At 71.6% G+C, this 56,604-nt stretch carries 53 protein-coding genes, 1 pseudogene and 1 riboswitch (2 of these 55 only partly in view); of the genes and pseudogenes, 31 read left to right on the top strand and 23 right to left on the bottom strand.

Annotation, left to right across the window (positions count from 1 at the left end):
• Both KKZ08_RS10565 and KKZ08_RS10560 read right to left on the bottom strand, forming a co-directional pair.
• A protein-coding gene (locus KKZ08_RS10565; RefSeq protein WP_223774213.1) for a leucyl aminopeptidase crosses the window boundary here: on the bottom strand, positions 1–651 show its 5' end (the start). It extends 897 nt beyond the left edge of the window; 651 of the gene's 1,548 nt are visible here — the first part of the coding sequence; the start codon lies at positions 649–651; its stop codon lies off the left edge, out of view.
• Positions 652–797: 146 nt separating this feature from the next.
• The gene (locus tag KKZ08_RS10560; protein WP_223774212.1) at positions 798–1,580 is read right to left on the bottom strand and encodes an adenosylcobinamide-GDP ribazoletransferase; all 783 of its coding nucleotides are present in this window, start codon (positions 1,578–1,580) and stop codon (positions 798–800) included.
• 66 nt (positions 1,581–1,646) lie between these two features.
• Here KKZ08_RS10560 and KKZ08_RS10555 point away from each other — a divergent pair, with 66 nt between their 5' ends.
• Positions 1,647–2,432, top strand: coding sequence for a hypothetical protein (locus KKZ08_RS10555; RefSeq protein ID WP_223774211.1), 786 nt, complete (start codon positions 1,647–1,649; stop codon positions 2,430–2,432).
• Here KKZ08_RS10555 and KKZ08_RS10550 read toward each other — a convergent pair.
• Genes KKZ08_RS10550 through cobT form a run of 3 tightly spaced genes read right to left on the bottom strand, consistent with a single transcriptional unit; the run spans position 2,351 to position 6,013 of the window.
• Positions 2,351–3,070 (bottom strand): hypothetical protein, encoded by a 720-nt coding sequence (locus tag KKZ08_RS10550; RefSeq protein ID WP_223774210.1) that lies wholly within the window; start codon positions 3,068–3,070, stop codon positions 2,351–2,353. The genes KKZ08_RS10555 and KKZ08_RS10550 overlap by 82 nt on opposite strands.
• A complete protein-coding gene (locus KKZ08_RS10545; protein ID WP_223774209.1) occupies positions 3,067–4,833 on the bottom strand; it encodes a phosphatidylglycerol lysyltransferase domain-containing protein in 1,767 nt (588 codons plus the stop codon). Before KKZ08_RS10545 ends, KKZ08_RS10550 begins: the two co-directional genes overlap by 4 nt.
• Before the next feature lie 52 nt (positions 4,834–4,885).
• Positions 4,886–6,013, bottom strand: coding sequence for a nicotinate-nucleotide--dimethylbenzimidazole phosphoribosyltransferase (cobT, locus tag KKZ08_RS10540; protein WP_223774208.1), 1,128 nt, complete (start codon positions 6,011–6,013; stop codon positions 4,886–4,888).
• 165 nt (positions 6,014–6,178) lie between these two features.
• Between cobT and KKZ08_RS10535 the strand changes: the two genes are divergently transcribed.
• Positions 6,179–7,303 carry a class I SAM-dependent methyltransferase gene (locus KKZ08_RS10535; protein ID WP_223774207.1) on the top strand — a complete coding sequence of 375 codons (1,125 nt, stop codon included), beginning with the start codon at positions 6,179–6,181 and terminating at the stop codon, positions 7,301–7,303.
• A 31-nt stretch (positions 7,304–7,334) separates the two neighbouring features.
• On the opposite strand, the gene KKZ08_RS10530 is transcribed toward KKZ08_RS10535, so the two are convergent.
• Positions 7,335–8,579 carry a bifunctional adenosylcobinamide kinase/adenosylcobinamide-phosphate guanylyltransferase gene (locus tag KKZ08_RS10530; RefSeq protein ID WP_223774206.1) on the bottom strand — a complete coding sequence of 415 codons (1,245 nt, stop codon included), beginning with the start codon at positions 8,577–8,579 and terminating at the stop codon, positions 7,335–7,337.
• A gap of 102 nt (positions 8,580–8,681) precedes the next feature.
• On the opposite strand from KKZ08_RS10530, the gene KKZ08_RS10525 reads away from it, so the two are divergent.
• On the top strand, positions 8,682–8,906 hold the full coding sequence (locus tag KKZ08_RS10525; RefSeq protein ID WP_223774205.1) for a hypothetical protein: 225 nt from the start codon (positions 8,682–8,684) through the stop codon (positions 8,904–8,906).
• 100 nt (positions 8,907–9,006) lie between these two features.
• On the opposite strand, the gene KKZ08_RS10520 is transcribed toward KKZ08_RS10525, so the two are convergent.
• The 3 genes from KKZ08_RS10520 to KKZ08_RS10510 all read right to left on the bottom strand — a co-directional run bounded on the left by KKZ08_RS10520 (position 9,007) and on the right by KKZ08_RS10510 (position 11,022).
• A complete protein-coding gene (locus KKZ08_RS10520; RefSeq protein ID WP_223774204.1) occupies positions 9,007–9,534 on the bottom strand; it encodes a hypothetical protein in 528 nt (175 codons plus the stop codon).
• Positions 9,535–9,613: 79 nt separating this feature from the next.
• Entirely contained in the window at positions 9,614–10,321 is a 708-nt protein-coding gene (locus KKZ08_RS10515) for a class I SAM-dependent methyltransferase (protein ID WP_223778989.1), read from the bottom strand.
• Positions 10,322–10,395: 74 nt separating this feature from the next.
• Positions 10,396–11,022 (bottom strand): DUF3043 domain-containing protein, encoded by a 627-nt coding sequence (locus KKZ08_RS10510; protein WP_223774203.1) that lies wholly within the window; start codon positions 11,020–11,022, stop codon positions 10,396–10,398.
• A gap of 256 nt (positions 11,023–11,278) precedes the next feature.
• On the opposite strand from KKZ08_RS10510, the gene KKZ08_RS10505 reads away from it, so the two are divergent.
• The 5 genes from KKZ08_RS10505 to KKZ08_RS10485 all read left to right on the top strand — a co-directional run bounded on the left by KKZ08_RS10505 (position 11,279) and on the right by KKZ08_RS10485 (position 17,747).
• Positions 11,279–12,076, top strand: a complete 798-nt coding sequence (locus KKZ08_RS10505; protein ID WP_223774202.1) for a PspA/IM30 family protein — start codon at positions 11,279–11,281, stop codon at positions 12,074–12,076.
• 22 nt (positions 12,077–12,098) lie between these two features.
• The gene (locus KKZ08_RS10500; RefSeq protein WP_223774201.1) at positions 12,099–12,377 is read left to right on the top strand and encodes a hypothetical protein; all 279 of its coding nucleotides are present in this window, start codon (positions 12,099–12,101) and stop codon (positions 12,375–12,377) included.
• A gap of 162 nt (positions 12,378–12,539) precedes the next feature.
• Positions 12,540–13,772, top strand: coding sequence for a sensor histidine kinase (locus tag KKZ08_RS10495; protein WP_223774200.1), 1,233 nt, complete (start codon positions 12,540–12,542; stop codon positions 13,770–13,772).
• Positions 13,769–14,449, top strand: coding sequence for a response regulator transcription factor (locus KKZ08_RS10490; protein WP_223774199.1), 681 nt, complete (start codon positions 13,769–13,771; stop codon positions 14,447–14,449). The genes KKZ08_RS10495 and KKZ08_RS10490 overlap by 4 nt, the downstream gene beginning before the upstream one ends.
• 151 nt (positions 14,450–14,600) lie before the next feature.
• On the top strand, positions 14,601–17,747 hold the full coding sequence (locus KKZ08_RS10485) for an efflux RND transporter permease subunit (protein WP_223774198.1): 3,147 nt from the start codon (positions 14,601–14,603) through the stop codon (positions 17,745–17,747).
• A gap of 185 nt (positions 17,748–17,932) precedes the next feature.
• On the opposite strand, the gene nadA is transcribed toward KKZ08_RS10485, so the two are convergent.
• Complete coding sequence (gene nadA, locus KKZ08_RS10480; protein ID WP_223774197.1) at positions 17,933–19,141, bottom strand: quinolinate synthase NadA; 1,209 nt, start codon at positions 19,139–19,141, stop codon at positions 17,933–17,935.
• A 274-nt stretch (positions 19,142–19,415) separates the two neighbouring features.
• Here nadA and KKZ08_RS10475 point away from each other — a divergent pair, with 274 nt between their 5' ends.
• Positions 19,416–19,772: an iron-sulfur cluster assembly accessory protein gene (locus KKZ08_RS10475; protein ID WP_223774196.1), complete on the top strand. Its 357-nt coding sequence runs from the start codon at positions 19,416–19,418 to the stop codon at positions 19,770–19,772.
• 76 nt (positions 19,773–19,848) lie between these two features.
• On the opposite strand, the gene KKZ08_RS10470 is transcribed toward KKZ08_RS10475, so the two are convergent.
• Both KKZ08_RS10470 and KKZ08_RS10465 read right to left on the bottom strand, forming a co-directional pair.
• Positions 19,849–21,354, bottom strand: coding sequence for a hypothetical protein (locus KKZ08_RS10470; protein WP_223774195.1), 1,506 nt, complete (start codon positions 21,352–21,354; stop codon positions 19,849–19,851).
• Positions 21,355–21,506: 152 nt separating this feature from the next.
• Positions 21,507–21,707 carry a hypothetical protein gene (locus KKZ08_RS10465; protein WP_223774194.1) on the bottom strand — a complete coding sequence of 67 codons (201 nt, stop codon included), beginning with the start codon at positions 21,705–21,707 and terminating at the stop codon, positions 21,507–21,509.
• Between the two features lie 162 nt (positions 21,708–21,869).
• Here KKZ08_RS10465 and KKZ08_RS10460 point away from each other — a divergent pair, with 162 nt between their 5' ends.
• Positions 21,870–22,844 (top strand): carbohydrate kinase family protein, encoded by a 975-nt coding sequence (locus KKZ08_RS10460; RefSeq protein ID WP_223774193.1) that lies wholly within the window; start codon positions 21,870–21,872, stop codon positions 22,842–22,844.
• On the opposite strand, the gene KKZ08_RS10455 is transcribed toward KKZ08_RS10460, so the two are convergent.
• Positions 22,845–24,224: a cysteine desulfurase/sulfurtransferase TusA family protein gene (locus KKZ08_RS10455; protein ID WP_223774192.1), complete on the bottom strand. Its 1,380-nt coding sequence runs from the start codon at positions 24,222–24,224 to the stop codon at positions 22,845–22,847.
• A gap of 339 nt (positions 24,225–24,563) precedes the next feature.
• Here KKZ08_RS10455 and coxB point away from each other — a divergent pair, with 339 nt between their 5' ends.
• The 4 genes from coxB (at position 24,564) to KKZ08_RS10435 (ending at position 29,040) form a co-directional block, all read left to right on the top strand.
• Positions 24,564–25,526 carry a cytochrome c oxidase subunit II gene (coxB, locus tag KKZ08_RS10450; protein ID WP_223774191.1) on the top strand — a complete coding sequence of 321 codons (963 nt, stop codon included), beginning with the start codon at positions 24,564–24,566 and terminating at the stop codon, positions 25,524–25,526.
• The gene (gene ctaD, locus KKZ08_RS10445; RefSeq protein ID WP_223774190.1) at positions 25,523–27,265 is read left to right on the top strand and encodes a cytochrome c oxidase subunit I; all 1,743 of its coding nucleotides are present in this window, start codon (positions 25,523–25,525) and stop codon (positions 27,263–27,265) included. The genes coxB and ctaD overlap by 4 nt, the downstream gene beginning before the upstream one ends.
• Positions 27,262–27,660, top strand: a complete 399-nt coding sequence (locus KKZ08_RS10440) for a cytochrome c oxidase subunit 4 (RefSeq protein ID WP_223774189.1) — start codon at positions 27,262–27,264, stop codon at positions 27,658–27,660. Before ctaD ends, KKZ08_RS10440 begins: the two co-directional genes overlap by 4 nt.
• Before the next feature lie 135 nt (positions 27,661–27,795).
• The gene (locus tag KKZ08_RS10435) at positions 27,796–29,040 is read left to right on the top strand and encodes an Ig-like domain-containing protein (RefSeq protein WP_223774188.1); all 1,245 of its coding nucleotides are present in this window, start codon (positions 27,796–27,798) and stop codon (positions 29,038–29,040) included.
• A gap of 82 nt (positions 29,041–29,122) precedes the next feature.
• Here KKZ08_RS10435 and KKZ08_RS10430 read toward each other — a convergent pair whose 3' ends face one another.
• Positions 29,123–29,524 carry a hypothetical protein gene (locus KKZ08_RS10430; protein ID WP_223774187.1) on the bottom strand — a complete coding sequence of 134 codons (402 nt, stop codon included), beginning with the start codon at positions 29,522–29,524 and terminating at the stop codon, positions 29,123–29,125.
• A 164-nt stretch (positions 29,525–29,688) separates the two neighbouring features.
• Here KKZ08_RS10430 and KKZ08_RS10425 point away from each other — a divergent pair, with 164 nt between their 5' ends.
• From KKZ08_RS10425 to KKZ08_RS10400, 6 genes are all read left to right on the top strand, one after another.
• Positions 29,689–30,309 carry a heme-copper oxidase subunit III gene (locus KKZ08_RS10425; protein ID WP_030787003.1) on the top strand — a complete coding sequence of 207 codons (621 nt, stop codon included), beginning with the start codon at positions 29,689–29,691 and terminating at the stop codon, positions 30,307–30,309.
• A 78-nt stretch (positions 30,310–30,387) separates the two neighbouring features.
• Positions 30,388–31,197 (top strand): cytochrome c, encoded by an 810-nt coding sequence (locus tag KKZ08_RS10420; RefSeq protein WP_223774186.1) that lies wholly within the window; start codon positions 30,388–30,390, stop codon positions 31,195–31,197.
• Entirely contained in the window at positions 31,194–32,255 is a 1,062-nt protein-coding gene (locus KKZ08_RS10415) for a Rieske 2Fe-2S domain-containing protein (RefSeq protein ID WP_223774185.1), read from the top strand. Before KKZ08_RS10420 ends, KKZ08_RS10415 begins: the two co-directional genes overlap by 4 nt.
• Before the next feature lie 4 nt (positions 32,256–32,259).
• Entirely contained in the window at positions 32,260–33,879 is a 1,620-nt protein-coding gene (locus KKZ08_RS10410) for a cytochrome bc complex cytochrome b subunit (protein WP_223774184.1), read from the top strand.
• Positions 33,880–34,039: 160 nt separating this feature from the next.
• Entirely contained in the window at positions 34,040–35,104 is a 1,065-nt protein-coding gene (gene trpD / locus KKZ08_RS10405) for an anthranilate phosphoribosyltransferase (protein ID WP_223774183.1), read from the top strand.
• Positions 35,105–35,204: 100 nt separating this feature from the next.
• Positions 35,205–35,322: riboswitch (SAM riboswitch) on the top strand.
• 189 nt (positions 35,323–35,511) lie between these two features.
• On the top strand, positions 35,512–36,903 hold the full coding sequence (locus KKZ08_RS10400; RefSeq protein ID WP_223774182.1) for an aminotransferase class V-fold PLP-dependent enzyme: 1,392 nt from the start codon (positions 35,512–35,514) through the stop codon (positions 36,901–36,903).
• On the opposite strand, the pseudogene KKZ08_RS10395 reads toward KKZ08_RS10400, so the two are convergent.
• The 7 genes and pseudogenes from KKZ08_RS10395 to KKZ08_RS10365 form a co-directional block, all read right to left on the bottom strand.
• Positions 36,852–37,977, bottom strand: a pseudogene (locus KKZ08_RS10395) (glycerate kinase). The gene KKZ08_RS10400 and the pseudogene KKZ08_RS10395 overlap by 52 nt on opposite strands.
• A gap of 17 nt (positions 37,978–37,994) precedes the next feature.
• Positions 37,995–39,407, bottom strand: a complete 1,413-nt coding sequence (locus KKZ08_RS10390) for an SLC13 family permease (RefSeq protein WP_223774181.1) — start codon at positions 39,405–39,407, stop codon at positions 37,995–37,997.
• A 99-nt stretch (positions 39,408–39,506) separates the two neighbouring features.
• Positions 39,507–40,169 carry a response regulator transcription factor gene (locus KKZ08_RS10385; RefSeq protein WP_223774180.1) on the bottom strand — a complete coding sequence of 221 codons (663 nt, stop codon included), beginning with the start codon at positions 40,167–40,169 and terminating at the stop codon, positions 39,507–39,509.
• A complete protein-coding gene (locus KKZ08_RS10380; RefSeq protein WP_223774179.1) occupies positions 40,166–41,623 on the bottom strand; it encodes an ATP-binding protein in 1,458 nt (485 codons plus the stop codon). Before KKZ08_RS10380 ends, KKZ08_RS10385 begins: the two co-directional genes overlap by 4 nt.
• Complete coding sequence (locus KKZ08_RS10375; RefSeq protein WP_223774178.1) at positions 41,610–41,897, bottom strand: small secreted hydrophilic protein; 288 nt, start codon at positions 41,895–41,897, stop codon at positions 41,610–41,612. The genes KKZ08_RS10380 and KKZ08_RS10375 overlap by 14 nt, the downstream gene beginning before the upstream one ends.
• 78 nt (positions 41,898–41,975) lie before the next feature.
• Positions 41,976–42,257 (bottom strand): Lrp/AsnC ligand binding domain-containing protein, encoded by a 282-nt coding sequence (locus KKZ08_RS10370; protein WP_030787022.1) that lies wholly within the window; start codon positions 42,255–42,257, stop codon positions 41,976–41,978.
• On the bottom strand, positions 42,254–42,988 hold the full coding sequence (locus KKZ08_RS10365; RefSeq protein WP_223774177.1) for a rhomboid family intramembrane serine protease: 735 nt from the start codon (positions 42,986–42,988) through the stop codon (positions 42,254–42,256). The genes KKZ08_RS10370 and KKZ08_RS10365 overlap by 4 nt, the downstream gene beginning before the upstream one ends.
• Positions 42,989–43,146: 158 nt before the next feature.
• Here KKZ08_RS10365 and KKZ08_RS10360 point away from each other — a divergent pair, with 158 nt between their 5' ends.
• The 5 genes from KKZ08_RS10360 to KKZ08_RS10340 all read left to right on the top strand — a co-directional run bounded on the left by KKZ08_RS10360 (position 43,147) and on the right by KKZ08_RS10340 (position 48,593).
• Positions 43,147–43,386, top strand: coding sequence for a hypothetical protein (locus tag KKZ08_RS10360; protein WP_223774176.1), 240 nt, complete (start codon positions 43,147–43,149; stop codon positions 43,384–43,386).
• A gap of 34 nt (positions 43,387–43,420) precedes the next feature.
• Complete coding sequence (locus tag KKZ08_RS10355) at positions 43,421–44,770, top strand: NYN domain-containing protein (protein ID WP_223774175.1); 1,350 nt, start codon at positions 43,421–43,423, stop codon at positions 44,768–44,770.
• Between the two features lie 269 nt (positions 44,771–45,039).
• Positions 45,040–46,083 carry a C40 family peptidase gene (locus KKZ08_RS10350; protein WP_223774174.1) on the top strand — a complete coding sequence of 348 codons (1,044 nt, stop codon included), beginning with the start codon at positions 45,040–45,042 and terminating at the stop codon, positions 46,081–46,083.
• 224 nt (positions 46,084–46,307) lie between these two features.
• Positions 46,308–47,339, top strand: coding sequence for a C40 family peptidase (locus tag KKZ08_RS10345; RefSeq protein WP_223774173.1), 1,032 nt, complete (start codon positions 46,308–46,310; stop codon positions 47,337–47,339).
• A 33-nt stretch (positions 47,340–47,372) separates the two neighbouring features.
• Complete coding sequence (locus KKZ08_RS10340) at positions 47,373–48,593, top strand: hypothetical protein (RefSeq protein WP_223774172.1); 1,221 nt, start codon at positions 47,373–47,375, stop codon at positions 48,591–48,593.
• On the opposite strand, the gene KKZ08_RS10335 is transcribed toward KKZ08_RS10340, so the two are convergent.
• Complete coding sequence (locus KKZ08_RS10335; RefSeq protein WP_223774171.1) at positions 48,550–49,779, bottom strand: glycosyltransferase family 87 protein; 1,230 nt, start codon at positions 49,777–49,779, stop codon at positions 48,550–48,552. The genes KKZ08_RS10340 and KKZ08_RS10335 overlap by 44 nt on opposite strands.
• Positions 49,780–49,907: 128 nt before the next feature.
• On the opposite strand from KKZ08_RS10335, the gene KKZ08_RS10330 reads away from it, so the two are divergent.
• The gene (locus KKZ08_RS10330) at positions 49,908–51,050 is read left to right on the top strand and encodes a glycosyltransferase family 4 protein (RefSeq protein ID WP_223774170.1); all 1,143 of its coding nucleotides are present in this window, start codon (positions 49,908–49,910) and stop codon (positions 51,048–51,050) included.
• 173 nt (positions 51,051–51,223) lie between these two features.
• Here KKZ08_RS10330 and KKZ08_RS10325 read toward each other — a convergent pair whose 3' ends face one another.
• Positions 51,224–53,020, bottom strand: coding sequence for an AMP-dependent synthetase/ligase (locus KKZ08_RS10325; protein WP_223774169.1), 1,797 nt, complete (start codon positions 53,018–53,020; stop codon positions 51,224–51,226).
• Positions 53,021–53,318: 298 nt separating this feature from the next.
• On the opposite strand from KKZ08_RS10325, the gene KKZ08_RS10320 reads away from it, so the two are divergent.
• The 5 genes from KKZ08_RS10320 to KKZ08_RS10300 form a co-directional block, all read left to right on the top strand.
• Positions 53,319–54,089, top strand: coding sequence for a metallophosphoesterase (locus KKZ08_RS10320; protein WP_223774168.1), 771 nt, complete (start codon positions 53,319–53,321; stop codon positions 54,087–54,089).
• A 75-nt stretch (positions 54,090–54,164) separates the two neighbouring features.
• Entirely contained in the window at positions 54,165–54,605 is a 441-nt protein-coding gene (locus KKZ08_RS10315) for an SRPBCC family protein (protein WP_223774167.1), read from the top strand.
• A 152-nt stretch (positions 54,606–54,757) separates the two neighbouring features.
• Positions 54,758–55,918 carry an ArsA-related P-loop ATPase gene (locus KKZ08_RS10310; RefSeq protein WP_223774166.1) on the top strand — a complete coding sequence of 387 codons (1,161 nt, stop codon included), beginning with the start codon at positions 54,758–54,760 and terminating at the stop codon, positions 55,916–55,918.
• Positions 55,919–55,987: 69 nt separating this feature from the next.
• A complete protein-coding gene (locus tag KKZ08_RS10305; protein WP_223774165.1) occupies positions 55,988–56,470 on the top strand; it encodes a DUF5304 domain-containing protein in 483 nt (160 codons plus the stop codon).
• Between the two features lie 52 nt (positions 56,471–56,522).
• Positions 56,523–56,604, top strand: the start of a protein-coding gene (locus tag KKZ08_RS10300; protein WP_223774164.1) for an ROK family glucokinase. The gene runs 872 nt beyond the window's last position; only the first 82 of its 954 coding nucleotides appear in the window; it begins with the start codon at positions 56,523–56,525; the stop codon falls past the right edge of the window.

Genomic DNA, 56,604 nt, shown 5'->3' with positions numbered 1-56,604 from the left:
GACCGCCGCGAAGGCCTCGGGGTCGAGGTCGTTCGGCGGGGTGTTGACCAGGTCGCGGGCGCGGTTCAGCTCCTCGGCCACGGCGGTGGCGCGCTCGACCGCGGCCTTGTACGCCTTGTCGCGGGGCTTGCCGCCGAGCAGGACGGCCTCGGCGAGCGGCGCCTTGGCGTCCTTGCCGTTCTTCTTCGCGGGCTTGGTGTCGCCCTGGTCCTTGTACGCGACGAAGGAGTACGCGCCGAGCAGCGCGCCCTCGCCGAGGGCGCAGATGTCGTCGGCGTCCTCGACGGGCAGCGCGAACGCGGCCTTCTTCACGCCGGTCAGGGCGCGGGCGGCGACGCCTGCGGCACGGCGCAGCGCGTCCGTGCCGTACGTCTCGTCCTTCTCCGGGACCTCGCCGAGGCCGACCGCGACGACGACCGGGGCCTTGATGCCGGACGGCGCGGGCAGCTTCGTCACCTCGCCCTCGCCGCCCGAGGCGCCGAGGGTCTCCAGGACCGAGGCGAGCTTGCCGTCGTACGCCTTGTCCACGGACTCGGCGCCGGGTGCGACGACCAGAGCCCCCTTGGAGCCAGAGCCCTTCGCGACACCGACGACGATCGCGTCGGCACGCAGGCCGGACGCGGCGGCGGTGCTGAGAGTCAGAGCAGTCACGGTGGTGAGGTCCTCTTTCGGTTGGTTTCGACGGGCTGTGGGGTGGTGAGCCCGTCGCGAGCCTACGCCCGTGAGCGCTGCGGTGCGCCTGACTGTGTGTGTTCGATGGAGTGTCGCGTACGCGGCGGTTTCCGCCGACCCGGGAGTCAGCCGAGCACGAGCACCACCAGAGCGGTGGTCGCCGCCGTCTCGGCGAGGCCGCCGAAGACGTCTCCGGTGACGCCGCCGAACCGTCGTACGCAGTGGCGGAGCAGCAGTTCGGCGGCGCCGAGCGCGAGGACCACACAGGCCGCCGCCCGCGCGATGCCGTACGTACCGAGCGGTGCGCCCGCGCCCGCCGCCGCGCCCGTGACGACCGCCGCGACCAGCAGTGCCCGTCCTCGCGGCACGACCCCGGCGACGGCGGCGCCGAGGCCTTCGGGGCGGGCCGGGGGCACTCCGGCGCGGGCGGCCAGGGTGAGGGCGAGCCGGGCGGCGGTGGCCGAGACGACGACGGCGACGGCGCCTTCCGCCCAGGACCTCTCGTAGAGCCGGCAGACCGCGGCGACCTGGGCGAGGAGCACGAAGAGCAGGGTGAGGACGCCGAAGGGGCCGATGTCGGACTGCTTCATGACGCGCAGCGCGTCGTCGGCGGGCCTGGCGCTGCCGAGGCCGTCGGCGGTGTCCGCGAGGCCGTCGAGATGCAGGCCGCGGGTGAGGGCGGCGGGCGTGGCGACGGTCGCCACGGCGGCGAGCAGGGGCCCGGCGCCGAGCAGCGTCAGGGCGCCGCCGACACCCGCCGCGCAGAGGCCGATCACCAGGCCGGCGAGGGGGGCGCACTGCATGCCGGCGCGCGCGGCTCCGCGGTCCCAGCGGGTGACCCTGACGGGGAGCGCGGTGAGGGTGCCGAAGGCGAAACGTATGCCGTCGGCGGGGGAGGTTCTGGACACCGCGGCAGGCTACCCCGGGCGACGGGCCGCCCTGCGGATCGCCCTGCGGGGACGGAGGATGGCCGCATGAGCGACTGGTGGTACCGGAACGTCGTCGAGCCGGGGAAGCTGCCGCTGCTGCTCGCGCTGCTCTCCTTCGTCGGGTCGTTCCTCGTCACGCGGACGATCACCCGGCTCATCCGGGCGGGCAAGGGCCCGTTCCGGAACATCAGTTCGGGCAAGGTGCATGTCCACCACGTCGTGCCGGGCATCTTCCTCATGCTGGTCGGCGGGTTCTGGGCGGCGGCCGCCGGGCGGCACGGTGCCGCCCCGCTGTACGCCGCCGTCATCTTCGGGACCGGCGCCGGCCTCGTGCTCGACGAGTTCGCGCTGATCCTCCACCTCGACGACGTCTACTGGAGCGAGCAGGGCCGCAAGAGCGTGGAGGTCGTGATGCTCACGGCCGCCCTGGTCGTCCTGGTGCTCACCGGCTTCACGCCGTTCGGGGTCGACGACCTGACGGCCGTCGAGCGGCACAACCGCGGCCTGCTGGCGCTGAACATCGGGCTGAACTGTGCCTTCGCCCTGATCGCGCTCCTCAAGGGCAAGCTGCGTACCGCCCTGATCGGCATGGTGATCCCGCTCGTCGCGCTGGTCGGCGCGGTCCGGCTGGCCCGGCCGGGATCGGCGTGGGCGCGGCGCTTCTACCGCGACCGGCCCCGGACACGCGCGCGTGCGGGCCTGCGCGCCTTCCGCCACGACCGCCGCTGGGCGAGGCCGCGCCGCAGGCTTCAGGACTGGATCGGCGGCTTCTCGCCCGACCCGAAGCCGTACCGTGACGCGGACCCGGAGCGCTTGCCGCCGCCTCGGTGAAGCACCGCGGAGAGCGCGCAGAGCACCAGCACGGCCGCGATCGCCGCCAAGTGCTCCTTGCCCGCGAGGTTGTCCTTGACGATCACCTCGACGACCATCAGGGCGGACACCAGGGCCGCGGTGCAGTACGCCCGGTGGCGCCAGCACACGTACAGCGCGAGGCCCACGACGGCGGCGGACGGGCCCGTGTCGACGACCCGCGCGTCCGAGGCGGGCAGGCCGACGGGGCTGCCGGGGCCCAGCTCGATGCCCACGCGCGCGTAGAGCGTGCCGGCCAGCGTGGCCACGGACGCGATGAGGAGCGCGCGCCGCCGGCCGAGGCAGATCTCGGCGATCCCGAAGACGAGCAGGATCTGCGCGAGCGCACCCCATACGGGCAGGTCGAGCGCGGGCACGAAGAGGGAGAGCGGGGTGCGCAGGAGCGCGAGCCACAGGGGGTCGTCGGCGCGCACGGCGCCGACGTTCTGGACGAACTGGTATCCCCAGGACCGGTTCTGCACGTACTGCAGGAGCGCGGTGAGGCAGACCGCCGCGAGCGTCATGGGCACGGCCCGCCATCGCCGGGCGACGAGCGCGTCGCGCACGGTGGAGACGAGGGGTCTCCACTCGGCGCGGGCGAAGCGGGCCAGGGTGCTCATCGTCTCGACTCCAGATGCTTGCGGTGCAGGAACTTCGGCAGTCCCGGCGCTTCGAGGAAGCCTTCCGCGCGCGCCGACGCGATGCCGATGCGCGGCAGGTCGCCGCTCTTCTCGAAGAGGAGGAAGCGGGGTTCCCAGATCGGCCGGTACTTGGCGTTGGCGCGGTAGAGGGATTCGATCTGCCACCACCGGGAGAAGAAGCTGAGCAGCGACCGCCACAGGCGAAGGACCGGGCCCGCGCCGAGCCGCGAGCCACGTTCGAAGACCGACCGGAACATCGCGAAGTTGAGCGAGACCTGCGTGACCTGGATCTCGGGGGCGCGCTGGAGGAGTTCGATGACCATGAACTCCATCAGGCCGTTCTCGCTGTCGCGGTCGCGCCGCATCAGGTCCAGGGAGAGCCCGCGCGGCCCCCACGGCACGAAGGAGAGCACCGCCCTCAGCTCGCCGTCGGCGTCCGTGCACTCCAGCATCACGCACCGCCCGTCCGCGGGGTCGCCGAGCCGTCCGAGCGCCATGGAGAAGCCGCGCTCGGTGGCGCCGTCGCGCCAGTCGTCGGCGCGCCGCAGCAGTTCCGCCATCTCGTCGGGCGGAATGTCCTCGTGGCGGCGGATGCGCACGGTGTAGCCCGCGCGCCTGACGCGGTTGTACGCCTGGCGGACGGTGCGCATGGCCCGCCCCTCCAGGCTGAACTCCGCCGTCTCCACGATCGCCTCGTCGCCCAGCTCCAGAGCGTCCAGGCCGTGCCGGGCGTAGATCGTGCCCCCCTCCTCGCTCGCGCCCATCACGGCGGGGATCCAGCCGTGCTCGCGGGCCTCGGCGAGCCACGGCTCGATCGCCCCCGGCCAGGCCTCCGGGTCGCCGATGGGGTCGCCGGAGGCCAGGGAGACGCCGCCGACGACGCGGTACGCGACCGCCGCCTTGCCGGTCGGTGACCAGACGACGCTCTTCTCGCGGCGCAGCGCGAAGTAACCGAGCGAGTCGCGCTCGCCGTGCCGGGCGAGCAGTGCGCGCAGCCGCTCCTCGTCCTCCTCGCTGAGCGGATCGACGGCCCTGCGGGAGCGGAACGCCGCGTACAGGACGGCGCAGAGCAGCAGCGCGCTGAGGACGTTGATGGAGACGTTGACCCAGCCGGGCGTGGTGATGCCTTCGAAGCGCTGGTCGTCGGCGGCCAGCGAGACCAGGCGCATGGTGCCGTAGCGCCACCGGTCGAGGAAGGCCGAACGGTCGCCGTCCTGGGCGCGGTTGGTGACGGTGACGAGCAGCGCGGCGATCAGCGACGTCACGAGGAGCCCGCCGACCGCCACGGCCGAAGCCAGCCTCGGGTTGGACCGGTCGCCCTTGGCGTAGAACTCGCGTCGCCCGATGACCAGCGCCGCGACGAAGGCGGCGGTCAGGACGAGGGAGATCCAGTTCTGCGCGTACCGCCGGACCTCCGGGAAGCACATCGCGAAGGCGAAGAGCAGCAGGAAGAGCCCGCTGAGTACGACGTTGAGGATCCACGCGGCGCGCTTGCGGCGCCGCATCGTGATCGCCAGGAACATCGTGAACGCCCCGGACGCGAAGCCCGCGGTCAGCAGGTACGGGGTGAAGTAGTTCTCCGTGTTGTGCTGCCGCAGGTCCTGCCCGAGGGAGACCCAGACCGCGCTGAGGAAGTTGATGAACGTGACGGCGCGGAGATACCAGACGGTGAAACCGGCGGCGCGGCGTTGTGTGACGGTGCGTGGTTTCCGTTGCCTGGTGACAACCTGCTCAACTCCCATAAAAAGGGATCATATGGGCAAGGCCGTCGTGCCGTTCCGTGCCGCCGGACGCCTACTCGGTGGGCGGAATGGCAGGCTCCGCCTGGGCCTCCGTTTCGGTGTCCCTCTCGGCCTCCGCCTCGGTCTCCGCGGCGGCGGCCCGCTCCGGCAGCTCCGCCGACAGGGCCGCGGCCGCCTGCACCAGCGGCAGGGCCAGCAGACCCCCGGCGCCCTCGCCGACCCTGACCCCGTGGTCCAGGAGGGGCTCAAGGGCCATCCGGTCCAACGCCTTGGCCTGGGCCGGCTCCCCGCTGTCGTGCCCCGCGAGCCACCAGTCCGGCGCCCGGAAGGCGACCCGCTGGGCCACCAGCGCCGCCGCCGACGCCACCACGCCGTCGAGGATCACCGGCGTACGCCGCACCGCGCACTGCAACAGGAAGCCCGTCATCGCGGCCAGGTCGGCGCCGCCCACCGTCGCGAGCAGCTCCAGCTGGTCGCCGAGCACGGGCCGCGCCCGCCGCAGGGCGTCCCGCACCGCCGCGCACTTGCGCATCCACGCCAGGTCGTCGATGGCCTCGCCGCCCCGCCCGGTCACCACGGACGCGTCGGTGCCGCAGAGCGCGGCGATCAGCGTCGCGGCGGGCGTCGTACCCCCGACGCTCACATCGCCGAGCACGATCAGATCGGTGCCGGAGTCGGCCTCCTCGTCGGCTACGGCCATGCCGGCGCGCACCGCCCGCTCGGCCTCCTCGGCGCTCAGCGCGTCCTCGATGTCGATACGCCCCGAACCGCGCCGCACCCGGTGCCCTGCGACCTCGGCGGGCAGCTCGGCCGGGTCGCAGTCGAGCGCCATGTCGACGACGCGTACGGGCACGTCGAGGCGGCGCGCGAGCACGGTCACCGGACTCTCGCCGGCCAGGACGGCACGGACGAGAGCGGCGGCGCTCCCCGCGGGCCGCGCCGAGACACCGAGCTCGGAGACGCCGTGGTCGCCCGCGAACAGCACCACGCGCGGCCGCTCGACGGGCCGCACCGGCACCGCGGCCTGGGCCGCCGACAGCCACTCGCCCAGCTCGTCGAGGCGGCCCAGGGATCCGGGCGGCAGGATCTGCCGCTCCCTGCGCTCCTCGGCGTCGCGGCGCACCCCGCCGTCGGGCCGCTCGATCAGGTCGGTGAAGTCGTCGAGATTCAGCGAGCTCATTCGCCGAACAGTACCGGCAGGCCGGGCGCCGGTGTTCGAACGGCCCCGAGGGCCGGGACCACCGTCCGGCGGGAGCTCCCCGGCGGTTACGGCATGTGCCTCATTGGGCACATAACGTCATTGCCGGACCTAATCCACCAAAGCCGCACACTTCAGGAGTACGCCATGGACGTCGCCCAGCGGATCGCCGAACGACGCCCCGCCTACCTCGCCGCCCTCGCCCAGGGAACCGAGCGGTTCCACGAGCCCCGCCGCCGTGCCTGCCCCTGGTGCGGCTCCCCGCGGCTGCGGCCCCGGCTGCGCACCACCGACCTGGTCCAGCACAAGCCGGGCACCTTCACGCTCGACCAGTGCGCCCACTGCGGCCACTGTTTCCAGAACCCCCGCCTCACCCCCGAAGGCCTGGCCTTCTACCACCGCGACCTCTGCCACCGGGAGGGCCTCGGCGGCCTCGGCGGCCTGGGGGGACTGGGCGGGGCCGGCGGCGTCGGGGGCATGGGCAGCAAGGCGCTCGGCAGACTCCTCGGCGCCAGACCCACCGACCGGCGCCATCTGGCCCGTGCCCGCGCCCTGCGCGAGTTCGACGAGCCCGAGTGCTGGCTGGACGTCGGCACCGGGCGGGCGCTCTTCCCGGCCCTCGCCAAGCAGGTCCTGCCGTACACGTCCTTCGACGGGCTCGACCCCGGCAAGGGCATCGAGGTGGCCGTGCGCCGAGGCCGGGTCGAGGAGGGCCACCGCGGCACCCTGACCGGACTCGCCGACCGCCTCGCGGGCCGGTACGACGCCCTGAGCCTCTTCCACCAACTGGAGCGCGGCCCCGACCCCCGCGCGGAACTCGCGGCGGCGAGGACCGTCCTGCGCCCCGGCGGCCACCTGATGATCGAGTCCCCCGACCCCGGCTGCCGGTACGCCCGACTGCTCGGCAGGTGGTGGCCGTCGTACTCGCAGCCCCGGCACCTGCACCTCGTGCCGCTCGCCAACCTCCGCGCGGGACTCGAGGAACTCGGCTTCACGGTGGTGCGCGTCGAGCGCCGCGCCTCGCATGTGCCCGCCGACCTGAGCGGGGCGCTCGCCCTCTTCCTCGACCGCTGCCTGCCCCGGGCCGACGTCCCCTGGCGCGCCAGGCCCGCGCCCCGGCTCGGCCTCACGATCCGCCGCGCCGCGTGGTGGGCCGCCGTGCCGGTGCTGACCCTCGCCCAGGCCCTCGACCGGCTCCTGGCCCCGCTGCTCACCCGCGTCGGCTTCTCCAACACCTACCGGGTCATCGCGCGCAGGGGCGAGGCCACCTGACGTACGCGCGGCGACCGGAAGGCCGGCCGGGTCAGCCGCGCAGCGCCAGCGCCTGTCCCGCCACGACGAGAAGCACGTGCTCGCACTCGGCGGCGAACGCCGCGTTCAGGCGGCCCAGTTCGTCGCGGTAGCGGCGGCCCGACGCGGTCGCGGGGACGATGCCGGAACCGACCTCGTTCGAGACGGCGACCACCGTGCGCCGGGTGGCGCGCACCGCGTCCGCCAGCTCGGCGACCCGCCCCCGCAGCCGCCGCTCGCCGCCGCCCGCCCACTCGGCGTCGTCCCACGCGTTCACCTCGTCCATGACGTGGGTCAGCCACAGCGACAGGCAGTCGATGAGCAGCGGCGGCCCGTCGTCCTTCAGCAGCGGCATGAGGTCGCAGGTCTCCGCGGTCCGCCACGAGCCGGGGCGCCGCTCGCGGTGCAGGCTCACCCGGTCAGCCCACTCGGCGTCGCCGTTCCTGGTCCCGCCCGTCGCGACGTACAGCACCTCGGGGAAGGCCTCCAGGCGCCGCTCGGCCTCCACCGACTTGCCCGAGCGGGCGCCGCCGAGGACGAGGGTGCGGCGCGGCACGTCCGGTACGTTCTCGTAGGCGCCGACGACGAGCGTCGTCCCGTCCGGCACGGCCCGCGCGCCCGCGGCCGCGAGCCGGCGCGTCAGCTCCGCCCCCGGCGGCACCTCGTGGCCGATGTGGACGGCGATGACATCGGTGGTGGGTCCGACAGCACCGGCCGCGCGCAGCCGGGCGAGCCCGTCGGGACGCCCGAGGACGTCGGCGAGGACCATCTCGTACGCGGGCCGCCCGCCGTGCGCCCCGGTGAAGCCGAGGCCGAAGCCGTTGCCGTCGCCGTCGGCGAGCCCCGCGGGGGCGCCGCCGGGCGGCAGGTACAGCAGCCGTTCGCCGTCCGGGCCCGTCACCTCGTACCCCGAGCCGGGCGCGTCCAGCGCCACCGCCCGCACCCGGTGGCCGGTCAGCAGCGCCAGCTCCCGCCCGTCGGCGACGCGACCGGGCTGCGGGAGGCCGGCCGGGACCTCCACGGCGGGCCCGTCGTGCGGATGGGAGAGCAGGACCTGGCGCACACCGCCGAGCGAGTGCCCCGCGCGGGCCGCCGCGAAGGCCGCGCCGGGCGTGAGGTCGAGCAGCAGGACGCCGTCCACGAGCAGCGCGGTGGCCGCGCGCGCCGCGTCATCGAGGGCGGTCGCGCAGGCCGCGCAGGGGCAGCCGGGGAGGGGCAGTCCTTCGGGGGCGCCGGTGCCGAGCAGAGTCAGTTCCACACGAAGATCCTCCCGCGTCGGGTCCGGCGCCGCGCGCCCGGCTAGGCTTCAAGCGGATTCAGGCGGCTCCCAAGCCGCTACGGGACCCTCGGGAGGCTGACGATGGCAGCATGGACGTGGCGGTTCGAGAAGGCGGACGGGACGGAGGTCCAGCCCGCGCTGACCCCGGAGGAGTTCACCACACAGGGTGACGCCGAGTCCTGGGTCGGTGAGTACTGGAAGGAACTGGCCGAGGGCGGCGCCGATCAGGTCTCCCTCTTCGAGGACGCGACCAAGATCTACGGCCCGATGAGCCTGCACCCGGACGCGGAGGACGCGCAGGCGTAGCGGGCCCCACGCGGACATACGACACGCGGACATACGACACGCCAACATACGAGAGGCGGCGGCCGGCCCCCCCGGCCACCGCCTCTCCTGCGACCGGGCGCTAGCCCACCCACTCCCGCAGCAGCTTCTCCCGCTCCGCGGCCCGCGGGGTCCCGCCCTCCCACGTGCGGCCCCACTCCGACATCGCGGCAAGGGTCGTGGCCATCGTCGCGGCGCCCTCGGTGAGGCGCGCCAGAAGGGCGCGGGAGAGGTCGACCTCGGCCGGGGGGTAGCCGACGGCCGCGGCGGAGTACGCCAGCAGGTCGAGGTCACCGCCGGCCGACGCCACGCGCAGCGTCATCATCGGCGGGGTCTCCTCCGTCGGGCCGGTGACCATGGGCACCGCCAGGTTCATCACCGTCCCCACGGCGAGGTTCTTGACCGCGCCGATCTTCCGCATGAGGGACTTCACGGGGACGTCCGTCACCGTCAGGGCGCGTATGTCCTCCCACAGCCGCAGGCCGGACTGCCCGTCGCCGAGGGCCACCACGCCCTCGGGGGCCAGCCGCACCCCGGGCGCGAGGCCGGACGGCTTCGCGCCCACGTACACATCGCCCTGGGCGATCCAGAAGAGGCCCACCATGGCCATGCGTCGCTCACTTCTCCCGCCGACGGCGCCGCCGCCGGAGCTCCTACGTCATGTTCCCGGGCCCGTGGCCCCAGTCCCGCTAGTCCCGCACGCCGCACAGATGCAGCAGCGCGGCGACCCGCCGATAGGGGTCGGTGCGCCCCGCCCGCTCCTCGGCGGCCAGCAGCGCCTCCAGCTCCCACTCGGGGGGCAGCGGCGTGCCGTCCGGGACGGTGTCCGTGAAGACCCGCACGCCGTACCAGACCTGGAGCGGTGCCGCGATCCCCGCCAGCGTCGCCGACAGCGCGTCGAGCCGGTCGGCCCGCACGTCTAGGCCCAGGCGGTTGCGGTACGTGACGGAGTCGAAGGCGGCGACGGCGCCGCTCCAGTCCCCGTCGAGCCCCGGCCGCATGGCCAGCGCGTCCGCGTTCCGCACGAGGAGCGAGAGCAGCCCGCCGGGCGCCAGCATCCGGGCCAGTCCCGCGAGCAGCGCGTCGGGCTCCTCGACGTACATCAGTACGCCGTGGCAGAGAACCACGTCGAAGCTGCCCGGCAGGAAGTGCACCCCGGTCTGGTGGCCGTCGCCCTCGACGATCCGCACCCGCCCCTGGATGCCCTCCGGTTCCCCGGCGAGCGCCTCACGCGCGGCGGCGATCATCGTGGGGTCCCGCTCGATCCCGGTCACCTTGTGCCCGGCGCGGGCCAGCCGCAGCGCCTGGGTGCCCTGGCCCATGCCGACGTCGAGCACCCGCAGCCGCTGCCCCACGGGGAAGCGCGCCACTATCTGCTCGTCGAGCTGCCGGGCCACCAGCTCCTGACGCACGGCGTTGCGCAGTCCGCCCAGCTTCTCCAGCCAGGCCCTGGCCCCGCCGGTGAATCCGCTCAGGGCCGCTCTCCGCGCTTGACCTGCGGCTTCGGCAGCCGCAGCCGGCGCATCTGGAGCGTACGCATCAAGGCGTAGGCGACAGCGCCCTTCTTGCTCTCGTTCGGGAAGCGTTCGGCCAGGCGCTTCTTCAGGCGGAACGCGGTGGCGACCGAGTCCACGACGATCAGCACGATCACGAAGAGCCAGAGCAGCAGCGCGATGTTCTGCAACTGCGGTACGCGGACCATGCTCAGGACGAGGATGATCACCGCGAGCGGCAGGAAGAACTCGGCGATGCAGAAGCGCGAGTCCACGAAGTCGCGGGCGAACTTGCGCACCGGGCCCTTGTCACGGGCGGGCAGGTACCGCTCGTCACCGCTGGCCAGGGCCTCGCGCTGCTTCGCCATCTGCGCGCGGCGCTCGTCGCGCTGCCGCTTCGCCGCCTCCTTGCGCGTCGTCGGCGTATTGGTCACGCTGCGGCGCTGCGACTGTGCCATGGCGCGCTTGGGGGTGGGGCGGCCCTTGGGGGCCTGCGGGTCACGGGGCTGCTTGGAGTCGGTCACCGGCGCCTGCGCGGCCGGGGCCTTCTCTTCCTTGGATCGGCTACGGAACACAAAATCCAAGGGTACGTGGTGCGGGGGCATGGACCCCAGCCGGACGGGGAACGATCCGGCAACGCCGGGCGTCTTGATTTACGTGCCTAAGGGGACGTAGCAGGCGGTATCCAGTCGGCCCCAGGGGAGCACCTACTCCTTACGCCGGATCAGGGCCGGACGCAGTCGTCCTTGGGGATGAGCGCATCCGCACGCGAACAGTGCGGTAATGGATGCAGGGCCCGTACTGTGGGTTCTGAGCAGTACCTGGAGCTGGAAGTCCGTCAGAAGGGGGCGCGCGAAGCCCATGAGCGGTGTCATGAAGCGTATGGGGATGATCTTCCGCGCGAAGGCGAACAAGGCCCTTGACCGGGCCGAGGACCCGCGCGAAACCCTCGATTACTCGTACCAGAAACAGCTGGAGCTGTTGCAGAAGGTGCGCCGCGGCGTCGCCGACGTGGCGACCTCCCGCAAGCGTCTCGAATTGCAGCTGGCCCAGCTCAACAAGCAGTCCTCCACCCTTGAGGACCAGGGCCGCAAGGCCCTCGCCCTCGGCCGCGAGGACCTGGCCCGTGAAGCCCTCTCCCGGCGGGCCGCGCTCCAGCAGCAGGTGACGGACCTGGAGACGCAGCACCAGACGCTCCAGGGCGAGGAGGAGAAGCTCACCCTCGCGGCGCAGCGCCTCCAGGCCAAGGTCGACGCCTTCCGTACGAAGAAGGAGACCATCAAGGCCACGTACACCGCGGCCCAGGCGCAGACCCGCATCGGCGAGGCCTTCTCCGGCATCTCCGAGGAGATGGGCGACGTCGGCATGGCGATCCAGCGCGCCGAGGACAAGACCGCGCAGCTCCAGGCGCGGGCCGGCGCGATCGACGAACTGCTCGCCTCCGGTGCCCTCGACGACTCCTCCGGTCTCGCCAAGGACGACATCCAGTCCGAGCTGGATCGCCTCTCCGGTGGTACTGATGTAGAGCTGGAACTCCAGCGCATGAAGGCGGAGCTCGCGGGAGGCTCCAGCGGCGGCCAGCAGGCGATCGAAGGCGGCCAGGGCCAGTCCCAGCCGCAGCAGCAGCCGCAGGACACCCCGCGCTTCGACAAGCAGTAGCTCTACGTCCGAGGAGGACGACATGATCGTACGGATCATGGGGGAGGGGCAGGTGAAGCTGGCCGACAGCCACTTCGCCGAACTGAACAAGCTCGACGACGAGCTGCTCACGGAGATCCGGAGCGGTGACGGCGTCGCGTTCCGCCGCACGTTCCACGCGCTCCTGGACAAGGTCCGGGAGCTCGGCGAGCCCCTCCCGGACGACGCCCTGGAACCGTCCGAACTGATCCTCCCCGCCCCGGACGCGACCCTGGAAGAGGTCCGCGAACTACTCTCGGACGACGGCCTCTTCCCAGGCTGACACCCCCGTTACACGGACGTCCCGTAAGGGGCGCGGGGAACTGCGCGCCCAGCCACGTCCCACCCGCAGAAAACCCCGAAGCCCCCAAAGCCCCACCCCCGCCGACAGCCCGAGCCCCGCAATCCGCCCAGGCCCCCGCCAAGGCCCCGTACGGTTTGCACCGTGACCACACTCGTACGAGGCCGCGGCTGGGCCCGAACTCACCCGCTGGCGGTGGACGCGGCGCTCGCCTCCACCGTCCTCGTCTGCATGGTCGTCGGCTCCTTCGCCGAGCCCAACGGAGAGCACGGCCCCACGTGGGGCACCCGCACCCCCGACCTGCCGAGCCTGCTCCTGATGGCCCTCGGCGCCCTCGCGCTGTTCTTCAGACGCCGCGCCCCCTGGACGGTGCTCGCCGCCACCTGCGCCGCCTCCATCACGGAACTGCTCACCGGCGAACCCCGCGCACCCGTCGTGATGTGCGCCGTCATCGCGCTCTACACCGTGGCCGCCACCACCGACCGCTCCACGACCTGGCGGATCGGCCTGGTCACCATGGCGGGCCTCACCGGCGTCGCGATGCTCTCGGGCCCGCTGCCCTGGTACGCCCAGGAAAACCTCGGCATCTTCGCCTGGACCGGCATGGCCGCCGCCGCGGGCGACGCGGTGCGCAGCCGCCGCGCCTTCGTGGACGCCATAAGGGAGCGCGCCGAGCGGGCGGAACGCACCCGCGAGGAAGAGGCCAGGCGCCGCGTCGCCGAGGAGCGGCTGCGCATCGCCCGCGACCTGCACGACGTCGTCGCCCACCACATCGCCCTGGTCAACGTGCAGGCCGGCGTCGCCGCGCACGTCATGGACAAGCGGCCCGACCAGGCGAAGGAAGCCCTCGCACACGTCCGCGACGCCAGCCGCTCCGCCCTGGACGAACTCCGCGCCACCGTCGGCCTGTTGCGGCAGACCGGCGACCCCGAGGCCCCCACCGAACCCGCCCCCGGCCTGCACCGCCTCGACGAGCTCGTGGAGACGTTCCGCAACGCCGGCCTGCCCGTCGAGGTCGCCCTCGGCCAGGTCGGCCTCGACCTGCCCGCGGCCGTCGACCTCGCCGCGTTCAGGATCATCCAGGAGGCGCTGACCAACGTACAGAAGCACGCGGGGAGCGAAGCCAAGGCCGAGGTCAGCGTCGTCCGCGTAGGGCCGAACGTCGAGGTCACCGTCCTCGACGACGGCCCGGCCCCCGGCCAGGGCGGCGACGGCGTGCGGAAGCCGAACACCGACGGCGGCGGCCACGGCCTGCTCGGCATGCGCGAGCGCGTCACGGCCCTCGGCGGCAGCTGCACGGCCGGACCCCGCTACGGCGGTGGCTTCCGCGTCCATGCGATCCTGCCCGTCATCACGGCAAAGGGAGGGACCGCGTGACGATCCGCGTACTGCTCGCCGACGACCAGGCGCTGCTGCGCAGCGCGTTCAGGGTGCTCGTCGACTCCGAGCCCGACATGGAGGTGGTCGGCGAGGCGTCCGACGGCGCGCAGGCGGTGCGGCTCGCCAGGTCGGAGCGGGCCGACGTGGTCCTGATGGACATCCGCATGCCCGGCACGGACGGTCTGGCCGCCACCCGGCAGATCAGCGCCGACCCCGCCCTGGCCCACGTACGCGTGGTGATGCTGACGACGTTCGAGGTCGACGAGTACGTGGTGCAGTCGCTGCGCGCGGGCGCCTCCGGCTTCCTCGGCAAGGGCGCGGAGCCCGACGAACTGCTCGGCGCCATCCGCATCGCGGCGGCGGGCGAGGCGCTGCTCTCCCCGGTGGCCACCAAGGGGCTGATCGCCAAGTTCCTCGCGCAGGGCGAGGGTTCGGACGGCGAGGTGTCGGTGCGCGGCGAGCGCCTGGCCGCGCTCACCGGCCGTGAGCGCGAGGTCCTCGTCCAGGTCGCGGGCGGCCACTCGAACGACGAGATCGCCGAGCGCCTCGAAGTCAGCCCGCTCACCGTCAAGACCCATGTGAACCGCGCGATGGCGAAGCTCGGCGCCCGCGACCGGGCCCAACTCGTCGTCATCGCGTACGAGTCGGGCCTGGTACGCCCAAGGGTGGAGTGACGCGAGGGTCTGCGTACTGCGTCCGCAGTATGTGTGGCGCGAGAAATGGTCCTGGGAGCGAGGCAGCGCGCCCTGACCATGGCCGAGGGTGTGAGGGACGGGCCGCTCACCCCGCAGGCCTGCTGCCGCTACGCCACAGAGAGAGACCCCCATGTCCTGGCTGTCCAGGTTCAGCCTCGCCCAACGGGCCCTGATCGGATTGATGTCGATCATCGCGATCGTCTTCGGCGCGATCGCGATACCGCAGCTCAAGCAGCAGCTGCTGCCCTCCATCGAACTGCCCATGGTGTCCGTGCTCGCCCCCTATCAGGGCGCGTCCCCCGACGTGGTCGAGAAGCAGGTCGTCGAACCGCTCGAGAACAACATCGACGCGGTCGACGGCATCACCGGCATCACGTCCACGGCGAGCGAGGGCAACGCCGTGATCATGGCCCGGTTCGACTACGGCAGCGGCTCCGAGCAGCTCGTCGCCGACGTCCAGCAGGCCGTGAACCGGGCCAGGGCCGAACTCCCCGACGACGTCGCCCCGCAGGTCGTCGCCGGCTCCACCGACGACATCCCGACCGTCGTCCTCTCCGTCACCTCCGAAAAGGACCAGCAGGCCCTCGCCGACCAGCTCGACCGCACCGTCGTGCCGTCCCTGAAGGACATCGACGGCGTCGGCCAGGTCACCGTCGACGGCGTGCGCGACCTCCAGGTCGACGTCACCCCCGACGACAGGAAGCTGGCGAAGGCGGGTCTGACCCCGGCCGCGCTCGGCAAGGCCCTCCAGGCGGGCGGCGCCACGCTCCCCGCAGGCTCCTTCGACGAGGGCGGCAAGAACCGCACCGTCCAGGTCGGCGGCGGCTTCACCTCCCTGAAGCAGATCGAGGAGCTGCGGGTCACACCCGAGGCACGGCCCGGCGAGCGGCCCGGCAAGCCCGTGCGCCTCGGTGACATCGCCACGGTGAAGCAGCGGCCCTCGACGGCGACGTCCATCACCCGCACCAACGGTGAGCCCAGCCTCGCCGTCGCCGTCACCATGGACCGCGACGGCAGCGCCGTCGCGATCTCCGACGCGGTCAAGGACAAGCTGCCCGGTCTCCGCGAGGACCTGGGCTCCGGCGCCGAGCTGACGGTCGCGAGCGACCAGGGCCCGGCCGTCGCCAAGTCCATCGAGGGCCTCACCACCGAGGGCGCCCTCGGCCTGGTCTTCGCGGTCCTGGTCATCCTGGTCTTCCTCGCGTCGATCCGCTCGACGCTGGTCACCGCGGTCTCCATCCCGCTCTCGGTGGTCCTCGCCCTGATCGTGCTCTGGACCCGCGACCTCTCGCTCAACATGCTCACGCTGGGCGCGCTGACCATCGCCATCGGCCGTGTCGTCGACGACTCGATCGTGGTCCTGGAGAACATCAAGCGCCACCTCGGCTACGGCGAGGAGCGCGAGCAGGCCATCCTCAGGGCGGTGCGCGAGGTCGCGGGCGCGGTGACGTCCTCGACGCTCACCACGGTCGCGGTCTTCCTGCCGATCGGCCTGGTCGGCGGCATGGTCGGCGAACTCTTCGGCTCATTCTCGCTGACGGTCACGGCGGCGCTCCTGGCCTCCCTGCTCGTCTCGCTGACGGTCGTGCCGGTCCTCTCGTACTGGTTCCTGCGGCCCCCCAAGGCGATCCGCGGGGTCGACCCGCAGGAGGTTCGCCGCAAGGCCGAGGAGAAGGAGAGCCGCAGCAGGCTCCAGCGGATGTACGTCCCGGTGCTGCGCTTCGCCACCCGGCGCCGCCTCACCAGCCTCGGCATCGCGCTCGTCATCCTGGTCGGTACGTTCGGCATGGCGCCGCTGCTGAAGACCAACTTCTTCGACCAGGGCGAGCAGGAAGTCCTCAGCATCAAGCAGGAGTTGGAGCCGGGCACCAGCCTGGCCGCCTCCGACGCCTCGGCGAAGAAGATCGAGAAGATGCTCTCCGGCATCGACGAGGTCAAGGACTACCAGGTCACGGTCGGCTCCTCCGGTTTCATGGCCGCCTTCGGCGGAGGCACGGACACCAACCAGGCCTCGTACACCCTCACCCTCAAGGACAAGGCGTCGTACGAGAAGACGCAGGACCTGGTCGAGAAGGAGCTCGGCAAGCTGTCGGGCATCGGCCGGACCACGGTCTCCGCGGGTGACGGATTCGGCAGCCAGGACCTGAGCGTCGTGGTGAAGGCGGCCGACGCCGACGTGCTGCGCGAGGCGTCCGACCAGGTGCGCGACGAGGTCGCGAAGCTCGACGACGTCACCGACGTGCAGAGCGACCTGTCGCAGAGCGTCCCGAGGATCTCGGTCAAGGCCAACGCCAAGGCGGCATCCGCCGGGTTCGACGACACGACCCTCGGCCAGGCCGTCGCCCAGGCGGTGCGCGGCACCACCAGCGCCAAGGCGACCCTGGACGACACCGAGCGCGACGTCGTGATCAAGTCGGCGAAGCCGGCGAAGACCCTCGACGAGCTGAGGAAGCTGCCGCTCGGCCCCGACGTGCGGCTCGGAGACATCGCCGAGGTGAAACTGGTCGACGGCCCGGTCTCCATGACCCGCATCGACGGCGCCCGCGCCGCGACGATCACGGCCAGGCCGACCGGCGACAACACGGGCGCGGTCAGCGCGGACCTCACCGAGAAGCTGGACGCGCTGAAGCTCCCGGACGGGGCCACGGCCTCCATCGGCGGTGTCTCCGAGGACCAGGACGAGGCGTTCGCGTCCCTGGGCCTCGCCATGCTGGCGGCGATCGCGATCGTCTTCATGCTGCTCGTGGCGACCTTCCGCTCCCTGGTCCAGCCGCTGATCCTGCTGGTCTCCATCCCGTTCGCGGCGACCGGCGCGATCGGCCTGCTGATCGTGACGGACACCCCGATGGGCGTCCCGGCGATGATCGGCATGCTGATGCTCATCGGCATCGTGGTCACCAACGCGATCGTGCTGATCGACCTGATCAACCAGTACCGCGCGCGGGGTCACGGCACGATCGAGGCGGTCATCGAGGGCGGCCGCCACCGGCTGCGCCCGATCCTCATGACGGCGCTGGCGACGATCTTCGCGCTGCTCCCGATGGCCCTCGGCATCACCGGCCAGGGCGGCTTCATCGCCCAGCCGCTCGCGGTGGTGGTGATCGGCGGCCTGATCACCTCGACGCTGCTCACCCTGCTGCTCGTACCGACGCTGTACGCGATGGTGGAGCTCCGCAAGGAGCGCCGCCGCGCCAAGCGGGAGGCGAAGCGGACCAGGAAGGCGACCGCGCCGCCGCAGACCACCGACACGCCCGACACCGAGCCGTCCCGGGTCTGACCGCGGAACGACGTAAGGGGCGCCCGTCCACAGACGGGCGCCCTTAGACGTGCGATATGGCAGCGCCCTGAAGGGGCGCGGGGAACTGCGCGCCCGACCACGACGCGCCCGCAGGCGAACGAAACCGGCCGAGCCAAAGGGCGCCCAAGACGCCGGGCACCCCCACCGTTCCCCCCAGCGCAGCGCTACGGCAGTGCCAGCATCCGCTCCAGCGCCAGCTTCGCGAACTGCTCGGTCTCGCGGTCGACCTCGATCTGGTTGACGAGGTTGCCCTCCGCGAGCGACTCCAGCGTCCAGACCAGGTGCGGCAGGTCGATGCGGTTCATGGTCGAGCAGAAGCAGACCGTCTTGTCGAGGAAGACGATCTCCTTGTCCTCGGCGGCGAAACGGTTCGCCAGGCGGCGTACGAGGTTCAACTCCGTGCCGATGGCCCACTTGGACCCGGCAGGGGCCGCCTCCAGGGTCTTGATGATGTGCTCGGTGGAGCCCACGTAGTCCGCCGCGGCGACGACCTCGTGCTTGCACTCCGGGTGCACCAGGACGTTCACGCCCGGTATCCGCGCGCGCACGTCCTCGACCGACTCCAGCGAGAAGCGCCCGTGCACCGAGCAGTGCCCGCGCCACAGGATCATCTTCGCGTCACGCAGCTGCTCGACGGTCAGGCCGCCGTTCGGCTTGTGCGGGTTGTAGACGACGCAGTCGTCGAGCGAGAAGCCCATGTCGCGCACGGCGGTGTTGCGGCCCAGGTGCTGGTCCGGCAGGAAGAGCACCTTCGTCGGAAGGGGGCCGCCCTGCTCATACGCCCACTCCAGCGCACGCTTGGCGTTCGACGACGTACAGATCGTGCCGCCGTGCTTGCCGGTGAAGGCCTTGATGTCGGCCGAGGAGTTCATGTACGAGACGGGCACGACCTGCTCGGCGATGCCGGCCTCGGTCAGCACGTCCCAGCACTCGGCGACCTGCTCGGCGGTGGCCATGTCGGCCATCGAGCAGCCGGCGGCCAGGTCGGGGAGCACGACCTTCTGGTCGTCCGTCGTCAGGATGTCCGCGGACTCGGCCATGAAGTGCACACCGCAGAAGACGATGTACTCGGCGTCCGGGCGGGCGGCGGCGTCGCGTGCCAGCTTGAAGGAGTCACCGGTCACATCCGCGAACTGGATGACCTCGTCACGCTGGTAGTGGTGGCCGAGGACGAAGACCTTGTCCCCGAGCTTCTCCTTGGCGGCCCGGGCGCGCTCCACCAGGTCCGGGTCGGAGGGGGACGGCAGGTCGCCGGGGCACTCGACGCCGCGCTCGCTCCTGGGATCGGCCTCACGGCCGAGCAGCAGCAGCGCGAGCGGCGTGGGCTGCACGCCGAGGTCCACGAGCTCCACGGGGGACTGGGCGGTGGTCACGACGACACCTACCCTTTCTCTTCTGACAGACGAGCCTTTTCGTCTAATTGACGCTATCTATCATAACCGCTTCACGTCAGTTTGACGATGGCCATAGTGTCGATGTGACGCATTCGCCGGCTCCCCGTCCCGCAGGCTGGTGCCCCGGGAAAAACCATGTGCGAGCATGAAGGGGTAAGACGTAAGACGTAAGCGCTCGGCCCGGAATGAATCCGCGGCCCCGCCGGTTGCAACCGTCGGCAAGCAGTCTCCGTACAACCCGGGAGAGAAGCAGATGTCCGTATCGGACGAGACCACCACCGTGAACGACGGCATCCTCCTGTCGGACGCCGCCGCGGCCAAGGTGAAGGGCCTGCTGGAGCAGGAAGGCCGGGACGACCTGGCGCTGCGCGTCGCCGTCCAGCCCGGTGGCTGCTCGGGCCTGCGCTACCAGCTGTTCTTCGACGAGCGCTCGCTCGACGGCGACGTCGTCAAGGACTTCGACGGCGTGAAGGTCGTCACCGACCGGATGAGCGCTCCCTACCTGGGCGGCGCCTCCATCGACTTCGTCGACACCATCGAGAAGCAGGGCTTCACGATCGACAACCCGAACGCCACCGGCTCCTGCGCCTGCGGCGACTCCTTCAGCTGAGCCTGTAGGGACAGACGTACGAAGGCGGCGGCCCCCCGATGCTCGGGGGGCCGCCGCCTTCGTACGTCTTCGTACGTCACTTCCGCCGTACCGTCTCGCCCGTGGCGTTCACGACCTTGCGTTCGCCCAGCGGCTTGTCCAGGGTGACGGTCTTCGAGAGTTCCTTGGCGACCATGACGCAGACCTGGTCCTTCTGCTTGGTCTCCGTGACCGTGACGGTCACGCGGTCGCCCTTCTCGCGCGCCGACGCGGTGTACTCGGCGCAGGCGCTGCCCCAGAAGTGCACCGTCAACGACGTGCCGTCCGCGGTGTAGGACTCGACGCGCGCCGAGCGCTTCTCGCCCGGCTCCTCGGTGGGCGCCGGGGTGCCGGAAGTCCCCGGCGACCTCAGGTACTCGGGGGCCACCGCCGGATGCGTCACCGTGAACGCCTCCCGCGCGCCCTGCGGCTTCACCTCGAACAGCCAGGACGGCACCAGCGTCTGCCTGCCGTCCACGTGGTGCGTCGCGAGCCCGAAGGTGGCGCCGTGCACCGCCACCGGCCGCGGCTTCGGCGGCGCGGACGAGGGCTCGCAGGGCGCCTGCTTCACGCCGCCGCCCCTCGTCTTCGTGCCGCCGCCCTCCGTCTTCGTGCTGTCGTCGGCGTGCGGCACCGGGGTCGCGCAGCCGCCGATGCCGACGCGTCCGTCACCGGCGGTCGCGTTCAGCCGGTCCAGGGTCTCCCGGGCGCCGATCGCGGGATACCGGGCGCCCTTCTCGGGCGCCTTCAACTGCCCGCTGCCGCCCACCACTTGTCCGTCGGTACCGACCTGGATGCCGGTCGACCAGCCGTAGGTCGGCAGGCCGTCCACCTTCGGATCGGCGTTCACCACCCGTACGGCGCCCATCAGTTGGCGGGCGTCCAGCTTCGCGTCGTCCTGGCCGAGCGCCTTGAGGACCGGCGCCGCGGCGTCCTTGGCGGCCTTCTCCCCGACGGCGTCGCCCAGTTCGCCGTGCGGCGCGGTGGAGGTGCTCGAACAGGGCTTGCCCTTGGGGCAGTTGTCCGTGCCGCCCGTGCCGTGCCGGGCGTACGTCCAGGTGCCGGGCGCCTGCTTGTTCACCTGGAGCGAGGGGCCAGAGCCGTCCTTGTCCTGCGCCACCCGCCAGACGCCGTCCCGCGCCGTCGGCGTGCCGGAGAGGCCGAGCGCCTTGGCCAGCGTGCTCACCTCGCCCCGGGTGACCTCGCCGCGCGCGTGGTAGACGGACGCCGACTTCGGCCCCTCGGGCAGCTCGCCGGTCGCCCTGTACGTGGCGCCGTTCGGGTCGGGCTCACCGGGCGCGATGCCGCCGGTGCCGCCGCTGCTGCCTCCTGTCCGGCCGCCGTCACCCGTATAGCCGTCCAGCGCGAGCGGTGGCGGGGGGCCACCGTCTCCCGCCGGGGCGCCGTCACTGCTCTGGCCGCCACCGCCGCCGGACGCGGTCGCCGCGAAGTACGCGCCACCGCCGCCGACGAGCAGCACGGTGGCCGCGACCGAGGCGACGGCGAGGCGGGCACGCCTCCGCTGGGGCTCGGCCACCTCATGGACGGATCGCTCGGTGCTCACCGCATCGCTCCTTCGACTGCACTGCTGTCCCCGGAAACCCATGGGCGGGCTTCGTCGTATCCCAGTACCCCCTTTACGGGGGACGGCGATGGGACGCAGCGGGGGAGCGCACGGTTCCCCCGGCGCGCGCCGAGGCCCGGGGCCAGTCTCCCTCAGTCGCCGTATTCGGACATCCCGTCGATGAGCCGCGCGGAGGCGGGCGGCACGGTGACGCCGTGGATCAGGGCCGGCGGCACCGGGGCGGCGGCGGCCGTGGCGGGCGCCACCCAGTGCGGCGCCATGCGGGCGCAGTCGCCGCGCAGCGTCTCCATGCTCTCGGAAGGCTCCGCGGAGACCCTGTGGGCACGCTTCATGACGACATCCTTCGAGATATGGGTCATAACGGCACCGTACGCATCGGGCCACACAAGAAAAAAGCCCTACTATCGGGTAGTTTTGGCACTTCAGCACGGGTGGGTCGACCCGATAGCGTGAACCGTCAACCCCTCGCCTCTCCTCCACAGGAGCACCCAGCCGTGCGTATCGCAGTCACCGGCTCCATCGCCACCGACCACCTGATGACCTTCCCCGGCCGCTTCGCCGACCAGCTGGTCGCCGATCAGCTGCACACGGTCTCCCTCTCCTTCCTGGTCGACAACCTCGACGTCCGCAGGGGAGGCGTGGCCGCCAACATCACCTTCGGCATGGGGCAGCTCGGCACCCGGCCGATCCTGGTCGGCGCCGCGGGCGCCGACTTCGACGAGTACCGCGCCTGGCTCGACCGGCACGGCGTGGACACCTCCTCGGTCCGGATCTCCGAGACGCTGCACACCGCCCGCTTCGTCTGCACCACGGACGCCGACCACAACCAGATCGGCTCCTTCTACACGGGCGCGATGAGCGAGGCCCGCCTCATCGAGCTGAAGACGGTCGCCGACCGCGTGGGCGGCCTCGACCTCGTCCTGATCGGCGCCGACGACCCCGAGGCGATGCTGCGGCACACCGAGGAGTGCCGCACCCGCCGGATCCCCTTCGCCGCGGACTTCTCGCAGCAGATCGCGCGCATGGAGGGCGAGGAGATCCGCACCCTCCTCGACGGCGCCACGTACCTCTTCTCCAACGAGTACGAGAAGGGGCTCATCGAGTCCAAGACCGGCTGGAGCGACGCCGAGATCCTCTCGCGCGTCGGCCACCGCGTGACGACCCTCGGCCCGGGCGGCGTACGTATCGAGTCGACCGGACAGGACCCGATCGAGGTCGGCGTCCCGGACGAGGAGGCCAAGGTCGAGCCGACCGGCGTCGGCGACGCGTTCCGCGCGGGCTTCCTGTCGGGCCTCGCCTGGGGCGTCTCCCACGAGCGCGCCGCGCAGGTGGGCTGCATGCTCGCCACGCTGGTCATCGAGACCGTCGGCACGCAGGAGTACGAGCTGCGCCGCAGCGACTTCATGGACCGCTTCACCAAGGCGTACGGCCACGAGGCCGCCACCGAGGTCCGCGTGCACCTCACCTGATCACGAGAGCCGGCGGACCACGTACGCGCTGCCGTGGTCCGCCGGCCGCTCGCCCACGTACTCCTGCCCGCGCATCTCGCACCACGCCGGGATGTCGAGCCGCGCCGCCTCGTCGTCCGCGAGCACGGTCACCGTCCCGCCGACCGGGACGTCCCCGATGACCTTCGCGAGCTCGATGACCGGCAGTGGGCACCGCTTGCCGAGCGCGTCGACGACGAGCGACGCGCCTTCCGTACGCCGCTGAGCCGCGACCGGGGCGCCCAGCTTCTCCCGGACCCCGGCGACGGCGCCGGGCAGCACGTCGAGGAACCGCTCCACCTCTGCGGCCTCGGTGCCGGCCGGCAGCGAGACCCGGACGTTGCCCTCGCTGAGCACGCCCATCGCCCTGAGCACATGGCTCGGGGTCAGCGTCGAACTGGTGCACGACGACCCGGACGAGACGGAGAACCCCGCCCGGTCCAGCTCGTGCAGCAGAGTCTCCCCGTCGACATAGAGACAGGAGAAGGTGACGAGGTGCGGAAGCCGCCGCACCGGGTCGCCCACCACCTCCACGTCCGGCACCAGCGCGGGCACCCGCGCCCTGATCCGCTCCGTCAGCTCCCGCAGCCGCGCGCCCTCCGCTGCGGCCTCGGCCCGTACCGCCCGCAGCGAGGCGGCCGCCGCGACGACCGCCGGGATGTTCTCGAACCCGGCGGCGCGCCCCGACTCCCGCTCGTCCGCGGGACCTTGCGCGGCGAAGCGCACCCCCTTGCGCACGACGAGCAGTCCGACCCCCGCGGGCCCGCCCCACTTGTGGGCACTTCCGGTCAGCAGCGACCAGTCCCCGCCGACAGGACCCCAGGCCAGCGACTGCGCGGCGTCCACGAGGAGCGGCACCCCCGCCGCACGGCAGGCCGCCGCCACCTCGGCCACCGGCTGCTCGGTGCCCACCTCGTGGTTGGCGGACTGGAGACAGGCGAGCGCGGTGTCCTCGCGCAGCGCGGCGGCGTACGCCTGTGCGTCCACGGCCCCGGCGCGGTCCACCGGTACCTCGGTCACCGTCCCGCCGCCGGCCTCGTGAGCCGCTGCCGAATGGAGCACCGACGAGTGTTCGACGGCCGACACGATCAGGTGGCGTCCGGCGCGGCGGCGCCCGGCGAGGGCCCCCGCCACCCCCGAGTGCACGGCACGCGTACCGGACGAGGTGAACACCAGCTCGTCGGCGCGGCACCCCACGGCGTCCGCAGCGGCCTCCCGCGCCGCGTCCAGCAGCATCCGGGCCCGCCGCCCCTCCCGATAGAGCCGAGCAGGATCGGCCCACCCCTCATCGAGCGAGGCCTGCAGGGCCTGCCGGGCAACGGGATGAAGGGGAGCGGAGGAGGCGGCGTCGAAGTAGGGCACGCATCCACGCTAGCCCCCTCAGGAGCGCCCTGAAGGGGCAGCTCCCAAGGGGCGCGGGGAACTGCGCGCCCAGCCCCCACCAACCCGCACCCGCGGACCGACAGATTCCACCACCCCCGTAGGCGCCCCGACCCCCCGTCAGAAAGCGCCGAGGGGTGCCCACCCCACCCTTCGGAGTGACCCGCGGCGCGTTAGGCACCCTCCCCGCGCGACCCCAAAATGCGTCCAGTAGGGTTTGGTCCGCATAAACATCCAAACCCCTGCCCGACGCAGGGCGGCGACCGACCAGCGTGAAGGCCGCAGCCGACAGCGCGGGCGAGACTCTCGGGAAGGCGCTACGTGAGTCCCAACGGCTCCGACCGCTCGTCGCGGCGCCCGATGCGGCGGAAGCTGCCGCAGGTGCTGACTGCGGGCCTGATCCTGGCGACCGCCACCGGTTGCACATACAAGGATTTCCCCCGCCTTGGAATGCCCACCCCGGTAACGGAAGAGGCTCCGCGGATTCTCTCCCTCTGGCAGGGCTCGTGGGCGGCAGCGCTCGCCACGGGCGTGCTGGTCTGGGGCCTGATCCTGTGGAGCGTCATCTTCCACCGGCGCAGCCGCACCAAGGTGGAAGTCCCCATCCAGACCCGTTACAACATGCCCATCGAGGCGCTGTACACGGTCGTCCCCCTCGTCATCGTCTCCGTGCTCTTCTACTTCACGGCGCGCGACGAGTCCAAGCTCCTGCAGCTGGAGGAGAAGCCGGCCCACACCGTCAACGTGGTCGGCTACCAGTGGAGCTGGGGCTTCAACTACGTCGAGAACGTTCCTGGCGCCGGCAAGGACAACGCCCGGACGTCCAAGGACCTGGAAGCCATCCCGGACAAGTTCCGCAAGGACTTCCCGGCGAAGGCCAACGGTGTCTACGACGTCGGCGTGCCCGGCGACCGGAACCCCCAGAACGGCAACCCGGGCCCGACCCTCTGGCTCCCCAAGGGCGAGAAGGTCCGCTTCGTCCTGACTTCGCGTGACGTCATCCACTCCTTCTGGGTGGTGCCGTTCCTCATGAAGCAGGACGTCATCCCGGGCCACACCAACGCCTTCGAGGTGACTCCCAACAAGGAGGGCACCTTCATGGGCAAGTGCGCCGAGCTCTGCGGCGTCGACCACTCCCGGATGCTCTTCAACGTCAAGGTCGTCTCTCCCGAGCGCTACAAGCAGCACCTCGAGGACCTGGCGAAGAAGAACCAGAAGGGCTACATCCCGGCCGGCATCGAGCAGACGCCCCACGAGAAGAACCGGGAGACGAACAACCTGTGAGCATCCTCAACGAACCCCAGGGTGCCGCGGCAGCACCAACGGACTCGTACGAGAACGAGCTGCCGGTCCGGCGCAAGCAGCCGGGAAACATCGTCGTCAAGTGGCTGACCACCACTGACCACAAGACGATCGGCACGCTCTATCTGGTCACGTCGTTCGCGTTCTTCTGCATCGGCGGCGTGATGGCGCTCTTCATGCGCGCCGAACTCGCCCGTCCCGGCACGCAGATCATGTCGAACGAGCAGTTCAACCAGGCGTTCACGATGCACGGCACGGTCATGCTGCTGATGTTCGCGACGCCGCTGTTCGCCGGTTTCGCGAACTGGATCATGCCGCTCCAGATCGGCGCGCCCGACGTCGCCTTCCCGCGGCTGAACATGTTCGCCTACTGGCTCTACCTGTTCGGCTCGCTCATCGCGGTCGGCGGTTTCCTCACGCCGAACGGCGCGGCCGACTTCGGCTGGTTCGCGTACGCGCCGCTGTCGGACGCCGTGCACTCGCCGGGTATCGGCGGCGACATGTGGATCATGGGTCTGGCCTTCTCCGGCTTCGGCACGATCCTCGGCTCGGTCAACTTCATCACCACGATCATCTGCATGCGCGCGCCGGGCATGACCATGTTCCGCATGCCGATCTTCGTGTGGAACGTGCTGCTCACCGCCGTGCTGGTGCTGCTGGCCTTCCCGGTCCTGGCCGCCGCGCTGTTCGCCCTGGAGGCGGACCGCAAGTTCGGTGCCCACATCTTCGACGCGGCCAACGGCGGCGCGTTGCTGTGGCAACACCTCTTCTGGTTCTTCGGCCACCCAGAGGTGTACATCATCGCCCTGCCGTTCTTCGGCATCATTTCCGAGGTCATCCCGGTCTTCTCCCGCAAGCCGATGTTCGGCTACATGGGCCTGATCGCCGCGACCATCGCCATCGCGGGTCTCTCCGTGACGGTGTGGGCGCACCACATGTACGTCACAGGTGGCGTGCTGTTGCCGTTCTTCTCCTTCATGACGTTCCTGATCGCCGTACCGACAGGCGTGAAGTTCTTCAACTGGATCGGCACCATGTGGAAGGGGTCACTGAGTTTCGAGACCCCGATGCTGTGGGCGGTCGGCTTCCTGATCACCTTCACCTTCGGTGGTCTGACGGGCGTCATCCTGGCCTCGCCGCCGATGGACTTCCACGTCTCGGACTCGTACTTCGTGGTGGCGCACTTCCACTACGTGGTCTTCGGCACCGTCGTCTTCGCGATGTTCTCCGGCTTCCACTTCTGGTGGCCGAAGTTCACCGGCAAGATGCTGGACGAGCGTCTCGGCAAGATCACCTTCTGGACGCTGTTCGTGGGCTTCCACGGCACGTTCCTGGTCCAGCACTGGCTGGGCGCCGAGGGCATGCCGCGTCGTTACGCGGACTACCTCCACGCCGACGGCTTCACCGCGCTGAACACGATCTCGACGATCAGCTCGTTCCTGCTGGGCCTGTCGATCCTGCCGTTCTTCTACAACATCTGGAAGACGGCCAAGTACGGCAAGAAGATCGAGGTCGACGACCCGTGGGGCTACGGCCGTTCGCTGGAGTGGGCGACGTCCTGCCCGCCGCCGCGGCACAACTTCCTCACGCTGCCGCGCATCCGCAGTGAATCGCCGGCCTTCGACCTGCACCACCCGGACATCGCGGCCCTCGGCCAGATCGAGAACGACGGCCAGAAGGACACCGCGCTGTTCGGCGGCGACAAGGAGGCCGCGAAGTGAAGATCCAGGGCAAGATGTTCATCTGGCTGAGCGTCTTCGTCCTCGCCATGGCGATCGTCTATGGCGTGTGGTCGAAGGAGCCGGCCGGTACCACGGCGCTCTTCCTGGCCTTCGGCCTGTGCATCATGATCGGCTACTACCTGGCCTTCACGGCCCGGCGGGTCGACGCCTCCGCACAGGACAACAAGGACGCCGACGTCGCGGACGAGGCCGGCGAGGTGGGCTTCTTCAGCCCGCACAGCTGGCAGCCGCTCTCGCTGGCCGTGGGTGGCGCGCTCGCCTTCATGAGCATCGCCATCGGCTGGTGGCTGCTGTACTTCTCGGCCCCCCTCCTGCTGATCGGTCTGTGGGGCTGGGTCTTCGAGTACTACCGCGGCGAGAACCAGACCCAGTGAGTCTGTAGTTCCCTTACCGCACCGAGGGGCCCGGACACTCCGTCAGGAGTGTCCGGGCCCCTCGGCGTGTCGCGCTTGACACCCGGACGGGTCACTCACCGTGCCGGACCGGGTGAACGTCCATACCGTGAGTTCATGAGCCACTCACCGCGAATCCGCACGGTACTGAGCTGCACGATGCTGGTGGCCGCCCTCGGCGCGGGGGCCACGGCGTGCGGCTCCGACGGCCACCCGCTCTCGGCGAAGCCGTACGACGCGGCCGGCCATGTCGCCTTCAACGGCCCCGTGGGCAGCAAGAAGGCGGATCCGGACAAGCCCCTGGAGGTCACCGCCCAGGGCGACGACGCGCGCATCACCGACGTGACGGCCACGGACGCGATGGGACGGTATCTGGCCGGTGAGCTCTCCGCCGACGGCTCCCGGTGGCACAGCACCGCGCCGCTCGCGGCCGGCGCCCACTACACGGTGCGGGTGAGTACCGAGGACGACGAGGGCGCACCGGGCCGCAAGGTCCTGACCTTCGACACCGGCACCCCCGAGAAGAAGAAGCGGCTGAAGGTCACCTTCGGCCCCGAGGGCGGCAAGTACGGCGTCGGACAGCCCGTCACGGCCTCGCTCAGCGCCCCGGTGAAGGGCAAGGAGGCCAGGGCGACCGTCGAACGCTCCCTGAAGGTGCGGTCGGTGCCCGCGGCCGAGGGCGCCTGGCACTGGGTGGACAGCGAGACGCTGCACTACCGCCCCAAGGAGTACTGGCCCACCCACGCCACGGTCACCGTCTCCAGCAGCCTGGAGGGCATCAAGGTGGGCGACCGGCTGTGGGGCGCCGAGACCAAGCCCCTGAAGTTCACCACCGGAGACCGGATCGAGGCGGTGACGGACGCCTCGTCCCACTGGATGACGGTCTACCGCAACGGCGAGGAGATCAACTCGATCCCGGTGACCACGGGCAAGCCCGGCTACTCCACCCGCAACGGCGTCAAGGTCGTGCTCGGCAAGGAGTACTCCGTACGCATGACCAGTGCCAGCATCGGCTCCGCGGACTTCTACGACAAGCAGGTCTACTACGCGACGCGGGTCACCGACTCCGGTGAGTACGTGCACGCGGCGCCCTGGTCGGTCGGTTCGCAGGGCTATGCCAACACCAGCCACGGCTGCATCGGCATGAGCACGGGCAACGCCGCCTGGTTCTACGAGACCGTGCGGCAGGGCGACCTGGTGAAGGTGATCAACAGCGCCGGCGAGGACATGCCGACGTTCGGCAACGGCCTCGGCGACTGGAACGCGAGCTGGAAGTCGTGGCGCAAGGGCAGCGCGCTGCTCACCGGCGCCAAGGAAGGCCCCGCGGCGGCCGACGCGGCCCGACTGCGGCCGCAGGTCTAGCGGGGGCGCAGAACGGCGCGGAACGGCACGCGGGGCCCACGCCGAGGCGCCCTGCCCCGCCTGCCGCGCGACCCGGGACCCGTCAGGCCTGCACGGCCTGCGTGCTGCGCAGCAGGGCGGCCAGGGCGTCCGCGAACTCCACCGGATCGACCGGAAGGGTCACCGCCGCTTCCGCGCGGCTCCAGGTGGCCAGCCAGGCGTCCTGCGGGCGCCCGATGAGCAGCAGTACGGGCGGCGCGCGGAAGATCTCGTCCTTGACCTGGCGGCACACCCCCATGCCGCCCGCGGGCGTCGCCTCGCCGTCGAACACACAGACGTCGACGCCGCCCCGGTCCAGTTCCTTGAGCACGGCGGGCAGCGTCGCGCACTCGATGAACTCGACCTCGGGAACGTCCGCCGCCGGCCTGCGCCCGGTGGCCAACCGGACTTGCTCGCGGGTGCTCGCGTTGTCGCTGTAGACCAGCACCGTGGCGGTCGGCTGCATTGTTCCTCCAGATCATCGGGAACCGATGCGCGGATGCTACTCCTCCCGACGCCCCGTCAGCACGGGTTCGGACAGGCCTCCGATGGGCCATACGGGCAGGACACACCCCGCAGACACTCCGAACGGCACCCCCCGGGGTGAGGGCGGGATAAGCGACCGACATAATGTCGGTCGTGGCGACAGCAACGACAGTAGATACCGGGCACGCGCACCCGCCGGTCAATCGACCGAACCTCACCAGCGTCGGAACCATCATCTGGCTGAGTTCCGAGCTGATGTTCTTCGCGGCCCTCTTCGCGATGTACTTCACCCTGCGATCGGTGACAGGTCCTGATCACTGGAAGGAAATGGCCTCGGCCCTTAACTTCCCGTTCTCGGCGACGAACACCACCATCCTGGTGCTCTCCTCCCTCACGTGTCAGCTCGGCGTCTTCGCCGCCGAGCGTGGCGACGTGAAGAAGCTCCGGATGTGGTTCATCGTCACCTTCATCATGGGTGCGATCTTCATCGGCGGTCAGGTGTACGAGTACACCGAGCTGGTCAAGAAGGACGGGCTCTCGCTCTCCTCCGACCCTTACGGCTCGGTCTTCTACCTGACCACCGGCTTCCACGGACTGCATGTGACAGGCGGCCTGATCGCCTTCCTGCTGGTCCTCGGCCGCACCTACGCGGCCAGGAAGTTCACCCATGAACAGGCGACCGCAGCCATCGTCGTGTCCTACTACTGGCACTTCGTCGATGTGGTCTGGATCGGACTCTTCGCCACGATCTACATGATCAAGTAATCGGCGGGGTCGCTCACGCGACGTACCGACATTTTCCAGAAGCATCGACGCAGAAGATCCTGACACCCGGGGTAATCCGTGAAAAAGCTCTCCGCACGACGACGCCATCCGCTGGCGGCGGTCGTCGTCCTACTCCTCGCGCTGGCGGCCACCGGGGGGCTGTACGCCGCGTTCGCGCCGGCGGACAAGGCGCAAGCCGACGACACCGCCCAGTCCCTCGCCATCGACGAGGGCAAGAAGCTCTACGCCGTGGGCTGCTCCAGCTGCCACGGAACCGGCGGTCAGGGCTCCTCCGACGGTCCGAGCCTGGTGGGCGTGGGCGCCGCGGCGGTCGACTTCCAGGTCGGCACCGGGCGCATGCCGCTCCAGCAGCAGGGTGCCCAGGCGCCCAAGAAGAAGGTCATTTACAACCAGGCCCAGATCGACCAGCTGGCGGCGTACATCTCGTCGCTCGGCGCCGGTCCCTCGGTCCCGACCGAGAAGCAGTACAGCCCGGACGGGGCGGACATCGCCAAGGGCGGCGAGCTGTTCCGCACCAACTGCGCCCAGTGCCACAACTTCACCGGTGAAGGTGGCGCGCTGACGCACGGCAAGTTCGCGCCGTCGCTCGAAGGTGTCTCTCCCAAGCACATCTACGAGGCCATGCAGACCGGCCCGCAGAACATGCCGTCCTTCCCCGACACGACGATGCCGGAGAAGGAGAAGAAGGACATCATCGCGTACCTCGACGCGGTCAACGGTGAGAAGACCCAGAGCCCTGGCGGTCTCAAGCTGGGTGGACTGGGCCCGGTCAGTGAAGGCCTCTTCGGCTGGATCTTCGGTCTCGGCTCGCTGATCGCGGTCGCCGTGTGGGTCGCCGCTCGGACCGCAAAGGCCAAGAAGTCATGAGTAGCCAAGAGATTCCAGAAGAGAACCTGCCCACCAAGCAGGAGACCGAGTCCGAGCACGGCTCGGTGGCGGTCGCGGACGACAACCCGTTCGCCGACCCGGGCCTTCCGCCCCACCAGCACCGCATCCAGGACATCGACGAGCGGGCCGCGAAGCGCTCCGAGCGTGCGATCGCGTTCATGTTCACGCTGTCCATGCTGGCCACGGTCGGCTTCATCGCCGCGTTCGTGACCATCCCGGCCGACAAGAGCATCTTCGTCTGGCCGATCGGGCACATCAGCGGACTGAACTTCGCCCTGGGTCTGACCCTCGGCCTCGCGCTCTTCTGCATCGGCGCGGGGGCGGTCCACTGGGCCCGCACCCTGATGTCCGACGTGGAGGTCGCCGACGACCGGCACCCGATCGAGGCCGAGCCCGAGGTCAAGGCCAAGGTCATGGCCGACTTCAAGGCCGGTGCCGAGGAGTCGCAGTTCGGCCGGCGCAAGCTGATCCGCAACACGATGTTCGGGGCGCTCGCCCTGGTCCCGCTCTCCGGCGTCGTCCTCCTGCGCGACCTCGGTCCACTGCCCGAGGACAAGCTCCGGCACACCAAGTGGGCCAAGGGCAAGAAGCTCGTCAACATGAACACGAACGAGCCGCTGCGTCCCTCGGACGTGCAGGTCGGTTCGCTCACCTTCGCCATGCCCGAGGGCATGTCGGAGCACGACCACGACTTCCAGACCCAGATCGCCAAGGCCGCCCTGATGATCGTCCGGATCCAACCGGAGGACATCAAGGACAAGCGCGAGCTCGAGTGGTCGCACGACGGCGTCGTGGCGTACTCCAAGATCTGCACCCACGTGGGCTGTCCGATCTCCCTGTACGAGCAGCAGACGCACCACGTCCTCTGCCCGTGCCACCAGTCCACCTTCGACCTCTCCGACGGTGCCCGAGTGATCTTCGGCCCCGCTGGTCACGCCCTGCCGCAGCTGCGCATCGGTGTGAACGAGGAGGGCTACCTCGAGGCGCTCGGCGACTTCGAAGAGCCCGTCGGTCCTGCCTTCTTCGAGAGGGGCTGACCTGATGAGCAGCGACAACAAGAAGAAGGCACCCGCCGGCGAGCGGGTGGCCGACTGGGCCGACGGCCGCCTTGGGATCTACTCCCTGGCCAAGGCCAACATGCGCAAGATCTTCCCGGACCACTGGTCCTTCATGCTCGGTGAGATCTGCCTGTACAGCTTCATCATCATCATCCTCACGGGTGTGTACCTGACGCTGTTCTTCCACCCGTCGATGAACGAGGTGGAGTACCACGGCAGCTACGTCCCGCTGCAGGGACAGCTGATGTCCGAGGCGTTCAACTCGACCATGCACATCTCCTTCGATGTGCGCGGTGGTCTGCTGATCCGGCAGATCCACCACTGGGCGGCGCTGATCTTCCTCGCCGGCATGTTCGTGCACATGATGCGCGTGTTCTTCACGGGCGCCTTCCGCAAGCCGCGTGAGGTCAACTGGCTGTTCGGCTTCCTGCTGTTCGTCCTCGGCATGTTCACCGGCTTCACCGGTTACTCGCTCCCGGACGACCTGCTGTCCGGCACCGGTGTGCGCTTCATGCAGGGCGCGGTCCTGTCCGTCCCGGTCGTCGGCACGTACCTGTCGATGTTCCTGTTCGGCGGGGAGTTCCCCGGCGGCGACTTCGTGGCCCGGTTCTACTCGGTGCACATCCTGCTGCTGCCGGGCATCATGCTGGGCCTGGTGGTGGCGCACCTGATCCTGGTCTTCTACCACAAGCACACGCAGTTCGCGGGTCCCGGCAAGACGAACAAGAACGTCGTCGGCATGCCGCTGCTGCCCGTGTACATGGCCAAGGCCGGAGGCTTCTTCTTCCTGGTCTTCGGTGTCATCGCGGCCATCTCGGCGATCGCCTCGATCAACCCGATCTGGGCGCTCGGCCCCTACCGGCCGGACCAGGTGTCCACCGGCGCCCAGCCCGACTGGTACATGGGCTTCTCCGAAGGCCTGATCCGTGTCATGCCGGGCTGGGAGATCAACCTCTGGGGTCACACGCTCGTCCTGGGCGTCTTCATCCCGCTGATGATCTTCCCGCTGGTCCTGGTCGCGATCGCGGTCTACCCGTTCATCGAGTCCTGGGTCACCGGGGACAAGCGCGAGCACCACATCCTGGACCGGCCGCGCAACGCGCCGACCCGCACCGCGTTCGGTGTCGCCTGGATCACCTGGTACATGGTCCTGCTGATCGGCGGTGGAAACGACCTCTGGGCCACGCACTTCCATCTGTCGATCAACGCGATCACCTGGTTCGTGCGGATCGGGTTCTTCGTGGCCCCGGTCATCGCCTTCATCATCACCAAGCGGATCTGCCTGGGCCTCCAGCGGCGCGACAGGGACAAGGTGCTGCACGGCCGCGAGTCGGGCATCATCAAGCGCCTGCCGCACGGTGAGTTCATCGAGATCCACGAGCCGCTCGACCAGGGGCAGCTGCACACCCTCACCTCGCACGAGCAGTACAAGCCGCTCGAGATCGGCCCGACGGTCGACGAGAACGGCGTCGAGCGCAAGGTGTCCGGTTCGCAGAAGCTCCGGGCCAAGCTCTCCAAGGGCTACTACGGGGAGGACAACCAGATCCCCAAGCCCACCGTCGAGGAGTACAAGGAGATCACCAGCGGCCACGGCCACCACTGATCACCTGCGAGCTCCCTGAGCTCTGACCCACGGTCGCCACGGCGAGAGCCCCGTCCAGTGCATGGACGGGGCTCTTTGCCGTCCCGGAGGCTGGATAGGGTGGACCCACCCGACGTGTCGGGCACTTTCCTCCCCTGACAGACGAACACCAGGAGCGGCCATGAGCGCTGTGACCCCCGCAGGAGGCACTACCGCGGCGGGCCGTTCCTGGCCCGACGTACTGAACGGCCTGCTCGACGGGCGGGACCAGAGCGCCGACGACACGGCCTGGGCCATGGACCGCATCATGCGCGGCGAGGCCACCGACGCGCAGATCGCCGCGTTCGTCGTCGCGCTGCGGGCCAAGGGCGAGACCGTGGAGGAGATCTCCGGTCTCGTACGGGCCATGTACGAGCACGCCAACGTGATCGAGGTGCCGGGCGAGACGGTCGACATCGTCGGCACCGGCGGTGACGGCGCCAAGACCGTGAACATCTCCACGATGTCCGCGATCGTCATCGCCGGCACCGGCGCGAAGGTCGTCAAGCACGGCAACCGCGCCGCGTCCTCGGCCAGCGGGGCGTCCGACGTGCTGGAGAAGCTCGGAGTCAACCTCCAGCTCACGCCGGAGCGGGTCGTCGAGGTGGCCCAGGAGGCGGGCATCACCTTCTGCTTCGCCGTGAAGTTCCACCCCGCGCTGCGGCACGCGGGCGCCGCGCGCAGCCAGCTCGGCATCCGGACCGTCTTCAACCTCCTCGGTCCACTCACCAACCCGGCCAGGGTGCGCGCCCAGGCGGTCGGGGTCGCCGACGCCCGGATGGCCCCCGTCGTGGCCGGCGTCTTCGCCGAACGCGGGAACTCCTCCCTCGTCTTCCGCGGCGACGACGGGCTCGACGAGCTGACGACCACGTCGACCTCGCGGGTGTGGATCGTGCGGGACGGTTCGGTGCGCGAGGAGGCCTTCGACCCCCGTGCCGTCGGGATCGACCTGGTGCCCGTCGAGGCCCTGCGGGGCGCCGACGCCTCGTACAACGCCGAGGTCGCCCGGCGGCTGCTCGACGGCGAGAGCGGGCCGGTGCGCGACGCCGTGCTGCTGAACTCCGCGGCGGCGCTGGTCGCCCTCGCCCCGACCGACGCGCCGCTCGCCGAGCAGATCCGCGGGGGCATGGCGCGGGCGGCCCACTCGATCGACTCCGGGGCCGCGAGGAAGGCCCTGGAGCGGTGGGTGGCGGCCAGCAACCGCTGACGCTCCCGCCCATCTCCCGCTCACCCGTGTGACGCACGGCGCAGTCCGGATTATGGACTGCGCCTTGCGCGTCGAAGATCGTGTGGCAGGATGCTGGACAGGTCATGAGTGACAGCGACTACGGCCCCGGCCCGCTGTCCGGCAACCCTCCGTCCGTGGCGGGGTGCCCCGGGTGAAGACCAGGCCGTACGCAGCGAGGCGTATGGCAAGCGCGGACCCCTGGACATCGGTGAATGTCACAGCCCTGGGGTCCTGGTCCTCAAGGGAGCAGTCTCGTGAGCAAGCGAATGTGTTAGGGCCTCGGCGCCCCTCTTCCGCACACCTTCCTCTCTTCATCACTGCACCGCCGTACCTCCGCGTACGCGCGTCGACGCAGTGAACTCACCTGCCTCTTACGGGAGTTCGCCATGTCTGTTTCCGCTGTTCCTGCCGTTGCCGCCGACCCGTCCGTCTGTTCCCCGCTCGCCGTCCTCGGCCGGGACGTCACCGTGCCGCTGGTCACCGGCGGCGAGGTGACGTACGCCGCGCTCGACTACGCGGCGAGCGCCCCCGCGCTCCAGCGCGTCTGGGACGACGTGGCCGCCTACGCCCCGTACTACGGCAGCGTGCACCGTGGCGCCGGGTACCTCTCGCAGCTCTCCACCGACCTCTTCGAGAACTCCCGCACGACCGTCGCCGAGTTCCTCGACTGCCGCGAGGACGACCAGGTCGTCTTCACCCGCTCCACGACCGACTCGCTGAACCTCCTCGCCGCCGCCCTGCCCGCCGGTTGCGAGGTCTTCGTCTTCGAGACCGAGCACCACGCCTCGCTCCTGCCGTGGCGGGACGCCCGCGTCACCTACCTCGACGCGCCGCGCACCCCCGGTGAGGCCGTGCGGAACCTGGAGCGCGCGCTCGCCGACCGCGATCCTTACGGCCCGGCCCTCGTGTGCGTCACCGGCGCCTCCAACGTCACCGGTGAGCTGTGGCCGGTGCGGGAGCTGGCCGCCGCCGCGCACGCCCACGGGGCCCGCATCGTCCTGGACGCCGCGCAGCTCGCCCCCCACCACCCGGTCTCCGTGCAGGAGTTGGACCTGGACTGGGTCGCCTTCTCCGGGCACAAGCTGTACGCGCCCTTCGGCTCGGGCGTTCTCGCGGGCCGCTCCGACTGGCTGCGGGAGGCCGAGCCCTACCTCGCGGGCGGCGGCGCCTCGCGGAAGGTGGCGCGACGCCCGAAGGAAGCGGGCGGCGGCGTGGACGTGGAGTGGCACGACACCGCCGCCCGCCACGAGGCCGGGTCACCGAACGTCATCGGCGTCTACTCCATCGCCGCCGCCTGCAAGGCGCTCACCGAGGCCGGGTTCGACGAGCTGGTGGCCCGTGAGCAGTACTTGATCAGGAAGGTCCGCGAAGGGCTGGCCGAGGTGCCCGCCGTGCGGGTGCTCTCCCTCTTCGGTGACGACGCGCCGCGCGTGGGCGTCATCTCCTTCGTCGTGGACGGCTGGAACAGCTCGCACTTCGCCGCCGCGCTCTCCGCCGAGTACGGCATCGGCGTACGCGACGGCCTGTTCTGCGCCCACCCGCTGGTGCGCACCCTGCTCGGCGGTGAGCCCGGCGAGCCCGGCGAGTGCGGGGCCCCGGAGGCCGCGCCCGGCGAGAAGTCGCTGAACGCGATCCGCGTGAGCTTCGGCGCGGGCACCCCCGACGAGCACGTCGAGCGTTTCGTGCGCGCCGTCAAGGAGCTGGTGGCGGACGGCGCGCGGTGGAACTACCGCACGGAGGACGGGCGTTGCGTGCCGGACACCGGCGCCGCCGCCTGACCGGCCGGCAGCCGTGACCCCAGCAGGATCATCCGCAGGGCCCGCTCGGTCGCGTCGGTGAGGAACTCGCCGCCCCGGCCGAGCGCCTCGGTCAGCGAGACCGGGGCGGGCAGGATCGCGCTGTAGGCGTCCACGCCCAGCGCGCGCACCGAGTGGGCGCCGACACCGATCGTGCCCGCGAGGACCAGGACCGGGCGGCCGGCCCGCTTCGCGCGGCGGGCCACCTCGGCGGGGACCTTCCCGTACCGCGTCTGGTGGTCCAGGGCCCCCTCGGCGGTGACGACCAGGTCGGCGCGGGCCAGGCGGGCGTCCAGGTCGACCCGGTCGAGCAGTACGTCGAAGCGGGGCAGGAGCCGGGCGCCGAGCGCGGCGAGACCGGCGCCGAGGCCGCCCGACGCGCCGGTGCCGGGGCCGCCGGAGAGGTCGGCGGTGACGCGCAGGTCGCGCGTGAGGACGACGCGCTCCAGGTCGACCGCCGCGCTGAGGACGCTACGCCCAGGGGTTGCGGATGTCGGTGCCCGCGAGGCGGGGGTCGAGGCCGCTCGTGTCGATGCGGCTCAGCCGGGTCAACGCCCCGCCGCCGCGCGGGAGTTCGAAGCTGTCCAGGTCGAGGAGGCGGGCGCCGAGGGCCTGGAGGGCGCCCGCGCCGCCGTCCGAGGTGCCCGAGTCGCCGCAGCCGACCAGGATGCGGCGGGCGCCCGCGTCGAGGGCGGCGCGGATCAGCTCGCCGACGCCGTACGTGGTGGTGGCGCCCGGGTCGCGCATATCGCGGGGGACCAGCGAGAGCCCGGCCACGGCCGCCATCTCGACGACCGCCGTGCCGTCGGGCAGCAGCGCGAAGTGGGTGCCGATCGGCTGGCCGACCGGGCCGGTGGCGGGCAGCGCGACGAGGCGGCCGCCGTCCGCCGCGGCGAGCGCGCGGGCCGTGCCCTCGCCGCCGTCCACCAGCGGGATCAGATCGGTCTCGGCGTGCGGTACGACACGGCGTACGCCCGCCGCGATGGCCTCGGCGGCGGCGGGCGCGGACAGGGACTCCTTGAAGCCGCTGGGGGCGATGGCGAAACGGGTCAGCATGAGGTCTCCTCGATGGTTCAGCGGACGGGGACGCCGAGCAGCGGCCAGAGCGTCACGGCGCAGAGCAGGACGAGCGCGGCGGTCAGCGGCGCCAGGACCGCCGAGAGGCGCAGCAGGTCGCGCGGGGTGTAGGTGGGGGTGCCTGGGATGTCGGCGAAGAGCGTGACCGGCTTGGCGGAGGCGGGCAGCGTGTGACAGAAACCGGCGGCCGCCGTGGAGGCGAGGGCGGCGGCGACCGGGTTGACGCCCGCGCCGACGGCCGCCGCGACGACCAGCGGGACCAGGACCGAGGAGCGTGCCGAGCGGGACTGGAGGACCAGGTGCGCGGCCGTGCTGACCGTCACGACGGCGGCGAGGAACAGCCACGGCGGCAGATCCAGCGGCAACCCGCCGACCAGCCACTTCGCCGCCCCGGAGTCGGCGAGCGCGACGCCCATCGCCATCGTCGCCGCCATGAAGAGCAGCAGTGACCAGGGCACGGTCTTCAGGGCGTCCTTGAGCCGTACGGTGCCGAGGGCGGGGGAGGCCGCCACGACCGCGCCGATCAACGCCACGACCGCGGGAGGCACTTGGTGCAGCGGCTCGCTGCACCACAGGGCGACGACCGTGGCGAGCAGCAGGGCGCAGCGCGTCTCGGCGGGCTCCCAGGGGCCGGTCACCGGCTGCTGGCTGTGCTCCTGGAGCTGGTCGAGGGTGATGTGGACCGGGCCCTTGCGGTCGGCGCGCCGGGTGGTCGTCAACAGCACGGCCTCGGCGGCCAGATGGGAGGAGGCGATGGCGAGCGGCAGCCCGAGCAGCAGCCACTGCGTGAAGCCGATCCGGTCACCGGTCGCCTCCCACAGCACCGACACCGTGATCAGATGCGCGCCCGCGCCGATCAGGGTCGCCACCGCGGAGAGCAGGATGACGGTCGGGAAGAGCAGCGCCAGCATCACCACGAGCCGCCTGCGCTCGGCGAGGACCTTGGCGAGGGCGAGGAAGACGGGCAGCGCGAGCGCGGCGCGCCCCGAGGTGGCCGGAACCGCGAAGGCCGTCACGACCAGGGCGGCGGTCGTCAGATGGGTCAGCTGCCGTACGCTGCGCGCCCCGCTGACGAGGAACGCCGCGGCCCGCCCGGCGAGGCCGGTGCGCGCGACGGCGGCGGCGAGCACGAAGGCGCAGATCAGCAGCCACACCGTCTCGTCGCCGAGGGTGCCGAAGAGGGTGTCGCTGCTGATCACGCCGGTCGCGGTGAGGGCGAGTCCCGCGCCGAGCGCGATGTACGTGTCGTCGATCGGCGTGCCGATCCAGGCGCAGGTCGCGAGCGCGAAGACGGCCAGCGTGAGGCGGGCGTCGCCGCTCAGCCCCGGGAAGTTGCCGGGCACGAGCAGCAGCGCGCAGAGGCTGAGGGCCGCGCAGAGGGTCACGGCTTGGCGCGGGTTCAAGGTCACGCCGTTCAGCGTGGTGCGCCGCCGTGAGCCTTCGATGAGCCGCTGATGAGGGAAACTTCACCGGCCGTCAGGTCGCGGGCGCGCGGCGTGCCCGGGGTGTCACGCCGGGAGCCGGTACCCCATCCCGCGCACCGTCTCCACCCGCTGCGGGCCGAGCTTCTTGCGCAGCGCGCGGACGTACACGTCCACGATGTTGGAGCCGGGGTCGAAGTCGTAGCCCCACACGTGGGAGAGGATCTGCTCCCGCGAGAGCACCTGTCCGGGGTGGCGCAGGAACAGTTCGAGCAGCACGAACTCACGGGCCGTCAGGTCCACCGTCCGCTGGTCCGCACGCGCCCTGCGCGTGCGCAGGTCCAGGCTCAGCCCGCCGCTGCGCAGCACCGTCACCTCGGGCGCCCGGGCCGCCGTGCGCAGCCGCAGGCGGACCCGCGCGAGCAGCTCCTCGAAGCGGAAGGGCTTGGTCATCCAGTCGTCGGCGCCGCCCTCCAGGCCCGCCACGGTGTCCCGCACCGAGTCGCGCGCCGTCAGCACGATGACGGGGGTGCTCACCCGGGCCTCGCGCAGCTCCCGCAGGACCGTGAAGCCGTCCTTGCCGGGCAGCCCGATGTCCAGGACGATCAGGTCGAAGCCGCCGGTCAGGGCGTAGTCGTGGGCGCTCTCGCCGTCGCCGACCACGGTCGTCGTGAAGCCGCCCGCCCGCAGGCCCTTCTCCACGAAGGAGGCGATGCGCTCCTCGTCCTCGACGATCAGAATGCGGTTCACGGGTGGGCCGCCCCTTCCGGCTGTGGCTGTACGAGTACGAAGGTGGCGCCGCCGCCGTCCGTCGGGCGCAGTTCGACGCGCCCTCCGTGGCTCTCGGCGATGGCTTTCACGATGGCGAGGCCGAGCCCCGCCCCGGTGGCCCGGGCGCCGCGCCGCGCGGTGCCGCGGCGGAACCGCTCGAAGATGACCTGGGCGTCCTGCGGCTGCACCCCGGGCCCGCTGTCGGCCACGTACAGCTCGATGTGTCCCTCGCGCAGCCGCGACCCTATGCTGACGCGCTGGCCGGGGACGGTGTGCTGGACGGCGTTCTGGGCCAGCTGCACCATCGCCTGGGTGATGCGCTGGGCGTCGAGGTCGGCCTCGGTGTCGGCGACCTCGGCGAGGTGCCAGTCGCGCTCGCCGAGCGCCCGGGCCTTGACGAAGACGTCCGCCGTCAGCTCGGCGAGCTGGACCGGCTCCGGGGTGACGAAGTCGGGGCGCTCGGCCTTGGCGAGCAGCAGCAGGTCCTCGACGATGCGGCTCATCCGGTCCAGCTCCTCGGTGACGATGCGGACCGTCTCCTCGCGCTCGGCGGCGTTGTCGGTGGCGGTGTCCATCAGTTCGAGGTGGCCGCGGACGATGGTGATGGGCGTGCGCAGTTCGTGCCCGGCGTCGTCGACGAACTCGCGCTGCGCGGCGAAGGCCCGCTCCAGGCGGTCCAGCATGCCGTTGAAGGTCTCGGCGAGGGCCGCGATGTCGTCCCGCCCCTGCACCGGGATGCGCTGGGTCAGGTCCTGCTCGGTGAGGTGCGCCGCGGTCGTGCGCACCAGCCGTACCGGCTTGAGGATGCGGCCCGCGACCGCCCAGCCGATGCCGGTCGTCATCAGCAGCGCTACCCCCGAGATGGCGAGCAGCATGGTGAACACGTCGCCGGCCTTGGCCCGTTCACGGGCGGGGTGGAAGGCGACGACGAACGCCGCCTCCGGATGCGTCGCGCTCGCCTTGACCACCACCTTGGCCCAGCGGACCTCGCCCTCGGGCCGGTGCAGCGTGCCGGTGGCGTCGGGGGAGTCGAAGACGGCCGTCAGCGACGCGGGGTCCTCGGCGAGCGGGTGGTCGATCCGCGGCTCGCGTGACTGCTCCTTCTTGGCGGGCGCCGCGCCCTCCCGGCCGATCAGTCCGAGGAGCTCCTCGTCGGGGTCGGCGTACTGCCGGGAGAGGAAGAGCCGCAGGAGCGGGTCGGCGTCGGTGAACTTCTCGCCGGTGTGCGGGTCGACACCTTCGTGTACGAAGTTCGTGAACTCCCCGGTCTCCTGCGCGAGGAGGCGGTCGATCCGGTGGTCGACGTCGCGCAGCAGCACCGAACGCGTGGTGGCCGCGACGGCGGCGAGCGCCACGGCCATCACCACGAGCAGCCACAGCAGGATGCGGACGCGGGCGGAGATCCAGCGGCGCGGCGGTTCAGCCGTCGTCACCGGGACCGTCGTCGTTGCCCTGGTCGTCGGCGTCGTCGTCGGTGTCGTCATCGCCCGTGGAATTCTCGCCGACCGGCGGCGGGGAGACCTTCTCGTCGCTGGGGGTGGGCCGGGGGCTGCCGGGCGTCGTGGACGGCGAGCGGCTCTCCAGCTCCACCTTGGGCGGGGCCTTCGGCGGTTCGGGGCTGTCGGTCAGGGCGTAGCTGGTCGCGGCGATGCCGAGCGGGATCGCCACGACGGCGGCCAGGGCGGCCATGCGGTGGGAGAAGACCATGAGGGCGAGGGTGGACGGCGTACCCCGTCATCCGGATGAGCCGCGGATGAGGAAACCTTCATGGAGCCGCGGGGCGTGTCACGAGTCGAGGCCGATCGCGAACGCCGCCTCCAGGTCGTGCTGCGAGTACGTGCGGAACGCCACGTGTGTGTCCGTCGCCTCCACGCCGGGGATCTTGCTGATCTTCCCGGGGATGACGTCCGCGAGGTCGTCGTGGCGCGGCACCCGCACCATCGCGATCAGGTCGTACGTGCCCGTCACGGAGAAGACCTCGCTGACGGAGTCGAGCGCGGCGATCGACTCGGCGATCTCCGGGATCCGGTCCACGCTGGTCTTGATGAGCACGATCGCGGTGATCACGGCTGGCTGTCTCCCTCGGTGGCCGGTACTGCTGCGCCTTTCACTTTAACCTTCCTTACACACCACCCCCAGGCGTACAGGAACCCCAGCGAGAACCCCACCAGGTGCGCCAGATACGCCACCCCCGTCCCCTTGCCGCCCTGCCCCGCCGCGAGCCACTGGAGCGCCACCCAGAACGGCAGCACCACCCACGCGGGAAACCGCAGCGGCAGGAAGAAGAGGAACGGGAAGAGGCTGGTGACGCGGGCCCTGGGGAAGAGATAGAGGAAGGCGCCGAGGACGGCGGAGATCGCCCCGGAGGCACCGACGAGCGTCTGGCCGGAGTCCGCGTGCGCCGCCGCGTAGGCGAGCAGGGCCAGATAGCCGCAGGTGACGTAGAAGAGCGCGTAGTGGAGGTGCCCCATGCGTTCCTCGACCATGGCCCCGAAGACGTACAGGAACAGCAGGTTCCCGAGCAGATGCACCCAGCTGCCGTGCACGAACAGCGCGGTGAACGGGCCGAGGGCGGCGCGCGGGACGCCGCTGAACAGCTCGGCGGGCACCACGCCCCAGCGCTCGAAGTAGGTCTGCTGCGCGGTAAGCAGCTGATCGCCGGTGCCGTAGGAGGGGTTGAGCCCGGACACCGGGGAGATCACGAAGATCAGGCAGCAGACGGCGATCAGTCCGTACGTCACCGGGGCCGACAGCCCCCTCCGCAGCCGGTCCGTGTGCGTACCCTTTGCGTTGATCATGGACAGAGCATGACGTAACGGGTGCTACCCGCATGGACCGCCATGCCGCGACGGAGCCCGCCGCATCGCGACCCTTACAGGCCTTAGGGTTACGGGCGATACGCACCACGGAAAAACCGCCGAAGCACCACGGTCACCGAAGAAAGCGAACAGCCACGATGACGGTTCCCCTGCCGACGGACACCACCCGGTGGCGCTGCACGCTGTGCGGCAATCTCACGCGTTTCGACGTGACCCGCACGTCGAAGGTCGTCGAGTATGTCCATCTCGACCTGGCCGGTGAGTCGAACGTCGAGGAACGCGAGGTGGTCAGTGAGACCATCGAGTCGGTGCGCTGCCGCTGGTGCAACGCGGTGGACCAGGTGGAACTCGTGGACAGGCCGGGCACCGACTCCTGAGGGAGCGGGGCCCGCACAGCTAGTGGGGTGACGGATGGTGGAGAGCGCAGGCGGGGAGCCGGACGACGGCACCGCTGAGGTGCTCGACCGTCCGCTGCCCGACGGGGTACGCCGACGGGTCGTCCGGCTCGTCTCGGACGGCTTCGGCGGCCTGACCCCGGCCGAGCTGCCCGCCCAGCTGCGGCAGTACGCCCGCTTCACGCCCACCCGGCGCGCGAAGTTCGCGGGCAACGCCATGGCCGCGGCGCTGGAGGGCGACACCCTCTTCCGGCAGCGCATCGGCGAACGCCTCCGCGAGGCGCAGCCCGAGCTGGCCGGCGCGCTGGACGCGGGCTCCCCGCCGCCGGCCGCCGACCCCTTGGACGTGGCGGCCGCGGCCTACGTGCTGCGCCCGGCGGGTTGGGTGAAGCTGGTGACCGCCGCGGGCGAGGAGGCCCAGCGGGCCGACGCCGAGCGCGTCGACGACGAGACCAGGGCCGAGCTGGAGCGGCTGCGCGAGGAGCTGGCGGCGGCCCGCGCCCAGACCAGGGCGGAGACCGAGCGGCTGCGCACGGAGCTGGAGGCGGCACGCCGGGAAGCCGAATCGGTGCATCGCAAGCTGCGGGGGGCGCTCAGCGACGTCAAGCGCGGTGAGGCGGCGCTGCGCAAGGCGACCGCCGAGACCGAGGCCGTCCGCACCGAGGGGCAGGCCCAGGTGTCCGCCGCCGAGAGCGAGACGCGGCGGCTCAAGGCCCGCCTCAGTGAGACCGAGGCCGCGCTGGAGGCCAGCCGCAGGGCGGCGCGCGAGGGACGCAGCGTCGAGGACATGCGGGTGCGGCTGCTGCTCGACACGGTCCTGGAGGCGACCCAGGGGCTGCGGCGCGAGCTGGCCCTGCCGCCCGTCTCCGTACGGCCCGCCGAGACCGTCGACGCCGTGGAGCCCGGCCGGATGTCGCCGAAGGACATCGCCGCCCGCGCGCTGTCCGAGAACGACCCGGCCATCCTGGACCAGCTGCTCGCCCTGCCGCAGGCACATCTGGTCGTCGACGGCTACAACGTCACCAAGACCGGCTATCCGACCATGCCGCTGGAGAAGCAGCGGCTGCGGCTGCTCGGCTCGCTCTCGCAGCTCGCCCTCCAGTCGGGCGCCGAGGTCACCTGCGTCTTCGACGGGGCGGAACTGGCCGCCCCGGTGCTGCTCGCGCCGCCGCGCGGGGTGCGGGTGCTCTTCTCCAAGCCGGGCGTGACCGCCGATGAGTTGATCCGTCAGCTGGTGCGCGCGGAGCCGCCGGGCCGGCCCGTGGTCGTCGTCTCGACCGACCGCGAGGTGGCCGACGGGATCGCCAAGGCGGGGGCACGGCCGGTGGCTTCAGCGGTGCTCCTGAAGAGGCTTTCGCGCGGCTAAAAGGGTGCTCGGCAACTCCTGTGCCCTATGCCCGAATTGAGGGCTTCCGTGCGCGACGTAGCGTCAGAAGATCATTACGGGCTGTGCGTTATCGGTAAAGAATGTTTCCCGCGACTGATTTTTTGATGGTGTGATTTGAACTGATCACAAGAAGGTCACTAGGGTCAGCCCTCGAACCCCCGCTCGGTTGATCACCCATCCGGGGTGGCGGCGGTGGTACCCGCCCGCCGCGTCTCGGCAGGCGGCAGGAGGAAGAAGGAGCCGCCCGCGTGGCGTCCCACCGTCGACCCAAGCAGCCGAGCCGCACCCGCGTGACCGTGCTCACCGCGACCGCCGCCGCTGCCGTTGCCCTCACCTCGCAGGGCGCCGCCCAGGCCGCGCCGAAGCCGAGCAAGGACGAGGTCAAGTCCAAGGTCGACAAGCTCTACGAGGACGCGGAGCGCGCCACCGACAAGTACAACGGCGCCAAGGAGAAGCAGGAGAAGCTGGAGAAGCAGATCGGCGATCTCCAGGACAAGGTCGCCGAGGGCCAGGAGGACCTCAACGACCTGCGCGACGGCCTCGGTTCGATGGCCAGCGCCCAGTACCGCTCCGGCGGCATCGACCCCTCCCTCCAGCTCTTCCTCTCCTCCGACCCGGACGACTACCTCGACAAGGCGTCCACCCTGGACCAGTTGAGCAGCCAGCAGGTCGACTCGCTCAAGAAGATCCAGAAGAAGCAGCGGGACCTCGCGCAGCAGCGCAAGGAGGCCGCGGGCAAGCTGGACGACCTCGCGGACACCCGTGAGGAGCTCGGCAAGAAGAAGCGCGAGGTCCAGGGCAAGCTCGGCGAGGCGCAGAAGCTCCTCAACACCCTGACGGCCAAGGAGAAGTCGGACCTCGCCGCCAAGGAGAAGCAGCGCGCCAGCCGCGCCGCCGACCGCGCCGACAAGCCCGCGGACCTCGGCGACGAGGCCCCCGCCTCCAGCCGCGGCGCCGCCGCCCTGAACGCCGCGGCCACCCAGCTCGGCAAGCCGTACGTCTCCGGCGGCACCGGCCCCAACTCCTACGACTGCTCCGGGCTGACCCAGTGGGCGTACGCCCAGGCCGATGTCTCCATCACCCGGACCACGTACACGCAGCAGAACGACGGCACCCGGATCGGCCGCGGCGAGCTGAAGCCCGGCGACCTGGTGTTCTTCAACAACCTCGCGCACGTCGGCCTCTACGCGGGCAACGGCCAGGTGCTGCACGCTCCCAAGCCCGGCGCCGTGGTGCGCTACGAGGCCATGGAGTACCTGGGCGACTTCCAGTTCGGCGTCCGCGTCGCCTGATCATCCCGTCGACACGGGCTGACACGGGCCGACACCGCCCGAACGGGCGAATTCCGGCAACTCCCGCTGACCCCGCGCCCCGCTGATGACCTGCGTCTGAGGCGGGGCGCGGGGCTGTCCGCACCCATCCGGGTCGTTGGCCCCTCCCTGGCCGCACGGCTACTGTCGGCGCGCATTCCCCCGGACGACCGGGGGTCCGTCAGCGGAAGGGAGACCGGCCACCCGTGGGGTTCCATCGCCGTCCCGCACAGCCCGGCATCGACCGGAGCACGCGCGTCACCGTCCTCTCGGCGGCCGCGGTCACCGCGGCCGCCGCCCTCGGCGCCACACCCGTCGGTGCCGCGCCGCAGGACAAGCCGTCCGAGGTCCGGGCCGAGGTGGACCGGCTGTACGCACAGGCCGAGAAGGCGACCGAGGCGTTCAACGAGGCCGACGAGCGCGCCGACCGGCTGCGCGCCCAGGTCGAGCGGGCCCGGGACAGCGTCGCGCGGGGCCAGGAGCGGATCAACCGGATGCGCGGCGCGCTCGGCGCGCTCGCGGGAGCGCAGTACCGCGAGGGCGGCATCGACCCCGCGCTCCAGCTGATGCTCTCCTCCGACCCGGACGGCTACCTCGACAAGGCCACCACCCTGGACCGGGTCAGCGCCCGGCACGCGGGGCAGCTCGTCGATCTGCGGCGGGCGCAGCGCGGTCTCGCGCAACAGCGCGCCGAGGCCGGGCGCAAGCTCGCCGAGCTGGAGAAGAGCCGCACCCTCGTCGCCCGCCACAAGCGCGCCGTCGAGCACAAGCTGGCGCAGGCCCGCCGGCTGCTCAACTCGCTGCCGAGCAAGGAGCGCAAGGAGTACGAGAGGTCCTCGCGCACCGGGTCGCGCCCCGAGCCGCCGGACGTCAAGGGTGCGGCGGCCCCCTCCTCGCGGGCCGCGGCCGCCATCGCCGCCGCCCGCTCCGCCGTCGGCCGCCCCTACGTGTGGGGCGCCAACGGCCCCTCCGGCTTCGACTGTTCGGGCCTCACCCAGTGGTCGTACGCCCAGGCCGGCGTCGGCCTGCCGCGCACCTCGCAGGCCCAGCGGTACGCCGGACGGCAGGTGTCGCTGGCCGAGGCGCAGCCCGGCGACCTCGTCACCTACCGCGACGACGCCAGCCACATCGGCATGTACATGGGCAACGGCCAGGTGGTGCACGCCCCCTACCCCGGGGCGCGGGTCCGCTACGACCCCGTCGGCATGATGCCGGTCTCGTCCGTGACACGGGTCTGACCGGCGCCGCCGCCGCCCCGTACGATCGGGAAGGTGGCTGGTCACAGGCGTGGGTCGTGGGCGGGGGCACTGTGCTCGGCGCTCTGCCTCGCCGTGCTCGCCGTGCTTGTCGGCTGCGGCGCCGACCCCGTCCCGGACACCGCCGCGGGCGACGTGCGCAGACTCCTGGACCGCCGGGCGCACGCCGTCCTCGCCGGGGACGAGACGGCGTACGAGAGGACCGAGCGCCCGGCGCGCGGCGCGGCCGGTGCACCGGACCTCTTCGCGAACGTCCGCGCGATCCCGCTGGACACCTGGGAGTACCGCCTCTCCCGTCTGGAGCGCTCCGGATCGCGGGCCACGGCGAGCGCCGAACTCCGCTACCGCGTCGAGGGCCACGACCGCGCCCCGCTGACCGCCGAGCGCACGCTCTTTCTGGAGCGGCACGACGGGCAGTGGTACGTCACCTCCGAGCGGCCCGCGAGGAAGGCGGGCGAACAGCTGTGGGACCAGGGCAGGGTGCGGGCGGTGCGGGGCGCGGACAGCCTCGTCCTCGGCGTCGGACGGAGCGCAGGGGAGCTGCGCGCCTACCGCCGGCTCGCCGACCGTGCGGTGCCCGCGGTGAGCGACGTCTGGCCGGGGAAGTGGCCGCAGAAGGTCGTCGTCCTCGTACCGCGTTCCCTGAAGGGCATGGCGGGCCTCCTCGGGGCGCCCGCCTCCGGGTACCGGGGGATAGCGGCGGTCACCACGGGGGAGGCGGGCGGTTCGGGGCGGGCCCCCGCCGACCGGATCATCGTCAACCCCGAGGCGTACGGCGTCCTCGGGGACCTCGGCAAGCAGGTCGTGCTGACCCATGAGACGACCCACGTGGCGACCCGCACGAGCACCTCCCCGGCCACCCCGCTCTGGCTCTCCGAGGGTTTCGCGGACTGGGTGGGCTACCGCGGCACCGGGCGCACCGCGGCCCAGGCCGCGCCCGAACTGCGGCGCGCGGTGCGGGGCGGAGAACTGCCCGGCGATCTGCCGGGCGACGACGAGTTCGGCTTCGGGGAGGGCGCCGGTCGGCTCGCGCGGGCGTACGAAGGCGCCTGGCTGGCCTGCCGGATGATCGAGGACCGGTGGGGCGAGCGCAAGCTGACGGACTTCTACCGGGCCGTCGGCGGCCACGGGAAGCGGGCGGGCGCGGTCGCGGACGCGCTGCGGGACGTCCTGCGCACGACGCCGGAGGAGTTCACGGCGCGCTGGCGCACGTATCTGCGCTCGGAGCTCGGCTGACCGGCGCCTGCGCGGGTCGCTGCTCGTGCTCGGCCACCGTCTGCCGCCACAGGGCGCGGCACGCCAGCAGGGCCGCCGCGACCAGCAGGCCGTTGCGTACGAGCAGCAGGGCCACGCCCAGCGGATCGCCGGCCACCACGTGCGAGAACCACACCGGGAACTCCAGGAACGTCACGAACGTGGCGGCGAGGACCAGCCGGGCCGGCACCTCCATGCGGCTCGCGCGGAAGGCCAGGCAGACGGCGGCGGCCCCGACCAGCCACAGCATGTACTGCGGGCTGATCACGCGGCTCGTCGCGGTGAAGAGCAGCACCGCCACGAAGGCCGCGTCCGCGAGGGTGCTCGCCGCCCAGGCCCGCGCCCGCAGCCGCCACGCCAGGAGCCAGCACAGGGCCGCCGCCGAGAGGAGCTGCGCCGCCGTGCTCACCAGCGGCACGTACGGGCCGAGGAATTCCACCGAGCCGTAGTTGAGCCGGACGTCGCCGCGCCAGCCGAGGTGCCGCCCGACGTGGAAGACCAGGGCGCCGAGGGACTCCACCTCCGTGCCCCGGTCGCGCTGGAAGGCGAGGAACGCGAGCGCGCCGGGCATCGTCACGAGGAACGCCAGCGTGACACCGAGCGCCGTGCCCGTGGCCGTGGTCCAGGACCGCCGCGTCGCCCGCCCGCGCGGGACGCCGGCCAGCAGCAGCACCGGCCACACCTTGAGCAGCGCCCCGAACCCGGCGAGCGCTCCCATGGCCCGCGGATGCCGGGCTCCCGCGAGCAGCGCGGCGACCGCGACGGCCGTCACCATCACGTCGTAGCGGGCGTACACCGTCGGGCCGAGCAGCGGCACGCCCACGACCCACACGCACAGGCCCCGGTGGGACTTGCCGGGCCGTCGTCCCGCGTACAGGAGCAGCCCGCAGACCACCGCGTCGGCGAGGAGGGCGAGGACGAAGAAGGCCGAGGCGTAGCCGAGGAAGGGCAGGAGGGCGGGGGAGAGGACCGCGAGGGCGGCGGCCGGCGGGTACTGCCAGGTGACGTCGTCGAGCGGGAAGGTGCCGGTGCGCAGGATCTCGTACCAGCCCTGGTAGATGACGGTGACGTCGCTGGTGACGTCCGGGCCCGGGGCGGTCAGCACATGGAAGACGCAGAGCAGCAGGAGGATCCTGGTGAGGACCCAGACCGTCAGGATGCGCGCCATGCGTACCTCGCCCCCATTTCGCATGCTTCACCGTGATTCGGGGAGCCATGATGCCGGGCGTGCCGGACGGAGGCGAAGAGGCTGGGCCATTCGGTGGCCCCGGGCCGCTTTCGGTACTGTCGGGCCCGATGCACAAGACCCTGATCGTCACGAACGACTTCCCGCCCAGGCCCGGTGGCATCCAGGCGTTCCTGCACAACATGGCGCTGCGCCTGGACCCCGAGCAGCTCGTCGTCTACGCCTCCACCTGGAAGCGCGGCCGGGAGGGCGCCGAGGCCACCGCGGCCTTCGACGCCGAACAGCCCTTCGAGGTCGTACGCGACCCCACGACGATGCTGCTGCCGACCCCGCGCGTCACCCGCCGCGCGGTCTCGCTCCTGCGCGAACACGGCTGTACGTCGGTGTGGTTCGGGGCGGCGGCCCCGCTCGGGCTCATGGCGCCCGCGCTGCGCAGGGCGGGGGCGACCCGGCTCGTCGCCACCACGCACGGCCATGAGGCGGGGTGGGCGCAGCTGCCCGCCTCGCGTCAACTGCTGCGCAGGATCGGCGAGTCGACGGACACGATCACCTATCTCGGCGAGTACACGCGTTCGCGGATCGCCGCCGCGCTGACGCCTGCGGCGGCCGGGCGGATGGTGCAACTGCCGCCCGGCGTGGACGAGAAGACCTTCCATCCGGGGTCCGGCGGTGACGCGGTGCGGGCGCGGCTCGGCCTGACCGACCGGCCCGTGGTGGTCTGCGTCTCCCGTCTGGTGCCGCGCAAGGGGCAGGACACGCTGATCCGCGCCATGCCGGTGATTCTGGCGCGGGAGCCGGAGGCGGTGCTGCTGGTGGTGGGTGGTGGGCCCTACGAGAGTGACCTGCGCAAGCTGGCCGCCGAGACCGGTGTCGCGGACTCCGTCCGCTTCACGGGGACGGTGCCGTGGGAGGAGCTGCCCGCGCACTACGGCGCCGGTGACGTCTTCGCGATGCCGTGCCGGACGCGGCGCGGGGGGCTGGACGTGGAGGGCCTCGGCATCGTCTACCTGGAGGCGTCGGCCACGGGGCTGCCGGTGGTCGCCGGCGACTCCGGCGGGGCGCCGGACGCCGTCCTCGACGGTGAGACGGGGTGGGTCGTGCGGGGCGGTGTCCCCGAGGAGGCGGCCGAGCGGATCGTCACGCTGCTGGGCGACGCGGAGCTGCGGGCGCGGATGGGGGAGCGGGGGCGGGCGTGGGTGGAGGAGAAGTGGCGCTGGGACCTGCTGGCCGAGCGGCTGCGGGAGCTTTTGTAGCGGGGGGCGTCTGCGGGTCGGTGGGGGCTGGTCGCGCAGTTCCCCGCGCCCCTGAGGGGAAAGCGGGGCGCAGCCCCTGCTTTCAGGGGCGCGGGGAACTGCGCGAGCAACCACGAACGACCGGGAGCCGCCAAGAGACAGCCCCCCGCGGCGAGTGGGCGCCCCCGCCCACGCTACCCGCGGTAAATCGCCTCGATCTCGTCCGCGTAATCCTTCGCCACAACATTCCGCTTCAGCTTCAGCGACGGCGTCAGATGCCCCGACTCCTCCGTGAACTGGGAGTCGAGGACACGGAACTTCCGCACGGACTCCGCCTTGGAGACCGCCGCGTTGCCGTCGTCCACCGCGCTCTGGATCGCCGCGAGCAGATCCGCGTCGTCACGGAGGGACGCCGCCGTGGAGCCCGCGGGCTTGCCGTGGTCCGCCGCCCACCGGCCCAGGAACTCGTCGTCCACCGTGACCAACGCGCCCACGAACGGCCGGCCGTCACCGACGACCATGCACTCGGCGACCAGCGCATGCGCGCGGATACGGTCCTCGATCACGGCCGGGGCGACGTTCTTGCCGCCCGCGGTGACGATGATCTCCTTCTTGCGGCCGGTGATGCGCAGGTAACCGTCCTCGTCGAGGGTGCCGATGTCGCCGGTGTGGAACCAGCCGTCGGCGAGCGCCTCCTCGGTGGCGCCCTCGTTGTTCCAGTAGCGCGAGAACAGGTGCTCGCCGTGGAGCAGCACCTCGCCGTCGTCGGCGATGCGTACGACCGACCCCGGCAGCGGCTGGCCGACCGTACCGATCTTCTGCCGGTCCCAGGGGTTGAAGGCGGTGGCCGCGCAGGACTCGGTGAGGCCGTACCCCTCAAGGACCGTGAAGCCGATGCCGCGGAAGAAGTGGCCGAGCCGCTCGCCGAGCGGGGCGCCGCCGGAGATCGCGTACTCGCCGCGACCGCCGAGAACGGCCCGCAGCTTGCTGAAGACCAGCTTGTCGAAGATCTTGTGCTTGATCCTCAGGCCGAGGGACGGACCCGAAGGCGTGTCGAGCGCCCGGCTGTACGCGATGGCCGTGTCCGCGGCCTTGTCGAAGATCTTGCCCTTGCCGTCGGCCTGCGCCTTCGCGCGCGCCGAGTTGTAGACCTTTTCGAAGACGCGCGGCACGCCCAGGATCATGGTCGGCCGGAAGGAGGCGAGCTCGTCCGTCAGATTCTTGACGTCCGGCGCGTGGCCGAGCTTGATCGGCGCCATCAGCGCGGCGACCTCGACGAGCCGCCCGAACACGTGCGCGACGGGCAGAAAGAGCAGGACCGAGCACTCGCCCGTGCGGAAGAGGGGCTTGAGGCGCTCCACCACGTTGCCGCACTCGGCGAAGAAGCTGCGGTGCGTGAGGACACAGCCCTTGGGGCGGCCCGTGGTGCCTGAGGTGTAGACGATGGTGGCCGGGTCGTCGGCCTTGGCGGCGGCGCCGCGCTCGTCGACCGTCTCCTCCGAGACGTCGGCGCCCGTGCGCCGCAGGTCCTCGACGCCGCCCTTGTCGATCTGCCAGACGTGCGCGAGGGCGGGCAGCCTCTCGCGTACGGACTCGACGGCGGCGGCGTGCGCGTCCAGTTCGACGACGCAGGCCACGGCGCCGGAGTCGCCGAGGATCCACTGGATCTGCTCGGGGGAGCTCGTCTCGTACACCGGCACGGTCACCGCGCCCGCGCTCCAGATGGCGAAGTCGAGGAGTGTCCACTCGTAACGGGTGCGGGACATCAGGCCGACGCGGTCGCCGGGCCGCACGCCGGCGGCGATCAGGCCCTTGGCGGTGGCTCGCACATCGGCGAGGAAGGCCTTGGCGGTGACGTCCTGCCAGCTGCCGTCGACCTTGCGGCCGATGACGGCGACATCCGGGTGCTGCGCGGCATTTCTACGGACGATGTCGGTCAGATTGCCGTCCGCAGGGACCTCGTACAGGGCCGGAAGGCTGAACTCGCGCAAGACTGCTGCTCCTACATAGGGCGCCGGCGCCACGACGTTGTGTGCTGCGACGGTGCGGTCCAAGATCGGGCAGGTGCTCAGTCGAGTGGGGGGCTGAGCACTACTGGACTGCCCGGACGTTACCCACCGGTATGGCTTGTTCGGTAGGGGGGCAGGGCCAGATGTTCGGTGCGTCACACGTCGTCGTGGTCTGAACCGCACAGTACGCCACCGTCTTCCCGACTCGGAAGTAACCGCAGGTCCAGCCCCTGACCTGGGCCCCTACCGTCCGCCCCGCGGCCGTCCTAGGGTGATCGGCATGCCAGCTTTCCGGGTCAACGTGGTCAGTGACGTGCACGGCAACGCGGCGGACCTCGCCCGCGCGGGGGACGGCGCCGACGCGCTCGTCTGCCTCGGCGACCTCGTCCTCTTCCTCGACTACGCCGACCACTCGCGCGGCATCTTCCCCGATCTCTTCGGGGCGCGGAACGCCAGCAGGCTCGTGGAGTTGCGCACCGCCCGCCGCTTCGAGGAGGCCAGGGAGTTCGGCAGGCGGCTGTGGGCGGGCGTCGACCGCGGCCCGGCGATCGAGCGGGCGGTCCGCAAGCAGTACGCCGAACTCTTCGCCGCCTTCCCGACGCCGACGTACGCCACCTACGGCAATGTCGACATGCCGACCCTGTGGCGTGAATACGCCGGTCCCGGCACCACCGTCCTCGACGGCGAGCGCGTCGAGATCGGCGGCCGCGTCTTCGGCTTCGTCGGCGGCGGTCTGCGTACCCCCATGCGGACTCCCTACGAGATCAGCGACGAGGAGTACGCCGCCAAGATCGAGGCCGTCGGCGAGGTCGACGTCCTGTGCACCCACATCCCGCCGGACGTCCCCGAGCTGCTCTACGACACCGTGGCCCGCCGCTTCGAGCGCGGCAGCCGTGCCCTGCTCGACGCCATCCGCAGGACCCGCCCCAAGTACGCCCTCTTCGGCCACGTCCACCAGCCGCTGGTCCAGCGGATGCGGGTGGGCGCCACGGAGTGCGTGAACGTCGGCCACTTCGCCGGGTCCGGAAGGCCATGGGCCCTGGAGTGGTGACCCGGCGGCGCGCGGTAGCCTTCACGCGGCAGACGTGCCGTACCGGACCCGACCGCATCTGGAGGAGCCACAGCGATGGCGGAACACACCAGCTCGAGCATCGTGATCGAGGCGGCTCCGGCCGAGGTCATGGGAGTGATCGCCGACTTCGCTCGCTACCCCGACTGGACGGGAGAGGTGAAGGAGGCCGAGGTCCTCGCCACCGACGAGCAGGGCCGCGCCAAGGAGGTCCGCCTCGTCATGGACGCCGGCGCGATCAAGGACGACCAGACCCTCGGCTACACCTGGACCGGTGACGACGAGGTCAGCTGGACCCTCGTCAAGTCCCAGATGCTGCGCTCCCTGGACGGCTCCTACCTCCTGAAGCCCAAGGGCACGGGCACGGAGGTCACGTACCGCCTGACCGTGGACGTCAAGATCCCCATGCTCGGCATGATCAAGCGCAAGGCCGAGAAGGTCATCATCGACCGCGCACTGGCGGGCTTGAAGAAGCGCGTGGAGTCCGGCCCGGCCTGATCGGGAAAGGCGGGGCGAAGCCCCCGCCTCTCCAGGGGCGCGGGGAACTGCGCGAGCAACCACCCCCCACCCGCACCCGCGAAGGCACCGGCCCCCCCACGGCGAGTGGGCGCCCCCAGCCCCCACCCCCCGCTGCCGTACCGTTCACCCTTATGCGCACCCTCCTCGTCACCGGCCCCGGCGGCTCCGGCCGGACCACCGTCGCCGCCGCCACGGCACTCGCCGCGGCGGCCGCGGGCCACAGGGTCCTCGTACTCAGCGCCGACCGCACCGACACCCTCGGCGCCGTACTCGGCGGACCGCACGCGCACCCCGGCCTCACGGCGCGCCGCCTCACCCCCGACGACCGCTTCCGCGACGACCTCGCCGCCCTCCAGGACCGCGCCGCCTCCGCCCTCGACCTCCTCGGCGCCGACCGGATCGACGCGGAGGAGCTGACCCCGCTGCCCGGAGCCGAGGAGCTCGCCCTGCTGCGCGCCCTGCGCGACGCCGCCCGCGACGACACGTACGACACCGTGGTCGTCGACCTGCCACCCGCCCCCAAAGCCCTGGCCGTCCTCGCGCTCCCCGAGCAGCTGCGCCGCTACCTCCGCAAGCTGCTGCCGCCCGAGCGCCAGGCCGCCCGCGCCCTGCGCCCCATGCTCGGCCGCCTCGCCGGCGTCCCCATGCCGGCCGCCTGGCTGTACGAGACCGCCGCCCGCTGGGAGGACGACCTCGCCGCCGCCCAGGCCGTGATCGAGGCGCCCACCACCACCGTCCGCCTGGTCGCGGAGCCGGGCCCCGCGGGCGCCGACGCCCTCGACGCGGCCACCACCGGCCTCGCCCTCCAGGGCCTGCGCACCGACCTCCTGGTCGCCAACCGCCTGCTCCCCGACGCCTCCGCCGACACCTGGCTCGCGGCGCTCGCGGCCCAGCAGCACAAGGCGCTGGCCGCCTGGGAGACGGAGTACGAGCAGGTCACCAGGGTCCGCCACCTCGGCCACGACCCGCGCGGCACCGACGACCTCACCGCCCTCGGCCTGCCCGGCCGCACCGAAGCCCCCGCCCCCGTCCAGTGGCCCGTCACCGCGGCGCCCGCCGACGAGGAGAACCACGCGTACGTATGGCACATCCCGCTCCCCGGCGTCGTACGCGAGGAACTCGGCCTGATCCGGCGCGGCGACGAGCTCGTCATCACCGCCGGGGTCTCCCGCCGCATCGTCACCCTGCCGTCCGCACTGCGCCGCTGCACCGTCGCGGGGGCCGGGCTGCGCGAGGGCGAGCTGAGGGTGCGGTTCGCGCCGGACCCCGGCCTGTGGCCGCGGGAACGCTGAAGATCCACCCGCGATCCGGCCCACGCGCACGGTGAACGGGCTGCCGCCATTCGGGTAACGTCGAGTGGCATGAGCGATGCCACCGGGCGCGAAGGCCCCGAAGCCTCTGAAGCCGACGTCGACGCCGACGCCTGGGAGCAGGCGTGCGCCGAGGACCTCGCGGCGGAGCAGGCCCGCCGCCGCGCCCAGTACGGGCCGCCGCCCGGCTCGGCCGCCGAGGAGCTGCGCAAGCTCGTCGACGCCGTCTCCGACAAGCTCTCCGGGCTCCAGGCGCCGCTGCTCGGCGCGGCCGCGCAGGGCGCCGTCGAGCAGACCGTGAAGCAGGTCGTCCAGCAGGCGAAGGCCGTGGTCGAGCCGGTCATCGAGCGCAACCCCGACGTCTTCGACCACCTGGCGGCGGCTGGTTCCGAGCTGCTCGCCGCCTACCGTTCGGCGGTCGAGAAGCAGGAAAGCCGGTGGACCCGAGGCGACGACACCTCGGACGGCGACGCGCGGGGCCCCGGCCGCCGCGACGAGGGCACCGCCGGCGGGGAACACATCGATCTCGACTGATCCCCCTCGGGTACGGTGGGCCGTAGCGGGGCTCGATCGAACTGAGGGATTCATGGGACTCACCATCGGCGTCGACATCGGCGGCACCAAGATCGCGGCCGGAGTGGTCGACGAGGACGGCAACATCCTCTCGA

The sequence above is a fragment of the Streptomyces sp. 135 genome (assembly GCF_020026305.1).
In the GTDB taxonomy this organism is placed as follows: domain Bacteria; phylum Actinomycetota; class Actinomycetes; order Streptomycetales; family Streptomycetaceae; genus Streptomyces.
Note: the sequence above shows the minus strand (reverse complement) of the source record. Positions and strands in the feature narration are given on the sequence as shown.

Coding starts and splice junctions, on each gene's coding strand:
- KKZ08_RS10555 (WP_223774211.1), top strand. CDS start 1,647: ATGAGCGACTGGTGGTACCGGAACGTCGTCGAGCCGGGGAAGCTGCCG.
- KKZ08_RS10550 (WP_223774210.1), bottom strand. CDS start 3,070: ATGAGCACCCTGGCCCGCTTCGCCCGCGCCGAGTGGAGACCCCTCGTC.
- KKZ08_RS10545 (WP_223774209.1), bottom strand. CDS start 4,833: ATGGGAGTTGAGCAGGTTGTCACCAGGCAACGGAAACCACGCACCGTC.
- cobT (WP_223774208.1), bottom strand. CDS start 6,013: ATGAGCTCGCTGAATCTCGACGACTTCACCGACCTGATCGAGCGGCCC.
- KKZ08_RS10535 (WP_223774207.1), top strand. CDS start 6,179: ATGGACGTCGCCCAGCGGATCGCCGAACGACGCCCCGCCTACCTCGCC.
- KKZ08_RS10525 (WP_223774205.1), top strand. CDS start 8,682: ATGGCAGCATGGACGTGGCGGTTCGAGAAGGCGGACGGGACGGAGGTC.
- KKZ08_RS10520 (WP_223774204.1), bottom strand. CDS start 9,534: ATGGCCATGGTGGGCCTCTTCTGGATCGCCCAGGGCGATGTGTACGTG.
- KKZ08_RS10510 (WP_223774203.1), bottom strand. CDS start 11,022: ATGCCCCCGCACCACGTACCCTTGGATTTTGTGTTCCGTAGCCGATCC.
- KKZ08_RS10505 (WP_223774202.1), top strand. CDS start 11,279: ATGAGCGGTGTCATGAAGCGTATGGGGATGATCTTCCGCGCGAAGGCG.
- KKZ08_RS10500 (WP_223774201.1), top strand. CDS start 12,099: ATGATCGTACGGATCATGGGGGAGGGGCAGGTGAAGCTGGCCGACAGC.
- KKZ08_RS10485 (WP_223774198.1), top strand. CDS start 14,601: ATGTCCTGGCTGTCCAGGTTCAGCCTCGCCCAACGGGCCCTGATCGGA.
- KKZ08_RS10475 (WP_223774196.1), top strand. CDS start 19,416: ATGTCCGTATCGGACGAGACCACCACCGTGAACGACGGCATCCTCCTG.
- KKZ08_RS10465 (WP_223774194.1), bottom strand. CDS start 21,707: ATGAAGCGTGCCCACAGGGTCTCCGCGGAGCCTTCCGAGAGCATGGAG.
- KKZ08_RS10435 (WP_223774188.1), top strand. CDS start 27,796: ATGAGCCACTCACCGCGAATCCGCACGGTACTGAGCTGCACGATGCTG.
- KKZ08_RS10430 (WP_223774187.1), bottom strand. CDS start 29,524: ATGCAGCCGACCGCCACGGTGCTGGTCTACAGCGACAACGCGAGCACC.
- KKZ08_RS10425 (WP_030787003.1), top strand. CDS start 29,689: ATGTCGGTCGTGGCGACAGCAACGACAGTAGATACCGGGCACGCGCAC.
- KKZ08_RS10415 (WP_223774185.1), top strand. CDS start 31,194: ATGAGTAGCCAAGAGATTCCAGAAGAGAACCTGCCCACCAAGCAGGAG.
- KKZ08_RS10410 (WP_223774184.1), top strand. CDS start 32,260: ATGAGCAGCGACAACAAGAAGAAGGCACCCGCCGGCGAGCGGGTGGCC.
- trpD (WP_223774183.1), top strand. CDS start 34,040: ATGAGCGCTGTGACCCCCGCAGGAGGCACTACCGCGGCGGGCCGTTCC.
- KKZ08_RS10400 (WP_223774182.1), top strand. CDS start 35,512: ATGTCTGTTTCCGCTGTTCCTGCCGTTGCCGCCGACCCGTCCGTCTGT.
- KKZ08_RS10375 (WP_223774178.1), bottom strand. CDS start 41,897: ATGGTCTTCTCCCACCGCATGGCCGCCCTGGCCGCCGTCGTGGCGATC.
- KKZ08_RS10365 (WP_223774177.1), bottom strand. CDS start 42,988: ATGATCAACGCAAAGGGTACGCACACGGACCGGCTGCGGAGGGGGCTG.
- KKZ08_RS10360 (WP_223774176.1), top strand. CDS start 43,147: ATGACGGTTCCCCTGCCGACGGACACCACCCGGTGGCGCTGCACGCTG.
- KKZ08_RS10355 (WP_223774175.1), top strand. CDS start 43,421: ATGGTGGAGAGCGCAGGCGGGGAGCCGGACGACGGCACCGCTGAGGTG.
- KKZ08_RS10335 (WP_223774171.1), bottom strand. CDS start 49,779: ATGGCGCGCATCCTGACGGTCTGGGTCCTCACCAGGATCCTCCTGCTG.
- KKZ08_RS10330 (WP_223774170.1), top strand. CDS start 49,908: ATGCACAAGACCCTGATCGTCACGAACGACTTCCCGCCCAGGCCCGGT.
- KKZ08_RS10320 (WP_223774168.1), top strand. CDS start 53,319: ATGCCAGCTTTCCGGGTCAACGTGGTCAGTGACGTGCACGGCAACGCG.
- KKZ08_RS10315 (WP_223774167.1), top strand. CDS start 54,165: ATGGCGGAACACACCAGCTCGAGCATCGTGATCGAGGCGGCTCCGGCC.
- KKZ08_RS10310 (WP_223774166.1), top strand. CDS start 54,758: ATGCGCACCCTCCTCGTCACCGGCCCCGGCGGCTCCGGCCGGACCACC.
- KKZ08_RS10305 (WP_223774165.1), top strand. CDS start 55,988: ATGAGCGATGCCACCGGGCGCGAAGGCCCCGAAGCCTCTGAAGCCGAC.